This window comes from Serratia quinivorans, assembly GCF_946227985.1.
GTDB classification, from domain to species: Bacteria; Pseudomonadota; Gammaproteobacteria; order Enterobacterales; family Enterobacteriaceae; genus Serratia; species Serratia quinivorans_A.
The window spans coordinates 57,672-115,146 of the sequence record NZ_CAMKGL010000009.1; the positions used below are offsets into that span (position 1 = coordinate 57,672).

At 54.7% G+C, this 57,475-nt stretch carries 52 protein-coding genes, 4 tRNA genes and 2 other RNA genes (2 of these 58 only partly in view); 37 read left to right on the forward strand and 21 right to left on the reverse strand.

The features are described from left to right. Positions 1 to 349, reverse strand: partial view of an exopolyphosphatase gene (ppx, locus tag OCH02_RS19370; RefSeq protein WP_261432583.1) — the start only. The gene continues 1,148 nt to the left of window position 1, outside the view; 349 of the gene's 1,497 nt are visible here — the first part of the coding sequence; the start codon lies at positions 347 to 349; its stop codon lies off the left edge, out of view. 6 nt (positions 350 to 355) lie between these two features. Next, on the reverse strand, positions 356 to 1,642 hold the full coding sequence (gene rhlB / locus OCH02_RS19375; RefSeq protein WP_153858683.1) for an ATP-dependent RNA helicase RhlB: 1,287 nt from the start codon (positions 1,640 to 1,642) through the stop codon (positions 356 to 358). A 117-nt stretch (positions 1,643 to 1,759) separates the two neighbouring features. Here rhlB and trxA point away from each other — a divergent pair, with 117 nt between their 5' ends. The 21 genes from trxA to OCH02_RS19480 all read left to right on the forward strand — a co-directional run bounded on the left by trxA (position 1,760) and on the right by OCH02_RS19480 (position 19,882). After that, on the forward strand, positions 1,760 to 2,086 hold the full coding sequence (gene trxA / locus OCH02_RS19380) for a thioredoxin TrxA (protein WP_261432584.1): 327 nt from the start codon (positions 1,760 to 1,762) through the stop codon (positions 2,084 to 2,086). Between the two features lie 578 nt (positions 2,087 to 2,664). Beyond that, positions 2,665 to 3,924, forward strand: coding sequence for a transcription termination factor Rho (gene rho / locus OCH02_RS19385; protein WP_004950874.1), 1,260 nt, complete (start codon positions 2,665 to 2,667; stop codon positions 3,922 to 3,924). Positions 3,925 to 4,237: 313 nt separating this feature from the next. Next, positions 4,238 to 5,335 (forward strand): UDP-N-acetylglucosamine--undecaprenyl-phosphate N-acetylglucosaminephosphotransferase, encoded by a 1,098-nt coding sequence (wecA, locus tag OCH02_RS19390; protein ID WP_261432585.1) that lies wholly within the window; start codon positions 4,238 to 4,240, stop codon positions 5,333 to 5,335. 20 nt (positions 5,336 to 5,355) lie between these two features. Further along, the gene (wzzE, locus tag OCH02_RS19395; RefSeq protein WP_261432668.1) at positions 5,356 to 6,408 is read left to right on the forward strand and encodes an ECA polysaccharide chain length modulation protein; all 1,053 of its coding nucleotides are present in this window, start codon (positions 5,356 to 5,358) and stop codon (positions 6,406 to 6,408) included. Between the two features lie 84 nt (positions 6,409 to 6,492). Beyond that, on the forward strand, positions 6,493 to 7,623 hold the full coding sequence (gene wecB, locus OCH02_RS19400; RefSeq protein WP_261432586.1) for a non-hydrolyzing UDP-N-acetylglucosamine 2-epimerase: 1,131 nt from the start codon (positions 6,493 to 6,495) through the stop codon (positions 7,621 to 7,623). Next, entirely contained in the window at positions 7,620 to 8,882 is a 1,263-nt protein-coding gene (gene wecC, locus OCH02_RS19405) for a UDP-N-acetyl-D-mannosamine dehydrogenase (RefSeq protein ID WP_261432587.1), read from the forward strand. Before wecB ends, wecC begins: the two co-directional genes overlap by 4 nt. Then, positions 8,879 to 9,946: a dTDP-glucose 4,6-dehydratase gene (rffG, locus tag OCH02_RS19410; protein WP_261432588.1), complete on the forward strand. Its 1,068-nt coding sequence runs from the start codon at positions 8,879 to 8,881 to the stop codon at positions 9,944 to 9,946. Before wecC ends, rffG begins: the two co-directional genes overlap by 4 nt. A 51-nt stretch (positions 9,947 to 9,997) precedes the next feature. Beyond that, positions 9,998 to 10,879, forward strand: coding sequence for a glucose-1-phosphate thymidylyltransferase RfbA (rfbA, locus tag OCH02_RS19415; protein ID WP_261432589.1), 882 nt, complete (start codon positions 9,998 to 10,000; stop codon positions 10,877 to 10,879). Next, positions 10,857 to 11,582 carry a dTDP-4-amino-4,6-dideoxy-D-galactose acyltransferase gene (rffC, locus tag OCH02_RS19420; protein WP_261432590.1) on the forward strand — a complete coding sequence of 242 codons (726 nt, stop codon included), beginning with the start codon at positions 10,857 to 10,859 and terminating at the stop codon, positions 11,580 to 11,582. Before rfbA ends, rffC begins: the two co-directional genes overlap by 23 nt. Beyond that, positions 11,569 to 12,699 (forward strand): dTDP-4-amino-4,6-dideoxygalactose transaminase, encoded by a 1,131-nt coding sequence (rffA, locus tag OCH02_RS19425; protein ID WP_261432591.1) that lies wholly within the window; start codon positions 11,569 to 11,571, stop codon positions 12,697 to 12,699. The genes rffC and rffA overlap by 14 nt, the downstream gene beginning before the upstream one ends. A gap of 1 nt (position 12,700) precedes the next feature. Then, on the forward strand, positions 12,701 to 13,951 hold the full coding sequence (gene wzxE, locus OCH02_RS19430; RefSeq protein WP_261432592.1) for a lipid III flippase WzxE: 1,251 nt from the start codon (positions 12,701 to 12,703) through the stop codon (positions 13,949 to 13,951). After that, a complete protein-coding gene (locus tag OCH02_RS19435) occupies positions 13,948 to 15,033 on the forward strand; it encodes a TDP-N-acetylfucosamine:lipid II N-acetylfucosaminyltransferase (protein WP_261432593.1) in 1,086 nt (361 codons plus the stop codon). The genes wzxE and OCH02_RS19435 overlap by 4 nt, the downstream gene beginning before the upstream one ends. After that, positions 15,030 to 16,406 carry an ECA oligosaccharide polymerase gene (gene wzyE, locus OCH02_RS19440; protein ID WP_261432594.1) on the forward strand — a complete coding sequence of 459 codons (1,377 nt, stop codon included), beginning with the start codon at positions 15,030 to 15,032 and terminating at the stop codon, positions 16,404 to 16,406. The genes OCH02_RS19435 and wzyE overlap by 4 nt, the downstream gene beginning before the upstream one ends. Before the next feature lie 13 nt (positions 16,407 to 16,419). After that, entirely contained in the window at positions 16,420 to 17,160 is a 741-nt protein-coding gene (gene wecG, locus OCH02_RS19445) for a lipopolysaccharide N-acetylmannosaminouronosyltransferase (protein WP_261432595.1), read from the forward strand. A 368-nt stretch (positions 17,161 to 17,528) separates the two neighbouring features. After that, a complete protein-coding gene (gene thrP / locus OCH02_RS19450) occupies positions 17,529 to 18,932 on the forward strand; it encodes a bifunctional threonine/serine APC transporter ThrP (RefSeq protein WP_261093017.1) in 1,404 nt (467 codons plus the stop codon). 135 nt (positions 18,933 to 19,067) lie between these two features. Beyond that, positions 19,068 to 19,144, forward strand: a tRNA-Arg gene (locus tag OCH02_RS19455). A 59-nt stretch (positions 19,145 to 19,203) separates the two neighbouring features. Continuing rightward, a tRNA-His gene (locus OCH02_RS19460) sits at positions 19,204 to 19,279 on the forward strand. Positions 19,280 to 19,322: 43 nt separating this feature from the next. Then, a tRNA-Leu gene (locus tag OCH02_RS19465) sits at positions 19,323 to 19,409 on the forward strand. 76 nt (positions 19,410 to 19,485) lie between these two features. After that, a tRNA-Pro gene (locus tag OCH02_RS19470) sits at positions 19,486 to 19,562 on the forward strand. A 32-nt stretch (positions 19,563 to 19,594) separates the two neighbouring features. Then, a non-coding RNA gene (locus tag OCH02_RS19475) (RtT sRNA) lies at positions 19,595 to 19,722 on the forward strand. Positions 19,723 to 19,754: 32 nt separating this feature from the next. Next, positions 19,755 to 19,882: non-coding RNA, RtT sRNA (locus tag OCH02_RS19480), on the forward strand. Between the two features lie 664 nt (positions 19,883 to 20,546). On the opposite strand, the gene hemY is transcribed toward OCH02_RS19480, so the two are convergent. Genes hemY through hemC form a run of 4 tightly spaced genes read right to left on the reverse strand, consistent with a single transcriptional unit; the run spans position 20,547 to position 24,573 of the window. Next, positions 20,547 to 21,743 carry a protoheme IX biogenesis protein HemY gene (hemY, locus tag OCH02_RS19485; RefSeq protein WP_261432596.1) on the reverse strand — a complete coding sequence of 399 codons (1,197 nt, stop codon included), beginning with the start codon at positions 21,741 to 21,743 and terminating at the stop codon, positions 20,547 to 20,549. Between the two features lie 3 nt (positions 21,744 to 21,746). Further along, positions 21,747 to 22,871, reverse strand: a complete 1,125-nt coding sequence (gene hemX, locus OCH02_RS19490; protein WP_261432597.1) for a uroporphyrinogen-III C-methyltransferase — start codon at positions 22,869 to 22,871, stop codon at positions 21,747 to 21,749. Positions 22,872 to 22,894: 23 nt separating this feature from the next. Then, positions 22,895 to 23,635 (reverse strand): uroporphyrinogen-III synthase, encoded by a 741-nt coding sequence (hemD, locus tag OCH02_RS19495; RefSeq protein ID WP_099062180.1) that lies wholly within the window; start codon positions 23,633 to 23,635, stop codon positions 22,895 to 22,897. Beyond that, positions 23,632 to 24,573 (reverse strand): hydroxymethylbilane synthase, encoded by a 942-nt coding sequence (gene hemC, locus OCH02_RS19500; RefSeq protein ID WP_261432598.1) that lies wholly within the window; start codon positions 24,571 to 24,573, stop codon positions 23,632 to 23,634. Before hemC ends, hemD begins: the two co-directional genes overlap by 4 nt. A 316-nt stretch (positions 24,574 to 24,889) precedes the next feature. Between hemC and OCH02_RS19505 the strand changes: the two genes are divergently transcribed. Next, positions 24,890 to 27,442: a class I adenylate cyclase gene (locus OCH02_RS19505; RefSeq protein WP_261432599.1), complete on the forward strand. Its 2,553-nt coding sequence runs from the start codon at positions 24,890 to 24,892 to the stop codon at positions 27,440 to 27,442. Positions 27,443 to 27,488: 46 nt separating this feature from the next. Here OCH02_RS19505 and cyaY read toward each other — a convergent pair whose 3' ends face one another. Beyond that, positions 27,489 to 27,809: an iron donor protein CyaY gene (gene cyaY / locus OCH02_RS19510; RefSeq protein WP_012004651.1), complete on the reverse strand. Its 321-nt coding sequence runs from the start codon at positions 27,807 to 27,809 to the stop codon at positions 27,489 to 27,491. Between the two features lie 78 nt (positions 27,810 to 27,887). Here cyaY and lptM point away from each other — a divergent pair, with 78 nt between their 5' ends. The 6 genes from lptM to uvrD all read left to right on the forward strand — a co-directional run bounded on the left by lptM (position 27,888) and on the right by uvrD (position 33,665). Further along, complete coding sequence (lptM, locus tag OCH02_RS19515; RefSeq protein WP_017891271.1) at positions 27,888 to 28,094, forward strand: LPS translocon maturation chaperone LptM; 207 nt, start codon at positions 27,888 to 27,890, stop codon at positions 28,092 to 28,094. 57 nt (positions 28,095 to 28,151) lie between these two features. Beyond that, on the forward strand, positions 28,152 to 28,976 hold the full coding sequence (gene dapF / locus OCH02_RS19520) for a diaminopimelate epimerase (RefSeq protein ID WP_012004653.1): 825 nt from the start codon (positions 28,152 to 28,154) through the stop codon (positions 28,974 to 28,976). Beyond that, the gene (locus OCH02_RS19525) at positions 28,973 to 29,677 is read left to right on the forward strand and encodes a DUF484 domain-containing protein (RefSeq protein ID WP_012004654.1); all 705 of its coding nucleotides are present in this window, start codon (positions 28,973 to 28,975) and stop codon (positions 29,675 to 29,677) included. Before dapF ends, OCH02_RS19525 begins: the two co-directional genes overlap by 4 nt. Further along, the gene (xerC, locus tag OCH02_RS19530) at positions 29,674 to 30,585 is read left to right on the forward strand and encodes a tyrosine recombinase XerC (protein ID WP_261432600.1); all 912 of its coding nucleotides are present in this window, start codon (positions 29,674 to 29,676) and stop codon (positions 30,583 to 30,585) included. The genes OCH02_RS19525 and xerC overlap by 4 nt, the downstream gene beginning before the upstream one ends. Beyond that, positions 30,585 to 31,301: a 5-amino-6-(5-phospho-D-ribitylamino)uracil phosphatase YigB gene (yigB, locus tag OCH02_RS19535; RefSeq protein ID WP_261432601.1), complete on the forward strand. Its 717-nt coding sequence runs from the start codon at positions 30,585 to 30,587 to the stop codon at positions 31,299 to 31,301. The genes xerC and yigB overlap by 1 nt, the downstream gene beginning before the upstream one ends. Before the next feature lie 201 nt (positions 31,302 to 31,502). Continuing rightward, a complete protein-coding gene (gene uvrD, locus OCH02_RS19540; protein WP_112363631.1) occupies positions 31,503 to 33,665 on the forward strand; it encodes a DNA helicase II in 2,163 nt (720 codons plus the stop codon). 129 nt (positions 33,666 to 33,794) lie between these two features. Here uvrD and OCH02_RS19545 read toward each other — a convergent pair whose 3' ends face one another. Then, on the reverse strand, positions 33,795 to 34,274 hold the full coding sequence (locus OCH02_RS19545) for a WbuC family cupin fold metalloprotein (protein ID WP_261432602.1): 480 nt from the start codon (positions 34,272 to 34,274) through the stop codon (positions 33,795 to 33,797). A 445-nt stretch (positions 34,275 to 34,719) separates the two neighbouring features. Here OCH02_RS19545 and corA point away from each other — a divergent pair, with 445 nt between their 5' ends. Together corA and OCH02_RS19555 are read left to right on the forward strand one after the other, a co-directional pair. Continuing rightward, on the forward strand, positions 34,720 to 35,670 hold the full coding sequence (gene corA / locus OCH02_RS19550) for a magnesium/cobalt transporter CorA (RefSeq protein WP_012004659.1): 951 nt from the start codon (positions 34,720 to 34,722) through the stop codon (positions 35,668 to 35,670). A 111-nt stretch (positions 35,671 to 35,781) separates the two neighbouring features. After that, positions 35,782 to 36,840 (forward strand): AbrB family transcriptional regulator, encoded by a 1,059-nt coding sequence (locus tag OCH02_RS19555; RefSeq protein ID WP_261432603.1) that lies wholly within the window; start codon positions 35,782 to 35,784, stop codon positions 36,838 to 36,840. A gap of 8 nt (positions 36,841 to 36,848) precedes the next feature. Here the strand turns inward: OCH02_RS19555 and rarD are convergent, their stop codons facing one another. Next, complete coding sequence (gene rarD, locus OCH02_RS19560; protein ID WP_129936277.1) at positions 36,849 to 37,736, reverse strand: EamA family transporter RarD; 888 nt, start codon at positions 37,734 to 37,736, stop codon at positions 36,849 to 36,851. A gap of 65 nt (positions 37,737 to 37,801) precedes the next feature. Beyond that, positions 37,802 to 38,272: a thioesterase family protein gene (locus tag OCH02_RS19565; RefSeq protein WP_012004662.1), complete on the reverse strand. Its 471-nt coding sequence runs from the start codon at positions 38,270 to 38,272 to the stop codon at positions 37,802 to 37,804. Between the two features lie 200 nt (positions 38,273 to 38,472). Between OCH02_RS19565 and pldA the strand changes: the two genes are divergently transcribed. The 3 genes from pldA to rhtC are packed head-to-tail and all read left to right on the forward strand — an operon-like array spanning position 38,473 to position 41,871. Further along, on the forward strand, positions 38,473 to 39,351 hold the full coding sequence (pldA, locus tag OCH02_RS19570) for a phospholipase A (RefSeq protein ID WP_174354701.1): 879 nt from the start codon (positions 38,473 to 38,475) through the stop codon (positions 39,349 to 39,351). Between the two features lie 48 nt (positions 39,352 to 39,399). Then, positions 39,400 to 41,232 carry an ATP-dependent DNA helicase RecQ gene (gene recQ, locus OCH02_RS19575; RefSeq protein WP_261432604.1) on the forward strand — a complete coding sequence of 611 codons (1,833 nt, stop codon included), beginning with the start codon at positions 39,400 to 39,402 and terminating at the stop codon, positions 41,230 to 41,232. Between the two features lie 12 nt (positions 41,233 to 41,244). After that, a complete protein-coding gene (rhtC, locus tag OCH02_RS19580; protein ID WP_261432605.1) occupies positions 41,245 to 41,871 on the forward strand; it encodes a threonine export protein RhtC in 627 nt (208 codons plus the stop codon). Between the two features lie 52 nt (positions 41,872 to 41,923). On the opposite strand, the gene rhtB is transcribed toward rhtC, so the two are convergent. Beyond that, positions 41,924 to 42,544 (reverse strand): homoserine/homoserine lactone efflux protein, encoded by a 621-nt coding sequence (gene rhtB, locus OCH02_RS19585; RefSeq protein ID WP_012004666.1) that lies wholly within the window; start codon positions 42,542 to 42,544, stop codon positions 41,924 to 41,926. Positions 42,545 to 42,679: 135 nt separating this feature from the next. Here rhtB and pldB point away from each other — a divergent pair, with 135 nt between their 5' ends. Both pldB and yigL read left to right on the forward strand, forming a co-directional pair. Next, positions 42,680 to 43,717, forward strand: a complete 1,038-nt coding sequence (gene pldB, locus OCH02_RS19590; protein WP_261432606.1) for a lysophospholipase L2 — start codon at positions 42,680 to 42,682, stop codon at positions 43,715 to 43,717. Between the two features lie 11 nt (positions 43,718 to 43,728). Continuing rightward, entirely contained in the window at positions 43,729 to 44,529 is an 801-nt protein-coding gene (gene yigL / locus OCH02_RS19595) for a sugar/pyridoxal phosphate phosphatase YigL (protein WP_261432607.1), read from the forward strand. A gap of 50 nt (positions 44,530 to 44,579) precedes the next feature. Here yigL and OCH02_RS19600 read toward each other — a convergent pair whose 3' ends face one another. From OCH02_RS19600 to OCH02_RS19635, 8 genes are all read right to left on the reverse strand, one after another. Continuing rightward, positions 44,580 to 45,365, reverse strand: a complete 786-nt coding sequence (locus OCH02_RS19600) for an SDR family oxidoreductase (RefSeq protein ID WP_261432608.1) — start codon at positions 45,363 to 45,365, stop codon at positions 44,580 to 44,582. Between the two features lie 123 nt (positions 45,366 to 45,488). Continuing rightward, positions 45,489 to 46,286, reverse strand: coding sequence for an SDR family oxidoreductase (locus tag OCH02_RS19605; RefSeq protein ID WP_261432610.1), 798 nt, complete (start codon positions 46,284 to 46,286; stop codon positions 45,489 to 45,491). Positions 46,287 to 46,343: 57 nt separating this feature from the next. Further along, complete coding sequence (locus tag OCH02_RS19610) at positions 46,344 to 47,399, reverse strand: ABC transporter permease (RefSeq protein WP_261432612.1); 1,056 nt, start codon at positions 47,397 to 47,399, stop codon at positions 46,344 to 46,346. A gap of 17 nt (positions 47,400 to 47,416) precedes the next feature. Next, the gene (locus OCH02_RS19615) at positions 47,417 to 48,961 is read right to left on the reverse strand and encodes a sugar ABC transporter ATP-binding protein (protein WP_261432613.1); all 1,545 of its coding nucleotides are present in this window, start codon (positions 48,959 to 48,961) and stop codon (positions 47,417 to 47,419) included. 2 nt (positions 48,962 to 48,963) lie between these two features. After that, the gene (locus OCH02_RS19620) at positions 48,964 to 49,584 is read right to left on the reverse strand and encodes a DUF2291 family protein (RefSeq protein WP_261432615.1); all 621 of its coding nucleotides are present in this window, start codon (positions 49,582 to 49,584) and stop codon (positions 48,964 to 48,966) included. Between the two features lie 42 nt (positions 49,585 to 49,626). Beyond that, positions 49,627 to 50,562: a D-ribose ABC transporter substrate-binding protein gene (locus OCH02_RS19625; RefSeq protein ID WP_261432616.1), complete on the reverse strand. Its 936-nt coding sequence runs from the start codon at positions 50,560 to 50,562 to the stop codon at positions 49,627 to 49,629. A gap of 133 nt (positions 50,563 to 50,695) precedes the next feature. After that, positions 50,696 to 52,216, reverse strand: coding sequence for an FGGY family carbohydrate kinase (locus OCH02_RS19630; RefSeq protein ID WP_261432617.1), 1,521 nt, complete (start codon positions 52,214 to 52,216; stop codon positions 50,696 to 50,698). 361 nt (positions 52,217 to 52,577) lie between these two features. After that, positions 52,578 to 53,528, reverse strand: coding sequence for a sugar-binding transcriptional regulator (locus OCH02_RS19635; protein ID WP_261110208.1), 951 nt, complete (start codon positions 53,526 to 53,528; stop codon positions 52,578 to 52,580). Between the two features lie 366 nt (positions 53,529 to 53,894). On the opposite strand from OCH02_RS19635, the gene OCH02_RS19640 reads away from it, so the two are divergent. Together OCH02_RS19640 and OCH02_RS19645 are read left to right on the forward strand one after the other, a co-directional pair. Further along, positions 53,895 to 54,725 (forward strand): transketolase, encoded by an 831-nt coding sequence (locus tag OCH02_RS19640; RefSeq protein ID WP_261110207.1) that lies wholly within the window; start codon positions 53,895 to 53,897, stop codon positions 54,723 to 54,725. Beyond that, positions 54,718 to 55,653 carry a transketolase family protein gene (locus OCH02_RS19645; RefSeq protein WP_261432618.1) on the forward strand — a complete coding sequence of 312 codons (936 nt, stop codon included), beginning with the start codon at positions 54,718 to 54,720 and terminating at the stop codon, positions 55,651 to 55,653. Before OCH02_RS19640 ends, OCH02_RS19645 begins: the two co-directional genes overlap by 8 nt. Positions 55,654 to 55,694: 41 nt before the next feature. On the opposite strand, the gene glpQ is transcribed toward OCH02_RS19645, so the two are convergent. Both glpQ and glpT read right to left on the reverse strand, forming a co-directional pair. Further along, entirely contained in the window at positions 55,695 to 56,774 is a 1,080-nt protein-coding gene (glpQ, locus tag OCH02_RS19650; RefSeq protein ID WP_261432619.1) for a glycerophosphodiester phosphodiesterase, read from the reverse strand. A gap of 244 nt (positions 56,775 to 57,018) precedes the next feature. Further along, positions 57,019 to 57,475 carry the end of a glycerol-3-phosphate transporter gene (gene glpT, locus OCH02_RS19655; RefSeq protein WP_017891280.1) on the reverse strand. 899 nt of this gene lie beyond the right edge of the window, so the window shows 457 of its 1,356 coding nt (coding positions 900-1,356); its start codon lies beyond the right edge, outside the window — the gene reads right to left on this strand; it ends in the stop codon at positions 57,019 to 57,021.

Genomic DNA, 57,475 nt, shown 5'->3' on the forward strand with positions numbered 1-57,475 from the left:
CTTCTTCCTCACCGCTGATCACCTGGATCGGGCAGCCGAGAATTTGCTCTGCGGTTTGCAGAAACTCATCGGCATTGGACGCCAGACGCAGCGTCGCCGTGGCGACCACTCGGATCTGTGCGCGTGGAATGTCCTGCAGGCGTTCGGAGAACAACTTCAGGCATTGCCAGCCGCGCTGCATGGCTTCATGCGACAGGAGATTGTTTTGATCCAGCCCGGCCGCCAGACGCACCTTGCGCTTGATGCGCGCCAAAGTCTGAATACTGCCGGCTACCTCGCGCACCACCAACATGTGGAAGCTGTTGGAGCCAAGGTCGATAGCGGCATAAAGTGCGCTGGAACTGAGCATGGTCTATCAGCCTGAACGTTTACGGTTATTGCGTGGCGCACCGCCACGACGTGGCGCGGAGTTACGGCGTGGGCCGTTGCCGCCGCGTGGGCGAGCCAGGCGTTTCGGCGCAGGCAGGTCACTCAATAACGCATCACTGTTATACTTGCTCACCGGAATACTGTGACCGGTGTAGGTTTCGATCGCCGGCAGGTTGAGTGCGTACTCTTCGCAAGCCAGGCTGATGGAATGACCGCTTTCGCCGGCACGGCCGGTACGACCGATACGGTGAACGTAGTCTTCGCAGTCGTCAGGCAAATCGTAGTTGAAGACGTGGGTAACCAACGGAATGTGCAGACCGCGGGCGGCGACGTCGGTGGCGACCAGAATATCGAGGTTGCCCTTGGTGAAGTCATCGAGAATACGCAGGCGTTTTTTCTGCGCCACATCGCCGGTCAACAGGCCTACGCGGTGACCATCGGCAGCCAGATGGCCCCAAACGTCTTCACAGCGGTGCTTGGTGTTGGCGAAGATGATGCAGCGGTCAGGCCACTCTTCTTCGATCAACGTCTGCAGCAGACGCATTTTTTCTTCGTTGGACGGGTAGAACAATTCTTCTTTAATGCGGTGGCCGGTTTTCTGTTCCGGTTCCACTTCAACATATTCAGCGTTGTTCATCTGCTCGAAAGCCAGCTCGCGTACGCGATAGGACAGGGTGGCAGAGAACAGCATGTTCAGGCGTTGATCGACCGCAGGCATGCGGCGGAACAACCAGCGAATGTCTTTGATAAAGCCCAGATCGTACATGCGGTCGGCTTCATCCAGCACCACAACCTGGATCGCGCCCAGATCGATATAGTTCTGTTTGGCGTAATCAATTAAACGACCGGTAGTCCCCACCAGGATATCCACGCCGCTTTCCAGCACTTTCAGCTGTTTGTCGTAGCCATCGCCGCCGTACGCCAGACCCATTTTCAGGCCGGTGGAGTGAGACAGGGCTTCCGCATCGGAGTGGATCTGCACCGCGAGTTCACGCGTTGGCGCCATGATCAAGGCGCGCGGCTGGTTGATCTTGCGATCCTGTTTCGCCGGGTGAGAAAGCAAATAGTGAAAAGTAGACGTTAAAAATGCCAACGTCTTTCCGGTACCGGTTTGCGCCTGACCTGCAACGTCACGCCCAGAGAGCGTGAGCGGCAATGCTAACGCCTGGATAGGCGTGCAATGTTGAAACCCTTTCTTTTCAAGGGCTTCAAGGACTAACGGGTGCAGGGCGAAGTCGGAAAACTTCTGTTCGGTCAAGTGTGTTTTGCTCATAGTGTGGTAGAATATCAGCTAACTATTGCTTTACGAAAGCGTATCCGGTGAAATAAAGTCACCTTAGGTTGGTTAATGCTACACCAACAAGGTAGACACAATCCTTTGGAGTAGAACATGAGCGATAAAATTATTCACCTGACTGACGGCAGCTTCGACAGCGACGTGCTGAAAGCTGAAGGGCCAATCCTGGTCGATTTCTGGGCTGAATGGTGTGGGCCGTGCAAGATGATTGCTCCGATTCTGGATGAGATTGCCGATGAGTTCGAAGGCAAGCTGACCATCACCAAGCTGAATATCGACCAGAACCCGGCAACCGCACCCAAGTACGGCATCCGTGGTATCCCTACGCTGTTGCTGTTCAAGAACGGTGAAGTGGCCGCGACCAAGGTTGGTGCGCTGTCCAAAGGTCAGCTCAAAGATTTCCTTAACGCGAATCTGTAATCGGGCGGGATGCCCTATGCCCAATGGATGTGATGCGGCGGCTAAAAACGTTGCCGCGTGAGAGACAACGGGGATATACAGGCGTCTGGCGGGGATGTTCAATTCACCGCTAGACGCCTGCCAAGAAGCGTGTTAAGTTTAACCATACTGCATATAGAACTTGCCCGAAGTTTTAAATCTAAAGAGTCTAAATCTAAAGCTTTACTCTGTGCTGAACCGCTGGCGTTGAAAGAAAAAATGAACTCAGCCCGCGTTTTAGCAATCAAACGGTTTTGCAAAATCAATTTTAAGGTACCTTCGATCTTAAACCGTCAATGCGCGCGTCCTCTGTAAGCCATTTCTTACCGTGACGGCTCAGCGCCCGGTGATCGAACGTCCAGTAAACAGGCACGAATATCCAATGGATTTCAAGGTGTGGCCAGTCGGCAACCGAAAGCGTCTTCGCAGCTTAGTCCGCTAAGTTTTGGGATGAACAAGGGAAGCCAACGCAACCACCGGAAAGCCGGAAGAGATATCCCGCTGCCATACCATTCACGATGTAAGTTCGAGACATACCCCGAGTTTAAGAACCCACCACTATGAATCTTACCGAATTAAAGAATACGCCGGTTTCTGAGCTGATTACTCTCGGCGAAAATATGGGGCTGGAAAACCTTGCCCGCATGCGCAAGCAGGACATTATCTTCTCTATCCTTAAGCAACATGCGAAAAGTGGAGAAGATATCTTCGGCGATGGCGTGTTGGAGATATTGCAGGATGGATTTGGTTTCCTCCGTTCTGGAGACAGTTCCTACCTTGCAGGCCCCGACGACATCTACGTATCCCCTAGCCAAATCCGCCGTTTTAACCTCCGTACAGGTGACTCCGTTTCCGGTAAGATTCGTCCGCCAAAAGAAGGCGAGCGCTACTTTGCCCTGTTGAAAGTTAACGAAGTTAACTACGACAAACCGGAAAATGCCCGTAGCAAGATCCTGTTCGAAAACCTGACCCCACTGCATGCCAACTCCCGTCTGCGGATGGAACGCGGCAACGGCTCAACCGAAGACCTGACAGCACGCGTGCTGGACCTGGCTTCGCCGATTGGTCGTGGTCAGCGTGGTCTGATTGTTGCTCCGCCGAAAGCCGGTAAAACCATGCTGCTGCAGAACATTGCACAAAGCATCGCTTACAACCATCCAGACTGCGTGCTGATGGTACTGCTGATCGACGAACGTCCGGAAGAAGTGACCGAGATGCAGCGTCTGGTGAAGGGCGAAGTTATCGCTTCGACCTTTGACGAGCCGGCATCTCGCCACGTTCAGGTTGCAGAAATGGTGATTGAGAAAGCCAAGCGCCTGGTTGAACACAAAAAAGACGTGATCATCCTGCTTGACTCCATCACTCGTCTGGCGCGTGCCTACAACACCGTTGTACCGGCTTCCGGTAAAGTGTTGACTGGTGGTGTGGATGCCAACGCCTTGCATCGCCCCAAGCGTTTCTTCGGTGCGGCACGTAACGTTGAGGAAGGCGGCAGCCTGACCATCATCGCTACCGCGCTGGTCGATACCGGGTCGAAAATGGACGAAGTTATCTACGAAGAGTTTAAAGGTACCGGCAACATGGAATTGCATCTGGCGCGTAAAATCGCCGAGAAGCGCGTATTCCCTGCGATCGACTACAACCGCTCTGGTACCCGTAAAGAAGAATTACTCACCACCTCTGAAGAACTGCAGAAAATGTGGATCCTGCGTAAAATCATTCACCCGATGGGTGAGATTGATGCGATGGAATTCCTCATTAACAAGTTGGCCATGACCAAGACCAACGATGAATTCTTCGATATGATGAAGCGCTCATAATGACGATACGCTCATAATTGAGTAAATATTCCAAGAACGCCACGCCTAGTCGTGGCGTTTTTTGCTTTTGGAAGATACGATAAGTAACAGAAATGGAAACGTAAGTTATTTTCGTGACTTACTGAGAATTCATCTTATTTGCGGTCGGCGCTTCGTCGTTCGCCCATTGTTGCTGCCGAAACAGCAGGCAAGCACGGTGGAATAAGCATGAATGGCTGTCGTCATAGGAAATGACTGAAAGGTAGCGGGATACCATGGCGCAACCTGTCGCCCGTGTTAAGCTGCCTTATCTTCTACAGAGATCTTGTTAACTGTGAACTTACTCACTATGAGTACTGAAATTCTATTTGTTTTCCTGTTTTCTTTGGCTTTTCTCTTTGTTGCCCGTAAAGCAGCAAAACGTATTGGTCTGGTTGATAAACCTAATTACCGTAAACGCCATCAGGGGCTGATCCCTCTGGTCGGGGGTATTTCTGTTTATGCCGGGCTGTGCTTTGCTTTCCTTATCTCTGACCAAACGATTGCGCATGGCAAACTCTACCTCGCCTGTGCGGGGATATTGGTGTTCGTTGGTGCTCTTGACGATCGTTTCGATATCAGCGTTAAAATTCGTGCGCTGGTTCAGGCACTGGTCGGTATCGCGATGATGGTTTTCGCTGGGCTTTACCTGCGCAGTTTTGGTCATGTGCTGGGCGATTGGGAAATGCTGCTGGGGCCGTTTGGCTATCTGGTCACGCTGTTTGCCGTCTGGGCAGCCATCAACGCCTTTAATATGGTCGACGGCATTGATGGCCTGCTGGGCGGGCTGTCGTGCGTGTCTTTCGGGGCGCTGGGCGTGTTGTTGTATCTGAGCGGTCATTCTGAATTGGCCTTCTGGTGCTTCGCAATGATTGCCGCCATCGTTCCTTATATTCTGCTTAACCTCGGCATTCTTGGCCGCCGGTATAAAGTGTTTATGGGGGATGCCGGCAGCACGCTGATCGGTTTCACCGCCATTTGGCTGTTGCTGCAAAGTTCGCAGGGCAAAGCTCATTCCATCAATCCGGTTACCGCGTTGTGGATTATTGCCATCCCGCTGATGGACATGATTGCGATCATGTACCGCCGTTTACGCAAAGGGATGAGCCCCTTCTCTCCAGACCGCCAACACATTCACCATCTGATTATGCGCGCGGGCTTTACGCCACGGCAGGCTTTCGTGTTGATTACCCTGGCGGCAGCCTTGCTGGCGGCCGTCGGCGTGCTTGGCGAACGCCTTACTTTTATCCCTGAATGGGTTATGTTGGCATTATTCTTGCTTGCCTTCTTTTTATACGGCTACTGCATTAAACGCGCCTGGCGTGTTGCACGTTACATTAAGCGTATCAAGCGTCGTCTGCGGCGTTCGAACGGCAATAAGCAAGTATCTTAACCAGAGGCTTTTGGGCAGTGATGAATCCAGAAACAAGGTCTGACAAGAATATCCCGGCGGTGGATAACGAACTCGATATCCGCGGCCTGTGCTGCACCCTGTGGCGAGGTAAGCCATGGATTATCGGTATTGCGGTGTTATTCGCCGTGGTTGCACTGATGGTTTCCTACCTGGTGAAACAGGAGTGGAGTGCGACGGCGATTACCGATCGGCCAACAGTGAATGCGTTGGGGGGATATTATTCTCAGCAACAATTCCTGCGTAATCTGGATGTGCGGACCATGCCGGCTACCAGCACCGATCAACCCGGCATTGCTGACGAAGCCTATAATGAATTCATTATGCAGTTGGCGGCCTACGATACGCGTCGCGATTTCTGGCTGCAGAGCGATTATTACAAGCAGCGCCAGGAGGGCGATGCTGCTGCCGATGCGGCATTGCTCGACGAACTGATTAACAACATTCAGTTCACGCCGCGTGATGATAAAAAAGTGCCGAACGACGGCGTGAAGCTGACGGCGGAAACGGCGGCGGATGCCAACCGTCTGTTGCGTCAATATGTGGCGTTCGCCAGTCACCGTGCTGCGCAGCATTTGAACGAAGAGACCCAGGGTGCCTGGGCGGCCCGTACCACCTCGATGAAGGCGCAGGTCAAGCGTCAGGAAGCGGTGGCGGCGGCAGTGTATAAGCGCGAATTGAATACCATTCAACAGGCACTGAAAATTGCCGAGACGCAGGGTATCAGCCGGACTCAGACCGATACGCCGGCAGAGCAACTGCCGGACTCCGACCTGTTCCTGTTGGGTAAACCTATGCTGCAGGCGCGTTTGGAAGGGTTACAGGCTTCAGGGCCAACCTTCGATCTCGATTACGATCAAAATCGTGCGATGCTGTCGACATTGAACGTCGGCCCGACGTTGGACGAAAAATTTCAGACTTACCGCTATTTGCGGACCCCGGAAGAACCGGTAAAACGTGATAGCCCACGGCGGATATTCTGGTTGATCATGTGGGGCGCGATGGGTGCTTTGGTTGGCGCAGGTGTTGCCCTGGCGCGTCGGCCGCGTAATTAAAAATAATATAATAATTCGCTGAAGGGCGCATAAGCGCCCAATTCGCAGGTACGCCTGCGGTTAACCGACAATAAGAGATTCGCTGTGAAAGTGTTGACTGTTTTCGGCACCAGACCTGAAGCCATCAAAATGGCCCCGCTGGTACATGCCCTGGCTCAGGATGAGGCCTTTGAATCAAGAGTCTGCGTTACGGCACAGCATCGTGAGATGTTGGATCAGGTATTGCGGTTATTTGAGATAGTGCCTGATTACGACCTGAACATCATGAAGCCCGGCCAGGGATTGAGTGAGATTACCTGCCGTATTCTGGAAGGCCTGAAAGGCGTTCTTGAAGAATTCAAACCGGACGTGGTGCTGGTTCATGGTGATACTACCACCACGCTGGCGACCAGTTTGGCGGCGTTTTATCAGCGTATCCCGGTTGGGCATGTAGAGGCGGGTCTGCGTACCGGCGACCTTTACTCCCCATGGCCGGAAGAGGCTAACCGCAAGCTGACCGGCCATCTGGCGATGTATCATTTTGCCCCGACGGAAAACTCGCGTCAGAACCTGTTGCGCGAACTGTTACCTGACGATCATATCTTCGTCACCGGTAACACGGTAATTGATGCACTATTCTGGGTACGCGATCGGGTGATGGGCGATGCTGCATTGCATGACAGCCTGTCACAGCGTTATCCGTTCCTGGATGCCGATAAAAAAATGATCCTGGTGACCGGCCACCGTCGTGAGAGTTTTGGCGGCGGGTTTGAGCGGATTTGCAGTGCGCTGGCAGAAATAGCCCGCACTCATCCCGATGTGCAAGTTGTGTACCCGGTCCATCTCAATCCCAACGTTAGCGAGCCGGTCAACCGTATTCTGAAAGGGATCGATAACATCATCCTGATCGACCCGCAGGATTACTTGCCCTTTGTGTACCTGATGGCCAACGCTTATATGATCCTGACCGACTCGGGTGGTATTCAGGAGGAGGCGCCGTCATTGGGTAAACCGGTGCTGGTCATGCGTGATACCACCGAACGGCCTGAAGCGGTCGATTCGGGCACGGTGCGTCTGGTGGGAACCGACGTAGCCAAAATTGTTGATGCGGTTACCCGGTTGCTGATGGACGAAGACGAATATCACGCCATGAGCCGGGCGCATAACCCTTACGGTGACGGGCATGCCTGCCAACGTATTCTCGAAGCTTTGAAGAATCATCAGGTGACACTATGAGTTTTAGCACTATTTCGGTTATCGGCCTGGGTTACATCGGTCTGCCAACGGCGGCGGCGTTTGCCTCCCGCAAGAAAAAAGTGGTGGGCGTAGATGTTAACCAACATGCGGTGGATACCATTAATCGCGGCGCGATCCACATCGTTGAACCCGATCTGGATAAAGTGGTGAAAGACGCGGTCGACGGCGGCTATTTGCAGGCGGTGACCCAACCCCTGGCGGCAGATGCTTTCCTGATCGCGGTGCCAACGCCGTTTAAAGGTGACCATGAGCCGGATCTGGCCTATGTCGAAGCCGCGGCCAAATCACTGGCACCGGTGCTGAAAAAGGGCGATCTGGTTATCCTGGAGTCCACCTCTCCGGTCGGCGCCACCGAGCAGATGGCGCAGTGGCTGGCCGAGGCGCGCAGCGATCTCAGCTTCCCGCAGCAGGCCGGTGAGGCCGCCGATGTAAACATCGCTTATTGCCCAGAGCGCGTTTTGCCAGGGCAGGTGATGGTTGAGTTGATTCAGAATGACCGTGTTATTGGCGGCATGACGCCAAAATGTTCGGAGCGCGCCAGCGCGTTGTACAAGATTTTCCTCGAAGGCGAGTGTGTAATTACCAATTCACGCACTGCAGAGATGTGCAAACTCACCGAAAATAGCTTCCGTGATGTGAACATCGCCTTTGCCAACGAACTGTCGCTGATTTGCGCCGATCAGGGGATCAATGTCTGGGAGCTTATTCGCTTGGCCAACCGCCATCCGCGGGTGAATATCCTGCAGCCAGGCCCTGGCGTCGGCGGCCACTGCATCGCGGTTGACCCTTGGTTTATCGTGTCGCAAAACCCGCAGCAGGCGCGTTTGATCCATACTGCGCGTCTGGTGAATGACGGAAAACCTTTGTGGGTAGTCGACCGCGTGAAAGCGGCCGTTGCAGACTGTCTGGCGGCGACCGACAAACGTGCCTCAGAAGTGAAAATTGCCTGCTTTGGCTTGGCTTTCAAACCGAATATTGACGATCTGCGCGAAAGTCCGGCGGTGGAAGTTGCACATCTGATTGCCGATTGGCACGTGGGGGAGACGCTGGTCGTTGAGCCCAACGTGGAACAGTTGCCGAAATCGCTGGCTGGCCACGTGACGCTGAAAGCGTTGCCAGAAGCGTTGCAGCAGGCGGATGTACTTGTGATGCTGGTCGACCATAAGCAATTCAAGGTAATCAAGCCGGAAGAGATTACGCAGTCCTGGATCGTGGATACCAAAGGGGTTTGGCGTTGAAACGTATTTTAGTCACTGGAGGCGCCGGCTTTATTGGCTCCGCGGTCGTGAGGCATATTATCGAAGCCACGCAGGACAGCGTCCTGGTTCTGGATAAGCTCACCTACGCGGGCAATCTGGAGTCGCTTTCGGTGGTTGCCGATAACTCACGCTATTCGTTTGAGCAGGTGGATATCTGCGATCGCGCGGCGTTGGATCGGGTGTTTGCCGAGTATCAGCCGGACGTTGTCATGCATCTGGCAGCAGAAAGCCATGTTGACCGTTCTATCGACGGCCCGGCGGCATTTATTGAAACCAACGTGGTGGGCACTTACACCATGCTGGAGGCGGCCCGCCATTATTGGCAGCCGCTGGACGCGGAGAAAAAGCAAAGCTTCCGCTTCCATCACATTTCCACCGACGAAGTGTATGGCGATTTGCACGGCACGGACGATTTGTTCACCGAAACCACACCTTACTCGCCAAGTAGTCCGTATTCGGCCTCGAAGGCCTCCAGCGATCACCTGGTTCGTGCCTGGCTGCGTACTTATGGCCTGCCGACCCTGGTCACCAACTGTTCCAATAACTACGGCCCCTATCACTTCCCTGAGAAACTGATCCCGTTGGTGATCCTCAATGCCGTTGCCGGTAAACCCTTGCCGGTGTATGGCGACGGGGCGCAGGTACGTGATTGGCTGTATGTAGAAGACCACGCTCGTGCGTTGTACCAGGTGGTTACCGAAGGCGTGGTCGGCGAAACCTACAATATCGGCGGACACAACGAGCGCAAGAATATTGAGGTGGTACAGACTATCTGCGATCTGCTGGAAGAGCTGGCCCCGAACAAGCCACAGGGCGTTGAGAAATACCGCGACCTGATTACTTACGTCAAGGATCGTCCGGGTCATGATATGCGCTACGCGATAGATGCCGGAAAAATTGACCGGGAGCTGGGCTGGCGTCCGCAAGAAACCTTTGAAAGCGGCATCCGCAAAACGGTTTCCTGGTATCTGAACAATGAAACCTGGTGGCGTCGCGTTCAAGACGGTTCCTATGCGGGTGAACGTTTAGGTTTATCCGACTAAATTTAACGAGGTCGCCGCTTGAGTGGCGGCCCTGTGGATTCTGGAGTGAGTATGAAAGGTATTATTCTGGCGGGCGGGTCCGGTACACGCTTACACCCGATTACCCGCGGTGTTTCCAAACAGCTATTACCTATTTACGACAAGCCGATGATTTATTATCCGCTGTCAGTTTTGATGCTGGCGGGGATCCGCGACATTTTGATCATCTCTACCCCAGAAGATTTACCCTCATTCAAACGCTTATTGGGCAGCGGTGAAGAGTTCGGCATTAGTCTTAGCTATGCCGAACAACCCAGCCCCGACGGCCTGGCGCAGGCATTTTTGATTGGCGAAGAATTCCTCGCCGGCGAACCGAGCTGCCTGGTGCTGGGTGACAACATTTACTTTGGCCAAGGCTTTAGTCCGAAACTGAAGACGGTTGCCGCCCGTACGCAGGGCGCTACGGTGTTCGGTTATCAGGTCATGGATCCCGATCGCTTTGGCGTGGTGGAGTTTGATGATAATTTCCGCGCGCTGTCGATCGAAGAAAAGCCGAAAGCGCCTAAATCCAATTGGGCGGTGACCGGACTGTATTTCTATGACAGCCAGGTTGTGGAGTTCGCCAAACAGGTAAAACCTTCGGAGCGCGGCGAGCTGGAGATCACCAGCATTAACCAGATGTACCTGGAGCGTGGCGAACTGACGGTTGAACTGCTGGGGCGCGGCTTCGCCTGGCTGGATACCGGTACCCATGACAGCCTGCTGGAAGCCAGCAGCTTTGTGCAAACGGTGGAAAAACGTCAGGGCTTTAAAATTGCCTGTCTGGAAGAAATTGCCTGGCGTAACGGCTGGCTGGACGATGAGGGCGTGAAACGCGCCGCACAATCGTTGCTCAAAACCGGTTATGGAAAATACCTGCTGGATCTGCTGCATGCACGCCCACGCCAGTATTGAGCCATTAGCCTGGGAAACTGAGTTTTTCGCCCTTAATAGCGCCAAACTCAACTTCTCTACGGCGGCTCCGATGCTGAGCGAGGCCGAACTGGATGCCTACGCATTAGTGCAGGCCAAAATTCCTGCGCAGCAAACTGCTTTGGTGGACGGCTTGACCCGCTTGGGGTTCCAACTGGTTGAGGGGGAAGTTGATCTGGTGCTGAATATCGGCACGGAACGTGCATCACTTGATACCGAGGCTACGCAGGCCATTCGCCCGGCGGTGCCGGCCGATATCCCGATGTTGCGCGCAGCGGCAGCCAGCGTGTTCACCGCCAGCCGTTTCCGCGCCCCCTGGTATCACTCCCAGGATAGCGGCCGCTTTTATGCTGAATGGATAGAAAAGGCGGTATTGGGGACCTTTGACCATCAGTGTCTGCTGGCATTGGATCCTACCGGACAGCCGGAAGGCTTTGTCAGCCTGCGTGAACTCGATGGCCAGGAGGCCCGCATCGGCCTGCTGGCGGCGTTCCCCGGCGCGGCAGGCAAAGGAATTGGCTCGCGACTGATGGCAGCGGCCATGGCTGAGTGCCGCTCATTACAGCGCCTGCGGGTTGCGACCCAGTTCGGTAACATCGCCGCGTTACGGCTCTATCAACGACAGGGTGCTGTTATTGAAAGCACCTCGTACTGGTTATACAGAGGAAGACATGATTCCATTTAACGCTCCACCGGTTGTTGGCACTGAACTTGACTATATGCAGGCTGCAATGAGCAGTGGCAAGCTGTGTGGTGACGGGGGTTTTACCCGTCGTTGCCAGCAGTGGATGGAACAGCGGTTTGGCAGCCCGAAGGTGCTGTTGACGCCGTCCTGTACCGCCTCGCTGGAGATGGCGGCGATCCTGCTGGATATTCAGCCGGGCGATGAAGTGATCATGCCGAGCTTCACCTTTGTTTCAACCGCCAATGCCTTTGTGTTGCGTGGTGCCACCGTAGTGTTTGTCGACCTGCGTCCTGACACCATGAACATCGATGAAAGCAAGATTGAAGCGGCCATCACTGATAAGACCCGTGCCATTGTACCGGTGCATTACGCCGGTGTTGCCTGCGAGATGGACACCATCATGGCGCTGGCAGAAAAGTATAAATTGTTCGTGGTGGAAGATGCCGCGCAGGGCGTCATGTCAACCTACAAGGGGAAAGCGCTGGGGACCATAGGTCATATTGGCTGCTTTAGCTTTCACGAAACCAAAAACTACACCGCAGGCGGTGAGGGCGGCGCCACGCTGATCAACGATCCGGCGCTGATTGATCGGGCGGAGGTCATTCGTGAGAAAGGCACCAACCGCAGCCAGTTCTTCCGCGGGCAGGTGGATAAGTACACCTGGCGTGATATCGGCTCCAGCTATCTGATGTCAGATCTGCAGGCCGCTTATCTGTGGGGGCAACTGGAAGCCGCCGAAGCTATCAACCAACGTCGTCTGGCGCTGTGGCAACGGTATTACGACAGCCTGCTGCCGTTAGCCAAGGCGGGCCGTATCGTGCTGCCGAGCATCCCGACGGACTGCGTGCAGAATGCCCATATGTTCTATATCAAACTGCGCGATGTTGAAGACCGTACGGCGTTTATCGATTACATGAAAGAAGCCGAGATCATGACGGTGTTCCATTACATCCCACTGCATGATTGCCCGGCGGGCGATCGCTTTGGCCGCTTTGCCGGCGAAGATCGCTTCACCAGCCAGGAGAGCGCGCGGTTGGTTCGTTTGCCGCTGTTCTACAATATGACTGATGTCACTCAGCGCACGGTGATCAATACCATTCTCAGCTTCTTCGCCTGATATGTCGCTGGCAAAAGCATCGATTTGGACCGCCGGCTCTACGCTTATCAAGATTGGCGTGGGGCTGTTGGTGGTGAAACTGCTGGCGGTCGCCTTTGGCCCCAGCGGAGTTGGGCAGGCGGGTAACTTCCGCCAGTTGATTACCGTGCTGGGCGTGCTGTCCGGTGCCGGGATTTTTAACGGCATCACAAAATACGTTGCCGAATATCATCAGGATCCGCAGCGGTTGCGGCTGGCTGTTGGCACGGCGTCAACTATCGTGCTGGGTTTTTCCACGCTGTTGGCGCTGGTGTTCTTGTTCGCGGCCAAACCTATCAGCATCGGGCTATTTGGCCATGCTGATTATGTCGGCGTGGTGCGGGCGGTGGCGTTTATTCAGATGGGTATTGCTTACGCCAACCTGTTTATGGCGGTGCTGAAGGGCTACCGCGATGCGATGGGCAACGCCCTGTCGGTGATTGGCGGCAGCCTGATTGGCGTGGTGGCCTACTATCTGTGCTTCAGGCTGGGCGGTTATGAAGGTGCCCTGGCGGGGTTGGCGTTGGTACCGGCGTTGGTGGTGTTTCCCGCCGGCTTTATGCTGTGGCGGCGTAAAACCCTGCCGCTGAGCTATTTGGCGCTGGCGTGGGACAAGGCGCTGGCCAGCCATCTCGGCAAGTTCACCATTATGGCCCTGATCACCTCAGTAACGCTGCCGGTGGCCTATGTGATGATGCGTAACCTGCTGGCAAGCCATTACAGCTGGGAAGAGGTGGGGATTTGGCAGGGCGTCAGCAGCATTTCCGACGCGTATCTGCAGTTTATTACCGCCTCGTTTACCGTCTATCTGCTGCCAACGCTGTCGCGGTTAAAGGAAAAAAGCGCTATCTCGCAGGAGATTGTGCGCTCCCTAAAATTTGTGCTGCCTGCGGTGGCAGCAGCAAGCTTCACGGTCTGGTTGCTACGCGATTTCGCTATCTGGTTGCTGTTTACGGACAAGTTTGTCGCGATGCGCGACCTGTTCGCCTGGCAACTGGTGGGAGATGTGCTGAAGGTGGGCGCTTATGTATTTGGCTACCTGGTTATTGCCAAGGCGTCGCTGCGTTTTTATATCCTGACCGAAGTCAGCCAGTTCCTGCTGTTGACGCTGTTCTCGCATTGGTTGATCCCTTTGCACGGCGCGCTGGGTGCGGCACAGGCCTACATGGCAACCTACATCGTGTATTTCACGCTCTGTAGCTGCGTATTTATTCTTTATCGTAGACGAGTATGACTACACTGATTCACGTACTGGGATCTGACATCCCGCATCACAATCAGACGGTGCTGCGTTTCTTCAACGACGTGTTGGCGAAGCGCCTGCCGTCCGATCAGACACGTCATTTCATGGTGGCTGCCAAAGATGCCGCTGCGTTAGGGCCGTTCCCCGAACTGAACCTTGAATATCATCCGGATAAGAAAAGCCTGGCGACGGCGGTTATAGCCCGTGCTCAGGCCGATCGCGGCCAGCGTTTCTTCTTCCACGGGCAGTTTAACCCTACCTTGTGGTTGGCATTGCTGAGCGGGAAAATCAAAGCCCATCAGGTCAGCTGGCATATCTGGGGCGCTGACCTGTATGAAGACGCCACCAGTTGGAAATTCCGCCTGTTCTATTTGCTGCGCCGCATTGCACAGGGCCGTGTTGGACGGGTGTTCGCCACCCGTGGCGATGTGATCCATTATCAACAGCGGCATGCACGTGTACCTGCCTCCCTGCTGTATTTCCCGACGCGGATGGATCCGGCATTGACCGGTATCAACGTTGAGAAAAGTCTGGCCGGGCCGATGACCATTCTGGTGGGCAACTCCGGCGATCGCACCAATCGCCACGTTGAGGCACTGAAAGCGATTCATCAACAGTTTGGCGCGGATGTGCGCGTGATCCTGCCGATGGGCTATCCGGCCAACAACGAGGCTTATATTGAACAGGTCCGCACTGCCGGGCTGGCGCTGTTCAGTGCCAACAATCTGCAGCTGCTGACGCAGCAGGTGGCGTTCGACGACTACCTGAACATTCTGCGCGAGTGCGATCTTGGCTACTTTATCTTTAACCGCCAGCAGGGTATCGGCACGCTTTGCCTGCTGATCCAGTTTGGCGTGCCGTTCGTGCTGAGCCGTCAGAATCCGTTCTGGCAGGATCTGGCGGAGCAGCACCTGCCGGTGCTGTTCTACGGCGACTCTCTGGATGAGGCGGTGGTGCGTGAAGCGCAGCGCCAACTGGCGTCGGTGGACAAGCAGACGATTGCCTTCTTTAATCCCAACTACGTTGATGGCTGGCAACAGGCATTAGCCCTGGCGGCAGGGGATAATTCATGACGCTGGCGCAATTTGGCGGATTATTTGCCGTCTACCTGATTGGCACGTTGTTTGTTCTGACGCTGACTTATCAGGAGTTTCGGCGCGTCCGTTTTAACTTCAACGTCTTCTTTTCGCTGTTGTATTTGCTGACGTTTTACTTCGGCTTCCCGCTGACCTGCCTGCTGGTGTTTCAGTTTGACGTTGAGGTGGTGCCGGTCGAGTTCTTGCTGTACGCCATTCTCTCGGCCACCGCGTTTTATGCGATTTACTACGTCAGTTATAAAACCCGGCTGCGTAAGCGCAGCGTACAGCCGCGTAAACCGGTATTCAGCATGAACCGGGTTGAAACCCATCTGACCTGGATTTTACTGGCATTGGTGGCGATGGTTACCGTCGGCATTTTCTTTCTGCAAAACGGTTTCCTGCTGTTCAAGCTCAACTCATACAGCCAGATTTTCTCCAGTGACGTGTCGGGCGTAGCGCTCAAACGGTTCTTCTATTTCTTCATTCCGGCGATGCTGGTGGTGTATTTCCTGAAGCAGGATCTGCGGGCCTGGTTCTTTTTCCTGGCGGCGACGGTGGCTTTTGGCATCCTTACCTATGTGATTGTCGGCGGCACCCGTGCCAATATCATTATCGCCTTCTCGCTGTTTCTGTTTATCGGTATCGTACGCGGCTGGATCTCGCTGTGGATGCTGGTGGCTGCCGGGGTGTTCGGCATTGTCGGCATGTTCTGGCTGGCGTTAAAGCGCTATAGCCTGGACGTCAGTGGCCCCGAGGCGTTTTATACCTTCCTCTATCTGACGCGTGACACCTTCTCGCCGTGGGAAAATTTGGCGTTGCTGCTGCAAAACTACGACAAGATTGATTTCCAGGGGTTGGCACCGATAGTGCGTGATTTCTACGTGTTTATTCCGAGCTGGCTGTGGCCGGGCCGACCGGACACGGTGCTCAATACCGCCAACTATTTCACCTGGGAAGTACTGGATAACCATTCGGGCCTGGCAATCTCACCGACGCTGATCGGTTCGCTGGTGGTCATGGGCGGCGCGTTGTTCATTCCTGTCGGCGCGGTGCTGGTGGGTATGATCATCAAATGGTTCGACTGGCTGTATGAGATGGGCAAAAGCGAATCGAACCCTTATAAAGCCGCCATATTGCAGGGCTTCTGCTTTGGCGCGGTATTCAACATCATCGTATTGGCGCGAGAAGGGGTGGATTCCTTTGTCTCGCGGGTGGTGTTCTTCTGCCTCATTTTCGGCGCCTGTTTGCTGATGGCAAAATTGCTGTACTGGCTGTTTGATACTGCCGGATTGATTAAGGCGCGAGTGCAGCGTTCGCGAACGCTGACACCGCCTGCTTCATCTGTGCGGGCCGACGGCCTTTTGTAAGGGTAATAATAAGATGGAAGCAAAAATCTCGGTTCCCAAATATGAGCTGCGCGGTTTCAGCCTGTGGGGATTTCGCGATATGGCGCAATGCATGGATTTTCTGTTTGACGGCGGCCGGGTCAAGCGCGGCACGCTGGTTGCCATGAACGCTGAAAAAATCCTGACTGCAGAGCAGGATACTGAGCTGCATGCCTTGCTGGATGAGGCGGAGTACAAGTATGCCGACGGCATCAGCATGGTGCGCTCAATCCGCCGTAAATATCCGGGTGCCGACGTGTCTCGGGTAGCGGGAGCCGACCTGTGGGAAGCGCTGATGCAGCGCGCCGGTCGTGAAGGCACGCCGGTGTTCCTGATTGGCGGCAAGCCATCGGTGCTGGCGGAAACCGAACAGAAGCTGCGCAGCCAGTGGAATGTGAATCTGGTCGGTAGCCAGGACGGTTATTTCAAGCCGGAGCAACGTGAACCCTTGTTTGAACGTATCCGTGCCAGCGGGGCCGCCATAGTAACGGTTGCCATGGGGTCACCGAAACAGGAAATCCTGATGCGTGACTGTCGCAAGGTGCATCCACAAGCGCTGTATATGGGCGTAGGCGGGACCTACGACGTATTTACCGGGCACGTTAAGCGTGCGCCAAAGGTCTGGCAGAACCTCGGTCTTGAATGGCTCTACCGGCTGCTCAGCCAGCCGAGCCGCATTGGACGTCAACTGCGGTTGCTGAAGTTCGTAAGTTACTATTATCGCGGCAAGATGTAATCAAGGCGTTGGGGCAGATTTTTCTGCCCCGGCGCAATAAGTTGTTCAATTAACCTGCGTTATGGCCAATTATCCAGCCCTCTATAACCTCAGCCGCTAAACTCCTCCATGTTTATGCCATAAAGTTTTAAATTGCGGTTTGCTTATAGCGGCAAAATGCGAAACGATACCGCCCTGAAATTATCCCCAGCTGTTGGCGCCAGATGTGGCCGCATTGAACGACGTTTTTCTCCGCCGTAAGACTGCCCCGACTACACGTTGATGTCCGCCAGAGCGGCGGGAGATGATTTGCGCTATTTTCATTAAAACAATAACGACCGGTAACGGCCGGCATGCAGACACAATCAAAAGAATATCATCGAGGATTTATGCCACACACTAAAAAACCGCAAGGACTACACCGGGGGCTGGAAGCCCGGCATATCGAGCTGATTGCTCTGGGCGGCACCATTGGCGTTGGCCTGTTTATGGGCTCGGCCAGTACGCTGAAATGGGCGGGGCCGTCGGTATTATTGGCTTATATCATCGCCGGGCTGTTCGTGTTCTTTATTATGCGTTCGATGGGCGAGATGCTGTTCCTTGAACCGGTCGCAGGCTCCTTTGCCGTTTATGCACATAAATACATGAGTCCTTACTTTGGCTATCTGACGGCCTGGGGCTACTGGTTTATGTGGATTGCCGTCGGCATCTCGGAAATTACCGCCATTGGGGTTTACGTGCAGTTCTGGTTCCCGGAGATCCCGCAGTGGCTACCGGCGCTGATCGCGGTGGCGATGGTAGCGCTGGCTAACGTGGCGGCGGTACGCCTGTACGGCGAGCTGGAGTTTTGGTTTGCCATGATCAAGGTGACCACCATCATTGTGATGATTTTGGTAGGGCTGGGGGTGATCCTGTTCGGCTTTGGCAATGGGGGGCAGCCTATCGGCTTTGCCAATCTGACCGAGCACGGCGGTTTCTTTGCCGGCGGCTGGAAGGGCTTCCTGTTTGCGCTGTGTATTGTCGTGGCGTCCTATCAGGGGGTTGAGCTGGTCGGCATTACCGCCGGTGAGGCCAAGAACCCGCAGGTGACGCTGAAACGCGCGATTAACAACATCCTGTGGCGCATCCTGATCTTCTACGTCGGCGCCATTTTTGTCATTGTTACTATCTTCCCATGGAACGGTATCGGCACCACCGGCAGCCCATTTGTGCTGACCTTTGCCAAAATCGGCATCGTTGCCGCTGCCGGTATCATTAATTTCGTGGTGTTGACCGCTGCACTCTCTGGCTGCAATAGCGGTATGTATAGCGGGGGGCGCATGCTATACGCGCTGGCTAAGAACCGCCAACTCCCTGCATCACTGACCAAGCTGTCTGCCAGCGGTGTGCCGGTGAACTGTATTGCCGTGACCATCGCCTGCCTGTTGGTCGGTTCTGGCCTGAATTATCTGATCCCCAATCCGCAGGCGGTATTTGTCTATGTCTACAGTGCCAGCGTACTGCCGGGTATGGTGCCGTGGTTTGTGGTGCTGATTAGCCAGCTGTATTTCCGCCGTGCCCATAAGGAAGCGATTAAAACCCACAGCTTTAAGTCGATTATGTTCCCCTATGTGAACTATCTGACCATTGCTTTCCTGGTCTGCGTGCTGATCGGCATGGGAATTAACCCGGATACTCGAATTTCTTTGTTGGTTGGGGCGATATTCCTGGCGGCGGTCAGTCTGTGCTACTTTGCTTTCGGTATGCACAAGAAACATCATCCGGCTGAAAAACGGACAGAAACCCAGCAATAACCGGTGAAAAAGGGCTACGGATAGCCCTTTCCTGCGCAGGAGTGAGCAAAGCGTAATCAAACGCAACATTTCTGCGAAAAAGCACTAGACAGGATTGGGTTAAAACCGTAGTATCCCCTCCCGCAACGGCGCTATGCGCCCGTAGCTCAGCTGGATAGAGCGCTGCCCTCCGGAGGCAGAGGTCTCAGGTTCGAATCCTGTCGGGCGCACCATTAAGTTTGTGTGCAAGAGCTGCGGTGGTAGTATTACCGCGTGAAGTTAAGAAGTAATGGTGGCTATAGCTCAGTTGGTAGAGCCCTGGATTGTGATTCCAGTTGTCGTGGGTTCGAGTCCCATTAGCCACCCCACTTCCTAAGAGAAGTGAAGAATTGTAAGCTGTTTTGTGACTGTGCGAAGGTGGCGGAATTGGTAGACGCGCTAGCTTCAGGTGTTAGTGTTCTTACGGACGTGAGGGTTCAAGTCCCTCTCTTCGCACCACACACAAAATGTCTAATAAATTTAATATTTACATAGACATAAGCGATAAAATTCAGTAGTATCTGCAACAAGAAATCGGCGAGTAGCGCAGCTTGGTAGCGCAACTGGTTTGGGACCAGTGGGTCGGAGGTTCGAATCCTCTCTCGCCGACCACATTCAAGAAAACCCGCTTTTTAGCGGGTTTTTTTACGCCTGAAGTTTACAGGATGAGAACCTCCGAAGGAGGTTTGAGCCGAGCGTAGCGAGACAACGTTGCTTTAGCAACGGCCCGCAGGGCGGCATCGCAGATGCAGTAATCCTCTCTCGCCGACCACATTCAAGAAAACCCGCTTTTTAGCGGGTTTTTTTACGTCTGAAGTTTACAGGATGAGCACCTCCGAAGGAGGTTTGAGCCGAGCGCAGCGAGACAACGTTGCTTTAGCAACGGCCCGCAGGGCGGCATCGCAGATGCAGTAATCCTCTCTCGCCGACCAGATTCAGAAAGGCCCGTTCAGCAATGAACGGGCCTTTCGCTTTCTGCCATTCAGTAAACCTCACTTTTAACTTCCTGCTGCCTGCTTTTGGTTTCTGGGGCGTGTTGGCTTTCAGCGACATCGGTATGGCGCATTGTCGCCAGGTTGAGACATATAAGATTATGATTTAATACGATAAAAATCACTTTGGCTTAAGTCGTCGTTATAAGGCGACATATCTGCTGGGGTCAGGGAGAGAGGGGGGAATACCCGGTGGGAGACGATAAATTTAATATGACGTTTAAATTATATTTAATTCAATGGGTTAATTTTTATTACTCAAGCTAAATCGCATTTTTCCAAAGTTGGCACGCCAAGTGCAATATCTACCCTGTAGATGCTCATTCCACCTCTTATGTTTGCTTAGGCTTCATAAACCCTGGGAATGACGCAGAGCCGATTTAAGGTGCCTATTGCCCACCAGAACGATGTCAGCGTTGCTTGCAGCCGCAGACATCACACTCCGGGCATAACGTTGAGTGAGGCACCGCCCCTGTTGTCCTAGACCTGATTGCTTTTTTATACACTTGCCTCCGCGGCAAGTGTTTTTTTTTGCCTGAACATAAGCGACAGGCGAAAAAAAAGCGCGGCAATCATGCCGCGCTTTGATCTCTCGATAATGCCGTTATGAGTCGCCGTTCTGCTTCAGGGTCAACATCAAACCTTCGCGCCGCATTTGGGCCGCTTCGTCCGAGCGGTGCAGCTTATCCAGCACGTCCGCCAACCAGGCGTAGTCGTAGGCATCCGGCCGCTGTTTCAGGGCTTCCCTGAATGCATCCGCAGCCTGTTGCCATTCGCCGTGTTTCATCAACAGCTGACCCAGCGTGCTGTTCAGCAACGGTGTGGCACCGTGTTGCTTCACCTGCTGACGCAGCGCTTTCTCCAACTGTTGCGGATTGCCGGACTTCAGGCGCGGGATCAACAGTACCAGACGCTCATCGTACTGACGCTTCAGGCTATCGAGTACGATTTCCTGCGCCAATTCATGGTCATTGCATTCGATCAGGTGATCCACCATCGCAATTTGCAGCGGAACCTCATGGCGAGTTTTACGGCTCTGATCTTTCCACCAGCGTTTCAGACCCTCGCTGCCTTCATCCGCCATGGCCTGATTCATCAAGCCAATATAGGCCTGCTGCTGCAAGACCTGCAGTTCAGCCTCGGTATGCAGGTTGATCTTGCTCATCGACGGCAGGATTTCCAGCAACGAGGCAAAAGCGCCGGTGCGCAGATAAGCCAGTTCTGCCAGACGCAACACTTCCGGGTGGCGCGGTGCCTGGTTCAGCAGGCGATCAACACCGTGACGTGCGGCATGGTTTTCGCCCTGCGCCAGTTGGATGCGCACGCGGGTGATATCTACCGGCAACTGGTCGGTGTCGGCGGCTTCAGCGGCGCGTTCCAGGTATTGGTTGGTGCGGAAATCGTCACCGCGCTGCTGCGCGGCCTCGGCGGCCAGCAGGTAGTTAACCACCGGCTGTTCGGCGTGATCGGCGTTGCGCGTCAGCAGTTTTTCGACCTGCTTGTAATCACCTTCGGCCAGTTTGATCAGCGCGGCCTTGGTCTGCTTGCGCGCACGGCTACGTTTGCGCCCCAGGAACCAGCCGCGGGTATGAGCACCGGTGCGGAAGATGCGGCGCAGGATCCATTCGATCACCAGCAGCACGACAAACAGCAGGACGCCCATGATCACCAGGCCGGTGACGCTGGTTTCGATATTGTAGTTATCGGTCTGAATCAGCACATAGCCCTGATGGCCGGCCAACATCGGCCCGACGACCACGCTGGCGATCAGCACCAGGAACAGAAATAGCACGCGTAACATGGCTTATCCCTCCTGATGAGCGGCAGGGGACTGGGTCATCAGATTACGCACCCGGGTCTGCATCAGTTTTTCCAGCAGTGGCTGGCTTTTCAACTGGTCCGGCACGTCCATGGTGATTGACTGCTGGCTCAGGGCATCCAACTCTTCCAGGAAAGCTTTCGTGGCCGGGTCGGTGGTATCAAAGTAGGCGCGGATCCAGGTAGAGATGGTTTCCAGCGACTGTTTATACACTTCGTTCTGGTGGCGTGGGATCGCCTGAGCGGCAACCAGCAGGCGCGAACGGATATTCTCGCGCAGGTAAATGTCCTGATTCGGCGCCAGCAGCGGTTCCGCACTGCTATCACGGCGGCGAACGGTAATAAAGTCGGCCATAAAGTTGTGCCAGCTTTTGGTCAGGTTTTGTCGCCACTCGCTGATCGAACTCGATAGCTCACTGCTGTCCTGATCCATCGGCGCTTCATCATTGTCGTTATCGGCCAGGCGCAAGTTATCAACCTGGTTGGATAACTGGTTGGTCTTGAGAATGATACCGTCGAAATCCACCTGGGTCAGGGTGGACAGCGTGCTGACGTCCTCGGTGATCGCCCGACGCACCTCGAGCAGGCTCGGATCGTTCATGTCTGCCAGACTGGCATCGGCACTTTTCAGCAGGGCGGCGGCAGTCGTCACGTCCTGATCGCTCCACAGTTTACGGCCGGCCATTTTCACCAGGAAGTCGGCCTGCGCCAGCAACCAGGTTTTGGCGTCGCTGCCGGAGATGATGGCGACTTTTTCTTGCAGTTCACTCAGTTGCCGCGTCAGGGTCGCTTGCTCGCGGTCGGCGGCATCCAGCGTTTTTCCCTGTTGCTGCAACAGGCCTTCCAGCGCATTTTTTTCCTGCTGTTGGCTCTGTTTCAGCGCTTCGAGCTGCTGCTGCAAGTTTTGATTGGCGGTGATCAACTGCTGTGCCTGTCGATGTGTGTGGTAATAGCCACCCGCGCCAAGGGCAATAACCAGCACGATGGCGATCGCGCCCAAAACCGGGCCGGTATTTTTACCTTTACGCTGGTTAGCGTCTGGTGGCTTGGGGCTATCAGCCACTGGGGTTGGCTCTTCAACCGGGGCGGAGGGGGTATTTTGTTCCGTCATAGTGGCACATCCCATAGTCAGGTTTATTGTAGCGCGCGGATCAGCGCGTCATTATCGGCGTTATCAGCTACCCGAATTGTGCTCCAGCCCAATTCCTGGGCGAGGGTAGCCAGGCGTTCACTCACTACGACCAGGCGGCAACGCAACAGCCACGATGAACGGTAGTAATCAGGAACTAAAGTATAGAGCTGTTGTAACATTTCACCGCTGGTGACTACCAGCGTATCAACACCAGCACGTTGCCAGTGGGCGCTTTGCTCGCTGCCATCATAGTGCACCGGGCTGCGTTGATAACATTCATAATAGCTGACGGCGGCGCCGCGCTCACTCAGGCTGTTGCCGAGCAGTTCACGCCCGCCGTTGCCGCGCAGGATCAATGCCTGCTTACCGTCCAGCTTCTGCAACGCCGGCAACAGGAGCAGCGTTTCGCTGATTTCCTGCTCGCGCGGATATTCCACCGGCAGGCTGCTGATGCGGTGCATCGCCAGTGCGGTGTTACGGCCGATGGCATAATAGGCCAACCTGGCCGGCCATGGCAGCCCAACGCGACCCATCACCGAGTTGGCGTAGCTGACCGAATGTTGCGACAGGATAAACACCAAATCGCCATCATTGAGTTGCTGCAACGCCTGCGGCAGTTTGGGCAGATCGCCGCCAGGGGCGAAGTCGATCAGCGGGGCATGATAGGCAACCCGGCCGAGCGCGCGCAGTCGGCTTACCAATTGCTCTCCCGAAGGAGAAGGGCGGGTTACCAGAATCGTCATGCCGGAGGATTTCCCTGATAAACATCCTGTAGAATTTCGCGAGCGCCCTGCGCCAGCAGCTCTTCCGCCAGCTCAATGCCCATTTGTTCCGCTAGCGCCGCCGGGCCGCGACGTTCGCCGCGCACCATCTGACTACCGTCCGGGGAGCCTACCAATGCACGCAGCCATAGGCTGTCGCCATCGAGTTCGGCATAGCTGCCGATCGGCACCTGACAACCGCCTTCCAGCCGGGTATTCATCGCACGTTCGGCACGAACGCGGGTTTCGGTGACGGCGTGGTTGAGTGGGGCCAATAGCGCACGGGTGGTTTCATCGTCGAGGCGGCATTCAATGCCCACCGCACCCTGACCGACTGCCGGCAGGCACTCCTCCGGGCTCAGTGGGCTGCGGATGCGTTGTTCCAGTCCCAGGCGCTTGAGCCCGGCGACCGCCAGAATAATGGCGTCGTAATCACCGTTGTCCAGTTTTGACAAGCGGGTGCCAACGTTGCCGCGCAGATCGCGCACGATCAGATCCGGGCGACGCTCACGTAACTGGCACTGGCGGCGCAGGCTGGAGGTGCCAACCACGCTGCCCTGCGGCAGTTGATCCAGCGAGGCGAAACGATTGGATACAAATGCGTCGCGTGGATCGTCGCGTTCGCAAATGGTCACCAAACCCAAGCCGGCGGGGAAATCTACCGGGACGTCTTTCATCGAATGGACGGCGATATCGGCGCGGCCATCGAGTAACGCCAGCTCAAGTTCCTTAACAAACAGCCCTTTACCACCGACTTTCGCCAGTGGCGTATCCAGAATAATGTCGCCCTTAGTGACCATTGGCACCAGTTCGACCTGCAGGCCAGGGTGGCTGGCCATCAGGCACTGCTGCACATAATGTGCTTGCCAAAGAGCGAGTGGGCTTTGTCGGGTGGCAATTCGAATAATTTTGTCTAACATGCTTGTTACCGTTTTTATAATTCGCCGTTCATCCTACCACTGAGTGTGAAAACTGTCAGTGCAAGAAGCCGCAGGCGAAGAAAGGACAACGGAATCAACGGGACGTGTGATGTGTTTTGGGGCAGTTAACACTGCGGGTAAATCGTTTGGAGTGGCGCTACAATAATAGTGAAGCGTTACTTCCTTTACGGTCAATCAGCAAGGTGTTAGATTGATCACGTTTCCAGCAATAAGTTGCCAAATATTCTTCCAACACTAACGGCGCTTATGGAATACGGGTTTTTTTCTAAATACCGGGATAATCAGGCGAGACGTCTTGTACCTCTACATCGAGACACTGAAGCAGAGACTGGATGCGATCAATCAATTACGAATCGATCGCGCCCTAGCGGCCATGAAGCCCGCGTTTCAACGGGTATACAGTCTGCTGCCTACCTTATTGCACCACCACCACCCACTGATGCCAGGCTATCTGAACGGTAACGTTCCCCATGGCGTTTGTATCTACACGCCTGATGAAACCCAGCAAGATTACCTCAACGATTTAGAAGACAAATGGGGCAGCCCGTTTGACAAGCCGGCCAGCGGTGAACTGCCGATTACCGGGGTTTACTCGATGGGCAGCACCTCGTCGATCGGCCAGAGTTGCAGCTCGGATCTCGATATCTGGGTGTGCCACCAGTCCTGGCTGGACAATGAAGAGCGTAACCGCCTGCAGCAGAAATGCAGCCTGTTGGAAAAATGGGCGGCGTCGATGGGGGTCGAAGTCAGCTTCTTCCTGATCGATGAAAACCGCTTCCGCCATAACGAAAGCGGCAGCCTGGGCGGTGAAGACTGCGGTTCTACCCAACATATCCTGCTGCTGGACGAATTCTACCGTACCGCGGTGCGCCTGGCCGGGAAACGCATTTTGTGGAACATGGTGCCGGGCGAAGAAGAAGCGCATTACGATGAGTATGTGTTGTCACTGTACTCGCAAGGCGCATTAACGCCGAACGAATGGCTGGATCTCGGTGGTTTGGGTACGCTGTCGGCGGAAGAATACTTCGGTGCCAGCCTGTGGCAGTTGTACAAAAGTATCGACTCGCCTTACAAAGCGGTGCTGAAGACCCTGTTGCTGGAAGCTTATTCCTGGGAATACCCGAATACTCAACTGTTGGCGATGGACATCAAACAGCGCCTGCATCAGGGTGAAATCGTCTGCTTTGGTCTCGACGCCTACTGTATGATGCTCGAACGCGTCACGCATTATCTGAACGCCATCAACGATACCACCCGCCTCGATCTGGTCCGCCGCTGTTTCTACCTAAAAGTCTGTGAAAAACTGTCGCGTGCCAATGCATGCGTCGGCTGGCGTCGTGAGATCCTCAGCCAGCTGGTCAGCGAATGGGGCTGGGACGAAGAGCGCCTGGCTATCCTGGATAATCGCGCCAACTGGAAAATCGAACGGGTTCGTGAAGCGCACAACGAACTGTTGGATGCGATGATGCAAAGCTACCGCAACCTGATCCGCTTCGCGCGTCGCAACAACCTCAGCGTCAGCGCCAGCCCGCAGGATATCGGCGTGCTGACCCGCAAACTCTACGCCGCGTTTGAAGTGCTGCCCGGCAAGGTGACGCTGGTGAACCCGCAGATTTCGCCGGACCTGTCAGAAGACGACTTGACCTTTATTCACGTGCCGGTTGGCCGCGCTAACCGCACCGGCTGGTACCTGTACAACCAGGCACCGGCCATGGACTCGATTGTCAGCCATCAACCGCTGGAATATAACCGTTACCTGAACAAGCTGGTGGCCTGGGCTTATTTCAACGGCCTGCTGACGCCGAAGACCCGTTTGCATATCAAGAGCGGCAACCTGTGTGACACTGCCAAACTGCAGGAGTTGGTGGCCGATGTGTCGCACCACTTCCCGCTGAGGCTGGCGGCACCCACGCCCAAAGCCTTGTACAGCCCGTGTGAAATTCGCCATTTGGCGATTATCGTCAATCTGGAAAACGATCCGACCGCCGCCTTCCGCAATCAGGTGGTGCATTTCGATTTCCGCAAGCTCGATGTATTCAGCTTTGGCCAGCAACAACAGTGCCTGGTGGGCAGTATCGATCTGCTGTACCGCAACTCCTGGAACGAAGTGCGTACCCTGCATTTCAGCGGTGAGCAATCGGTGTTGGAAGCCTTGAAGACCATTCTCGGCAAAATGCATCAGGACGCCGCCCCACCGGAATCGGTAGAGGTGTTCTGTTACAGCCAGCATCTGCGCGGTTTGATCCGTACGCGTATTCAGCAGTTGGTGTCAGAGTGCATTGAACTGCGTTTGTCCAGCACCCGACTGGAACCGGGCCGCTTTAAAGCGGTGCGGGTTGCCGGCCAGACCTGGGGCCTGTTCTTTGAACGGCTGAGCGTGTCGGTGCAAAAGCTGGAAAACGCGGTGGAATTTTACGGGGCGATTTCCAACAACAAATTGCATGGCCTGTCGATCAAAGTGGAAACCGATCAGGTGCATTTACCGCCGGTAGTGGATGGTTTCGCCAGTGAGGGGATTATTCAATTCTTCTTTGAAGACACGTCGGACGACAAGGGCTTTAACATCTATATTCTGGATGAGTCGAACCGCGTTGAGGTTTATCACCATTGTGAAGGCAGTAAAGAGGAACTGGTGCGCGACGTCAGCCGTTTCTACTCGTCCTCGCACGATCGTTTCACCTACGGTTCCAGTTTTATCAACTTCAATTTGCCGCAGTTCTATCAGATAGTGCAGCTTGATGGCCGCACTCAAGTGATTCCATTCCGCAGTAACGTGTTGTCGAGCCTGTGTGTTCCGCTGGCCGACGGTGCGGCTCAGCCGCTGAAACAGCAGTTCCAGCTGCACTGACATCACAGGGGCTCAGTCAACTGAACCCCTGTGAGTGCGGCTATTTTCAGGCAAATTTCACTTCTTCGCCGGCCTGTGCGCTGGCGGCTTCGCTTAGTAACGGATAGAACGCACGATCGCTGCGATCGCAGAGCCATACGCCATCACGGTAGTTAAAGTGATAGCCGCCGGTCTTGGTTGCCAGCCAAACCTGATGCAGTGGCTCCTGGCGATTGATGACAATTTTGGTGCCATTTTCGAAGCTTAACGTCATTACGCCGCCATTGGTTTCGTAATCGATATCCGCATCGCCGTCAAAATCGTCCAGTGTCTCTTCAATATTAAGCATCAGTTGGTCAGCTAACTGGTGAAACTCACTGTCGTTCATATTCAATTCCTATTGCTTTTCATGATCCACCTGCGATTATAGAGACCTTGGACGCATGAATTACAGGCATTAATGCAAATGAAAAAACAACTACGCTATGCGCTGATGGCAGTTCTGCTTGCCGGGCTCTCCGGCTGTGGTCTGAAAGGCCCGCTGTACTTCCCTCCAGCCGATCCGGCCAGCACTAAGAAACCGGCCACTCAGGTTCAGACCGGCGAACAGGTACAGAAAAATCAGCAGGAACTTTCCAGCTCTCAGCAAAAACCGTCGATGAGCGCTCAGTAACACCTTGTTTGCGGCGGCTCAGGCCACCGCAAACCAAGACGGATAGCGGAGTATGATATGCAGTTCTCCAAAATGCACGGTCTGGGCAACGACTTTATGGTGGTCGATGCCGTTACACAGAATGTCTATTTTTCACCCGAGCTGATCCGCCGTTTGGCCGATCGGCACCTGGGCGTTGGCTTTGACCAGCTGCTGGTGGTAGAACCGCCTTACGATCCGGAACTGGATTTCCACTACCGCATTTTTAACGCCGACGGTAGTGAAGTGGCGCAGTGCGGCAACGGCGCTCGCTGTTTTGCCCGTTTTGTGCGGCTGAAAGGGCTGACCAACAAGCGCGATATTCGCGTTAGTACCCAGACCGGGCGTATGGTGCTGAGCGTCACCGATGATGATCTGGTGTGTGTGAACATGGGCGAGCCGAACTTCGATCCGCAGACGGTGCCCTTTCGCGCGACCAAAGAAGAAAAGACTTACATCATGCGCGCGGCGGAACATACGGTGCTGTGCGGCGTGGTGTCGATGGGCAACCCGCATTGTGTTTTACAGGTGGATGATGTAAAAACCGCCAAGGTGGAATTGCTCGGGCCGGTATTGGAAGGGCATGAGCGTTTCCCTGAACGAGCCAACATTGGTTTTATGCAAATTGTCAGCCGTGAGCACATCAAATTGCGCGTGTATGAGCGCGGTGCCGGCGAAACCCAGGCCTGTGGAAGCGGCGCCTGTGCGGCAGTGGCAGTGGGGATCCAACAGGAATTGCTGTCAGAAGAGGTGCATGTAGAACTGCCGGGCGGCAGCCTGCATATTCGCTGGAAAGGACCGGGCAGCCCGCTGTTTATGACCGGTCCGGCAACCCATGTATATGACGGATTTATTCATCTATGAAGAGTGTTGAGGACCAGGCTGTCGCAGGCATTGAGCTTGACGACGATACCGTGATGCAGTTTCTGCTGCAAAACCCGGATTTCTTTATCCGCAATGCGCGGTTGGTGGAACAGATGCGCGTTCCCCATCCCGTTCGCGGTACCGTGTCGCTGGTCGAGTGGCATCTGGCCCGCCAGCGTAACCATATCAACCGGCTGGAAGAAGAAATCACCCTGCTGATGGAGCAGGCCAGCGCCAACGAGACGCTGTTTGCCAGCCTGCTGCATTTACAGGCCAATCTGGCCACCGCCGACAGCCTGCAGGATATGCTCAATCGCCTGCAGCGTTGGGCGCGGGGTTTCGGTTTGGCCGGCGCCAATATTCGCCTGTTTTCTGAAAGCTGGAAAATCGGTGCGCCTTCCGATTTCACCCACCTGGCCCTGACGCGTTCGTCGTTTGAACCGTTGCGCATTCAGCGTCTGGGTGACCAACAGCATTTCCTCGGCAGCCTGAATGGCCCTGAGTTGCTGCTGCTGCTGCCCCAGGCCAAATTGGTCGGCTCGGTAGCGCTGTCGATGCTGGGTGAAGACGGCGAACTGGGCATGGTGATTTTCAGCAGCCGCGATACACAACACTACCAGCAGGGTATGGGTACGGTGATGCTCAATCAACTGGCACGTATGCTGCCGGAACTGCTGGAACGCTGGGTCGAACGCGCATGATTCCGCTGGCGACCAGCCTGCAACAGCCGGTGGACGCTTTTTTGCGCTATCTGAAGGTCGAGCGCCAGCTCAGCCCGCTCACCCAACTGAGTTATTCGCGTCAACTGCAGGCGCTGATGGCGTTGGCGCAGGACATTGGCGTCACGGAGTGGCCGTTGCTGGACGCGGCCAAAGTCCGCCAGCTTGCGGCGCGCAGTAAACGTGCCGGATTGCAGTCTTCCAGCCTCGCACTGCGCCTGTCGGCATTGCGCAGTTTTCTCGACTGGCAGGTCAGCCAGGGTATGCTGATTGCCAACCCCGCCAAAGGGATCCGAACGCCACGTAGCGGCCGTCATCTGCCGAAGAATATCGACGTCGATGAAATGAATCAGCTGCTGAATATCGATCTTAACGATCCGTTGGCGGTGCGCGATCGCGCCATGCTTGAAGTCATGTACGGTGCCGGGCTGCGTCTTTCGGAACTGGTGGGGCTCGATTGCCGCCATGTCGATCTGGCCGCCGGTGAAATTTGGGTGTTGGGTAAGGGCAGCAAGGAACGCAAGCTGCCGGTGGGTCGCACTGCGGTGACCTGGCTTGAACACTGGCTGGCGATGCGCGATCTGTTCGGGCCATCAGACGATGCCATGTTCCTGTCTAATCAGGGCAAGCGCATCTCGACCCGCAACGTGCAAAAGCGTTTTGCCGAGTGGGGCGTCAAGCAGGGCGTTAACAGCCATATCCATCCGCACAAGCTGCGCCACTCGTTTGCCACCCATATGCTGGAGTCGAGCGGCGATCTGCGTGCGGTGCAGGAACTGCTCGGTCACGCCAATCTGACCACCACCCAAATCTACACCCACCTCGACTTTCAACATCTGGCGAACGTGTACGATGCTGCGCATCCACGTGCCAAACGGGGGAAATCCTGATGCATTTTTATCGTCCGTTGCGACCGCTGGCGGCGCTGACTTTCGATCTGGACGACACGCTGTACGACAATCGGCCGGTGATCAAACAGACCGAACTGCAGTCGGTGGCCTTTTTGCAGAACTACCATCCCGGCCTGAACCACTTCCAGTCGGCAGATTTTCATCGCCTGCGCCAGGAGCTGCGTGAACAGGATCCGGAGATTTATCACGATGTCACCCAGTGGCGCTGGCGCGCTATCCATTTGGCGCTGAGCCGTCAGGGGCTGCGTGATGCCGAAGCCGCCGACGGTGCCGATGCGGCGATGCAAAACTTCGCGCTGTGGCGCAGTCGCATCGAGGTGCCGGACGCGACCCATGCCACTCTGAAAGCGCTGGGTGAACGTTTCCCGCTGGTGGCGATCACCAACGGCAATGCCGATCCGGCGCTGTGCGGGCTGGATGGTTACTTCCAGTTTGTGCTGCGCTCCGGGCCGGATGGCCGCGCCAAGCCCTATCAGGACATGTATCAACTGGCCGCCGAGCGGTTGGGGGTTGCCCCTGAACGCATTCTTCACGTGGGTGATGATTTGACCACCGACGTCGCCGGCGCATTGCGTTCCGGTCTGCAGGCCTGTTGGATCAACGACCGCCGACGTAGCCTGATGCAGGCCGCCGACAGCCGTCTGCTGCCACATATTGAGATCACTCAGTTGGCATCGCTGACAGCATTGCTATAACCCCTTCATACTTGAAGCCGCAGCTGTGTTGGCTACGTGCACTCACCCCAGTCACTTACTTGAGTAAGCTCCTGGGGACTCACACACTCGCCGCCTTGCTGCAACTTCAATTATTTCGGGTATAATCCCAAATTGACTCTGTATAAATTCACAGTGGAATCGCGTCTCTGACGCGCTTTCCCTTACCAATTAATGGTGCCTATGGACGTTTCCGATCTGCTCGACAGCCTGAATGAAAAACAACGCGAAGCGGTGGCGGCGCCACGTGGCAACCTGTTGGTACTGGCCGGCGCGGGCAGCGGTAAAACCCGGGTGCTGGTGCATCGCATCGCCTGGTTGCTGGCGGTCGAGAACTGCTCGCCGTATTCCATTATGGCGGTGACCTTCACCAACAAGGCGGCGGCGGAAATGCGTCACCGTATCGAACACCTGATTGGCACCAGCCAGGGCGGCATGTGGATTGGTACCTTCCATGGCTTGGCTCATCGGCTGCTGCGCGCTCATCATCTGGATGCCAACCTGCCGCAGGATTTCCAAATTCTCGACAGCGACGACCAGTTCCGCCTGCTCAAGCGCATCGTCAAGGCATTGAATATCGACGAAAAGCAATGGCCGCCGCGTCAGGCAATGTGGTACATCAACGGCAAAAAAGATGAGGGCCTGCGTCCACAGCACGTTGAAACCTACAACAACCCGGTGGAAGCGACCTGGCTGCGTATCTACCAGGCCTACCAGGAAGCCTGCGATCGCGCCGGGCTGGTGGACTTTGCCGAACTGTTGCTGCGGGCCCATGAGCTGTGGCTGAACAAGCCGCATATTCTTAATCATTACCGTGAACGTTTCACCAACGTGCTGGTGGACGAGTTTCAGGATACCAACAGCATTCAGTACGCCTGGATCCGCCTGCTGGCCGGCAATAACAGCAACGTGATGATCGTCGGTGACGATGACCAGTCGATCTACGGCTGGCGCGGCGCTCAGGTAGAGAATATCCAGCGCTTCCTGAAGGATTTCCCCGGCGCGCAAAGCGTACTTCTGGAACAGAACTACCGTTCGACCAGCAATATCCTGAAATCGGCCAATACCCTGATCGCCAACAACGGCGGGCGCATGGGGAAAAATTTGTGGACCGAAGGGGGCGAAGGCGAACCTATCTCAGTCTACTGTGCCTTCAATGAGCTGGATGAATCGCGCTTCGTGGTGGGCCGCATTAAAGCCTGGCAGGAAAACGGCGGTGCGCTGAATGACTGCGCCATCCTTTATCGCAGCAACGCCCAGTCACGCGTGCTGGAAGAGGCGCTGCTGCAAACGGCGATGCCTTACCGTATCTACGGCGGGCAACGCTTCTTCGAGCGTCAGGAGATCAAGGATGCTCTGGCTTACCTGCGGCTGATCGCCAACCGCAACGATGATGCTGCGTTTGAACGCGTGGTGAATACGCCGACGCGTGGCATTGGCGACCGGACGCTGGACGAAGTTCGTCGTACGGCCCGCGATCGTCAATTGACCCTGTGGCAGGCCACCCGCGCACTGTTGCAGGACAAGGTGCTGGCCGGGCGTGCGGCCTCTGCGCTGCAACGCTTTACCGAGCTGGTGGACTCACTGGCGCACGAAACCGCCGATATGCCACTGCACGTTCAGACCGATCGGGTGATCCGCGACTCGGGGCTGTTCATCATGTATGAGCAGGAAAAAGGCGAAAAAGGTCAGGCGCGTATCGAAAACCTTGAGGAACTGGTGACGGCAACGCGCCAGTACAGCTATCAGGATGAAGATCAGGATCTGATGCCGCTGCAGGCGTTTCTGTCCCATGCTGCGCTGGAAGCGGGTGAGGGGCAGGCCGATGCCTATCAGGATGCGGTGCAGTTGATGACCCTGCACTCAGCCAAGGGGCTGGAGTTCCCACAGGTGTTTATCGTCGGCATGGAAGAGGGGATGTTCCCGAGCCAGATGTCGCTGGACGAAGGTGGCAGGCTGGAAGAAGAGCGCCGTCTGGCCTACGTTGGGTTGACGCGCGCCATGCAGAAACTGACGCTGACTTATGCCGAAACCCGTCGTCTGTACGGTAAAGAGGTTTATCACCGACCTTCACGTTTCATCGGTGAGCTGCCGGAGGAATGTGTGGAAGAAGTGCGTTTGCGCGCCAGTGTTTCACGGCCGGCGAATCACCGCCGCATGGGCACGCCGATCAGCGAAAATGACACCGGGTACAAGCTGGGCCAGCGAGTGCGCCACCCCAAATTTGGTGAAGGGACCATCGTCAATCTGGAAGGCAGCGGCGAACACAGTCGGCTGCAGATTGCTTTCCCGGGTGAAGGCATCAAGTGGCTGGTGGCCGCCTACGCCCGTCTGGAGACGGTGTAAGGCGCAGTGAATCGTTAGCGGCATACCCAAAATAATTGGGGTTGCAACTAGGCGGCAAGTCCGCTCCCTCCAGGAGCTTACTCAAGTAAGTGACTGGAGGGAGTGGGCACAGCCAACAACGCTGCAGCTTCAAGTATGAAGGGGGTAGCGATCGCCAATCTGCGCGGTAGCGTACCAACGCATCACGGCTTCGGTACCTTCGGCCCCTTCCTGCGGTGCCCACGGCATGCAGTCTTCTTCCGACAGCGCCTGATAAGGCCCCTGTTTCACTTCGAATATCACGCCACCCGGATCAACCGACAGCACGGCATGCCAGGTAAACGCCGGCATCTCCAGCACTTTGGTTTCTTCGCCGAGCAGGGTGCGCTGGGTAACGACGCCGTCCTCGTTAAACTGCAGCACCACAAAGCGGCCGCGCAGCGGTGTCAGCAGCTCCCAGGTTTGCGGATGGCGGTGGGGGCGGATATAGGTGCCGGGTTCCATGGCAATCGCCAGTCGCTGCACCGGGTCGCTCAACTCTTCGTGTAACGTACGGTGCGCGCGCAGGCGTGCCACTGTAGCGGCCTGTTCACTCATGCTGGTCAGGTCGTGGGCAGTAATTTGTTTCATCGGTAAAGTCCGCAAGCTTATCGTGGCCTAATCTTAGCAACATTCTTGGGCGTGGTCAGAGATCGTCGCCGCTTTTTCTTTCCCCTTTATCGCAGATTTTGCTGATTTTTCCCCATTGGTTATAGCGATGAATTGTTGCGCAATTATCGAGCCTAACCGGTTGACAGGCTTTTTCTTCTCGGCGTAACATGCGCGCACTATTATCAATGAGGACATACGCCTTGGACACACCCAGTAGATACTGGCTCACTGACCTGGACAACAACAGGTGCAACTTCTAAGGCTATCCCATTGAGCTGATAGCCTTCGTGGTTGTCGGCGACCTCTTCAGTGTCGCTATGAGTCAGATCCTTCATGGTCTGAAACAAGCTGGTGATACAACATCCCCCTGTTTCTGTGCTTCCACGCGTTGTTTACCCCTGTCACCCCAAGGGAGTTTTAGCAGATGCTGAGCGCGTTTAAATTAGATAACAGCCGCCTGTCCCGTCTGGAGTTGGATGACTCCGATGACCTCACTACGTCACTGTGGGTTGACCTGGTTGAGCCGGAAGAGGGCGAACGTGAGCGCGTGCAAAACGAGCTGGGCCAAAGCCTGGCGACACGCCCGGAGCTGGATGATATCGAAGCCTCCGCGCGTTTCTTCGAAGACGAAGACGGTCTGCATATTCACTCCTTCTTCTATTTTGAAGATGCGGAAGACCATGCCGGTAACTCCACCGTGGCTTTCACCATTCGCGATGGTCGCCTGTATACCCTGCGTGAGCGCGAACTGCCGGCATTTCGCCTGTATCGCATGCGCGCCCGTAACCTGACGATGGTTGACGGCAACGCCTACGAGCTGTTGCTGGATTTGTTCGAAACCAAGATTGAGCAGTTGGCGGACGAGATCGAAAACGTCTACAGCGATCTGGAAAAGCTCAGCCGGGTAATCATGGAAGGCCATCAGGGCGATGAATACGACGAGGCGCTGTCGACGCTGGCCGAACTGGAAGATATCGGCTGGAAAGTCCGCTTGTGCCTGATGGATACCCAACGGGCGCTGAACTTCCTGGTGCGTAAGGCACGTTTGCCGACGGGTCAACTCGAACAGGCGCGTGAAGTGCTACGCGACATTGAATCCCTGCTGCCGCACAACGAATCCCTGTTCCAGAAAGTCAACTTCCTGATGCAGGCGGCGATGGGCTTTATCAATATCGAGCAGAACCGCATCATCAAGATCTTCTCGGTGGTTTCGGTGGTGTTCCTGCCGCCAACGCTGGTGGCTTCAAGCTACGGGATGAACTTTGAGTTTATGCCGGAGCTGAAGTGGTCGTTCGGGTATCCGGGCGCGATCAGCCTGATGATCCTGGCGGGGCTGGCCCCTTATCTGTATTTCAAGCGCAAGAACTGGCTGTAAGCTGACGGGCGAACCTGTTCGCCCGATATTTCTGCCGTTGGCCAACGCTTAGCCTACTAAATAGGGGTAGAATGCTTCTACGGCTTATCTGTCTGTAAGGCATGCGTTTTGATGGAGAAGTTTCCCCGCGTGATCCAATGGTCAATCCTGCTGCTGGCTTCGCTGGTACTGGGGTTTGGCCTACAAGCATTCCATATTCCTGCCGCACTGTTGCTGGGTCCGATGATTGTCGGCGTAGCCATGGGGCTGTTGGGCGCCACGGTGCGCATTCCCGGTTACCTGTTTATCGCCGCACAGGCGGTGCTGGGCTGCATGATTGCGCAAAGCCTTTCTCCTTCGATTCTCACGCCGTTACTTAATGACTGGCCCCTGGTGCTGCTGGTGCTGATCGCTACGCTGCTGGCCAGTGGCATTTCCGGCTGGTGTCTGGTGCGCTTTAGCAGTTTACCGGGGCCGACGGGTGCCTGGGGGTCATCGCCTGGCGGAGCGTCGGCGATGGTGGCGATGGCCGGCGATTTTGGTGCAGACGTTCGATTGGTGGCATTCATGCAGTATCTGCGGGTGCTGTTTGTCGCAACGGCGGCAGCGATAGTGGCGCGTATTGGTCTCGGAGATGAGGCGGGTCACGGCAGCGCGGCACTGGAATGGTTCCCGTCGCTGGATTGGCGCTTCCCGGCGACGCTGGGCGTTGCCATTGTCGGTGCCTGGTTGGGGCCTCGCCTGCGTATTCCTTCGGGTGCCTTGTTGTTACCGATGATCATCGGCGCAGCGCTGCATTCCAGCGGTGTGATGGCTTTGCAGGTGCCGGAATGGTTATTGGCGTTAGCCTACACCCTGATTGGCTGGAGCGTCGGGCTGCGTTTTACCCGACCGATATTTTTGTTGGCGTTGCGTACCCTGCCGCAGATGGTGGTGTCGATAGTCGCGCTGATGTTGCTTTGCGGCCTGCTGGCATGGATGCTGACGCATTTTCTGCCGGTAGATTTGATGACCGCCTATCTGGCGACCAGTCCGGGCGGGTTGGATACCGTGGCAATCATTGCGGCGGGCAGCCGGGTAGATATGTCTTTTGTGATGGCGATGCAGACGCTGCGGTTGTTCACGATCTTGCTGACGGGGCCGGCGATGGCGCGGTTTATTTCCAACCGCGCCGCGCCGGCATCAACCTGACATTGGCATTAACGCAGTTTGCGCTGGGTGTAGAGCGCGTCGAGAATAAACAACAGCAACGCCGCCCAGATAAAGCCGAAGGTCACCAGCTTGTCCTGACCGACGGTTTCACCGTAAAAGGTGACGGCCAGCAGGAACATCAGCGTGGGGCCGAGGTACTGGAAGAAGCCGAGCGTCGACAGGCGCAGACGGGTAGCCGCAGCGGTAAAGAACAGCAGCGGTATGGTAGTGACGATACCGGCCGCCACCAGCAACAGGTTCAGCGACCAGGCATTGGCACCGAGATGGCTGGTCGGGCTGTCGGCGAACAGGAACAGATAGGCCGCAGCCACCGGCAGCAGCCACAGGGTTTCTATCAGCATGCCGGTTTGCGCGTCGATGGCGATCTTCTTGCGCAGCAGGCCGTAAAAGGCAAAGCTGAACGCCAGTCCCAGGCCGATAATCGGTAGTGAGCCGAATTGCCATAGTTGGATCAGGACGCCGGCAAAAGCCAGTATCACCGCCAGCCATTGCATACGACGGAAGCGTTCGCCCAGGAACAACATCCCAAGCAGCACATTCACCAGCGGATTAATGAAATAGCCCAGGCTGGCTTCCAGCATATGGTGGTTATTCACCGCCCAGATAAACAGCAGCCAGTTGCCACCGATCAACAACGCGGTCACCGCCAGCAACAATAGCCGTTTACGGTTGTGGCAGGCGGCCCGCACCTGTGACCAGTTACGTCCGAGAGTGATCAGCGCCAGCATAAAGAAGAACGACCAAATCACCCGATGGGTGAGGATCTCATCGGCAGGTACCTGCTGGATCAGTTTGAAATAGGCCGGGGCGATACCCCAAATAAAATAGGCGGCCAGAGCAAAGAAGATGCCCTGTCGTGTTTGTTGTGCGTCCATAGACGTTACTCGGATGGGGAAAACGGAGATGCGGTGAGTGTACTGAAGACGCTCACCGCACACAATCACCCGACCAGGTAGGTGGCAGTGGCGCTGGCGATATGCAGGCCATCGTGGTTATGCAGTTCGACGCGGGCGACCGCGACTTTGTTGCCGCTGCGCAATACGCTGGCGGCGGCAACGAAATGCTCGCCACGGCCAGGGCGCAGATAGTCAACGCGCAGATCGATGGTTCCCATACGGGAAAGACGAGTGGCGACTTCTTCTTCGATCAACGGATCCAGACGCATCAGTACGCTGCCGGCACATGCCAAACCCGCCGCAACGTCCAGCACCGAGGCGATCACGCCGCCGTGCAGAATTTTCTGGGCGGCATTGCCCACCAGCTTGGGCTGGTTGGTGAAACTCAGCTCAACGTAGTCGTCGTCAAAGCGGCGCAGTTCCAAGCCCAGCTCGCGGTTAAACGGCATGTGATAAACAAAGATTTCGCCAATTTTCTGGCGGGCAGCTTCAAGAGTCAGTGGTGTGGTAGACATAAATACCCATTCATTTCTGTGTAATAGGGGGAGCTAACTGGTCAGTCCAGGTTAACCGTTTGTTGATATTATGCCTATATCTTGTTGCTTTCCAGACTAATCCAATAAATACACGCCGCACTGCTGTAAAACTCCCTTTGTGTGTAAAATGGCCTGTTTTTATTTCAGCGTTTGTCATTTTATGTTGGGGTGAGGAAGTTATGCGCATTTTGACCGGGGTCGTTTTGGCCACGCTGGCGGCAGCACCGCTGGTACAGGCAGAAGAAGCCAAAGAGCAGCAAATTCATGATAAACCGGCGGTGCGTGGCAGCATTATTGCCAATATGCTGCAGGATCACGACAACCCATTCACGCTGTATCCGTATGACACCAACTATGTGCTATATACCGATACCAGCAATATCAACAAAGAGGCTATCAAGTCCTATAACTGGGCTGATAATGCGCGCAAGGATGAAGTGAAATACCAGCTCAGCCTGGCGTTCCCGCTGTGGCGCGGCATTCTTGGCGACAACTCGGTGCTGGGCGCGTCTTATACTCAGCGCTCCTGGTGGCAACTTTCCAACCACAGTGAGTCATCACCGTTTCGTGAGACCAACTACGAACCGCAGGTGTTCCTGGGGTGGGCGACTGATTACAGCTTCGCCGGCTGGACACTGCGTGACGTTGAAGTGGGCTTGAATCACCAGTCCAACGGCCGCTCTGATCCCACTTCCCGCAGCTGGAACCGGGGTTACGCCCGCTTTATGGCGCAAAACGGCAACTGGCAGGTGGATCTCAAACCCTGGTTCCGCTTCGCGGAAAGCGACAGCAGCGACGATAACCCGGATATCACCAAATATATGGGCTATTACCGCCTGAAAGTGGGTTATGCCTGGGGTGACAGCGTGTTCAGTGTCGACAGTCACTACAACTGGAACAGCGGCTATGGCGGCGCGGAATTAGGCTGGAGCTATCCGATCAGCAAGCATGTGCGTTTCTATACCCAGGTGTTCAGCGGCTACGGCGAATCCTTGATTGATTACAACTTCCGGCAGACACGGGTTGGCGTTGGTGTCATGCTTAACGATATTATGTAATCCGGCCGTCATAAAGGCGGCGTTTTGCTACAAAAAATGGGGAAGTGTGTGTCAACCGCAGCAGTGATAAACAAAGAGTTGCTGGCAGAGCAGGTATTACGCGATACCTTCGGCTACCAGCAATTCCGACCGGGTCAACAAACGATTATCAACACGGCGATCGGCGGGCAGGATTGCCTGGTGGTGATGCCGACCGGCGGCGGTAAATCGTTGTGCTACCAAATCCCGGCGCTGGTGATGGATGGCCTGACGTTAGTGGTTTCCCCGTTGATCTCATTGATGAAAGATCAGGTCGATCAGTTGCTGGCCTATGGCGTCTCCGCTGCCTGCTATAACTCGACCCAGACGCGCGAGCAACAGCTTGAGGTGATGGCGGGTTGCCGCAGCGGCCAGATCAAAATGCTTTATATCGCTCCCGAGCGGCTGATGATGGACAGCTTCCTCGATCAGCTCGGCGGCAACCCTCCCGCCTTGCTGGCGGTGGATGAAGCGCACTGTATTTCTCAATGGGGTCACGACTTCCGGCCTGAATACCGTGCATTGGGGCTGTTGAAGCAACGCTTCCCGGATATGCCGGTGATCGCGCTGACCGCGACCGCTGATGAATCGACCCGTGGTGACATAGTCCGTCTGCTGGCACTGCAGGAGCCGCTGGTGCAGGTCAGCAGCTTTGACCGGCCAAACATCCGCTATACGCTGGTGGAGAAGTTCAAGCCGCTCGACCAATTGTGGCGGTTTGTGCAGGACCAACGCGGCAAAAGCGGCATCATTTACTGCAACAGCCGCGCCAAGGTAGAAGACACCACTGCACGCCTGCAAAGCCGTGGGTTGAGCGTGGGTGCCTATCATGCCGGGTTGGACAACGACCGCCGCGCGCAGGTGCAGGAAGCGTTCCAGCGGGATGATTTACAGGTGGTGGTCGCCACCGTCGCCTTCGGCATGGGCATTAACAAACCCAACGTGCGCTTTGTGGTGCACTTTGATATTCCGCGCAATATCGAATCTTATTATCAGGAAACCGGCCGTGCCGGTCGCGATGGCTTACCGGCCGAGGCGATCCTGCTGTATGACCCGGCCGATATGGCCTGGCTGCGCCGCTGTCTGGAGGAAAAGCCCGCCGGGCAGCAACTGGATATTGAGCGCCACAAGTTGAACGCCATGGGGGCTTTCGCCGAAGCGCAAACCTGTCGTCGGTTGGTGCTACTCAACTATTTTGGCGAAGGTAAACATCAGAACTGCGGCAACTGCGATATCTGCCTGGATCCCCCCAAGCGTTACGATGGACTGGAAGATGCGCGCAAGGCGTTGTCCTGTGTGTATCGCGTCGGCCAGCGTTTCGGGCTGGGATACATTGTCGAGGTACTGCGCGGTTCCAATAACCAGCGTATCCGCGAATACGGGCACGAGAAACTGCCGGTGTACGGCATTGGCCGCGAGCAGACCACCGAACACTGGACCAGCGTGCTGCGTCAGTTGATCCACCTGGGCTTTATCACCCAGAACATTGCCATGCACTCGGCGCTGCAACTGACCGAGGCCGCGCGCCCGGTGTTGCGGGGGGAGCTGGAACTGCAACTGGCGGTACCGCGCATCCAAAGCCTGAAGGCCCGCAGCGGCAGTAACCAAAAGTCCTACGGCGGCAATTACGATCGCAAACTGTTCGCCAAATTGCGCAAGTTGCGAAAATCGATTGCCGACGAAGAAAATATCCCGCCTTATGTGGTGTTTAACGATGCCACCTTGTTGGAAATGGCGGAACAGATGCCTATCAAGGCCGGCGACCTGTTGAGCGTTAACGGTGTCGGTCAGCGCAAGCTGGAACGTTTTGGCGCGCCGTTTATGGCGATGATCCGCGATCACCTCGATAATGACGAAGATTAAGGGCAATAAATCATGCTGATGCTGTTTCTGACCGTGGCACTGGTGCACCTGATTGCGCTGATGAGCCCGGGGCCGGACTTCTTTTTTGTTTCGCAAACCGCTGCCAGCCGCTCGCGCCGTGAGGCGATGATGGGCGTACTGGGCATTTCACTGGGTATCGTGGTGTGGGCGGGCGTAGCCTTGATGGGCCTGCACCTGATCCTGCAAAAAATGGCCTGGTTGCACCAAATCATCATGGTTGGCGGTGGGATTTACCTGTGCTGGATGGGCTGGCAACTGTTGCGCTCCGCCCGTTCTCAAAATGCCCGGTCGGTGCCTGCGGCGGAGGTGAAAGTGGCTTTGCCGAAGCCTGGGCGCAGCTTTATCCGTGGCTTTCTGACCAACTTGTCCAACCCGAAGGCGGTTATCTATTTCGGCAGCGTATTTTCACTGTTTGTGGGTGACGACGTCGGGGCCGGTGCGCGCTGGGGCTTGTTCTTGCTGATCATCGCTGAGACATTTGTCTGGTTCAGCCTGGTGGCGGTGGTGTTTGCATTGCCGACCATGCGCCGTGGCTATCAACGGCTGGCCAAGTGGATAGACGGACTGGCGGGGGTGCTGTTTACCGGTTTTGGTTTACACCTGATCTTTACCCGCTAAACACTGCCGTACAGATTTTGAGGGCCGAACTGCCATGTTCGGCCCTTTTGCTTTATGCCTTCCTGGCCGTAGCCAGCAGCCCGGCCACCAGAATAAACAGTGAACCGAAAATACGGTTTAACAACTGCATCTGGCGAGGCGTCTTCAGCCAACCGGCAATGCGGGTGGCCAGCGTGGCGTAGCCAATCATGACAAAAATATCCACAACCACGGTGGTGATACCGAGCACCAGGTACTGCTCGGCCTGCGGTTGGTTGGGCAAAATAAACTGTGGGAACAGTGCGGCCAGAAACACGATGCTTTTCGGGTTGGTCAGATTCACCAGCACGGCACGGCGGAACAGACGGCGACGCGGCATAGTGCCTGCCAGCGTATGCAAGTCCAGCGAACCAGCAGCGCGCCACTGTTGAATGCCAAGCCACACCAGATAGGCGGCACCGAACCACTTCAGCATTTCAAACGCCAGCAGTGACTGCGATACCAGCGCACCCAGACCAATACCTACCAGTACGATATGCAGGCTCAGCCCGACCTGCAGGCCGGCAATGGACGCCGCTGCGCCACGATAACCGTGGCTGATACCGGTACTCATGGTGTTAATTGCTCCTGAGCCGGGTGACAGGCTGAGGATAAGAGTAGTCAGCAGATAGGTTAACCACCAGTCCAAGGTCATTGCAGTACTCCCTGAAAGCGCCAATTTGTGCCAAAATGATGCGTTTTTTGTAAGAATTGAATCACAATACGCTAGTATTATTTCTTGTGCCAGAGGTCACATTTTTGCCACTGGTAGCTCAGGGAAAAGCACTTGATGACGTCGTTTACTCTCAGCACTGATGATTGGTTAACGCGTGAAAGGCAGTTTGCTGCTTTCGCCACGGGACCGCTGCTGGACTTTTGGCGGCAGCGTGAGGAGGGTGAGTTCAGTGGCGTCGGCGGCGTACCTATCCGTTTTGTGCGTTTCAGTTCCTCTCGCCATCGGCGGGTGGTGGTGATCAGCCCCGGTCGTATCGAAAGTTATATTAAATATCCCGAGGTTGCCTACGATCTGTTCCATTGCGGCTATGACGTGATGATTTTGGATCATCGCGGGCAAGGCCGTTCCGGCCGTTTGCTGACTGATACGCACCGTGGTCATGTGATAAACTTTGCCGATTACGTCGACGACTTCGCCCAGTTTTATCAGCAGGAAGTGGTGCCACTGGGTTACCGGCAACACTTTGCGTTGGCTCACTCGATGGGCGGTGCGATCCTGGCGCAGTTTCTGGCCCGCCAGCCACAAGCATTTGACGCTGCTGCGTTCTGTGCACCGATGTTCGGCATTTATTTGCCGATGCCAGGCTGGATGGCCAACCGCATTCTGAACTGGACGGAGAAGCACCCGAGGGTGCGCGATTACTATGCGATAGGGACCGGTCAGTGGCGACCGCTACCCTATGTGGTCAACGTGTTGACCCACAGCCGTGAGCGCTATCGCCGCTGTTTGCGTTATTACGCCGATTATCCCGAGTTGCAGGTGGGGGGGCCAACCTACCACTGGGTACGGGAAAGCCTGCAGGCCGGACGAGAAATCATCGCCCAGGCGGCTAAAATCACCACGCCGCTATTATTATTGCAGGCCGGTGAGGAACGGGTGGTCGACAACCGTTCCCATCAGGCTTTTTGTCAGGCATTGTCAGAAGCGGGGCATCCCTGTGAAGGGGGAAAACCGCAGGTTATCGAAGGCGCACGGCATGAGATCCTGTTTGAGCGGGACGCGATGCGCGCCGAAGCATTGAGCGCAATCCTGCGCTTCTTTGCTCAACACTTAGGTGGTACCCCTACCGCCGACCACACCATTAGAGGTTAGAAATTACCGCTATGTATCACGTCGTCGCTTCCGATTTAGATGGCACGCTGCTGTCACCCGACCATACCCTGTCACCTTACGCCAAAGAGACACTGAAGCTGCTGACCCAGCGTGGCGTACATTTTGTCTTTGCTACCGGCCGTCATCATATCGACGTTGCGCAGATCCGCGATAACCTCGAGATCAGCGCCTTTATGATCACCTCCAACGGCGCTCGCGTGCATAACACTGACGGCGAGCTGATTTTCAGCCACAACTTGGCCGAAGACATTGCCCGCGATCTCTACGGTATGCTGCATAACGATCCGGACATCACCACTAACGTTTATCGTAATGACGACTGGTTCATTAACCGCGAAAGTCCGGAGCAGGAAGAGTTCTTCCGTGAGTCTATTTTCCAGTACCAACTGTTCGAGCCGGGCCTGCTGGAAACCGATGGCGTGTGCAAGGTGTACTTCACCTGTGACGATCATGAAAAGCTGTTGCCGCTGGAAGATGCCATCAATGCGCGTTGGGGCGATCGGGTTAACGTCAGTTTCTCGTTCCCAACCTGTCTGGAAGTGATGGCCGGTGGCGTGTCAAAAGGCCATGCGCTGGAAGAAGTGGCCAAGATCATCGGCTATACGTTGAAAGAGTGCATTGCCTTCGGCGATGGTATGAATGACCTGGAAATGCTGTCGATGGCCGGCAAAGGGTGCATCATGCGCGACGCGCATCAGCGCCTGAAAGACAAGTTGCCGGCGCTGGAAGTGATCGGCTCCAACGTTGATGATGCGGTGCCGCACTACCTGCGCAAGATGTTCCTGGGTTGATATGAACAGGGCGCCTTACGGCGCCCTGTATGTCTGGAGTACATGAAGGTTTACCAGCAGACAAAACCGCCATCGACGACCAGATCAACACCGGTACAGAACGACGCTGCATCACTGGCGAGGAAGAGTGCCGGGCCTGCCATCTCTTCCACTTTTGCCATCCGCTGAAGCGGCGTCTGGCTTTCAAATTCACGTGTCTGATGGACCATCTCAGGGCGTGTGTTCATCGGCGTGGCGGTGTATCCCGGGCTGATGGAGTTGACGCGAATCCCTTTGCTGACCCACTCCATTGCGAGACTTTTGGATAGGTGAATAACACCCGCTTTGGAGCAGTTGTAATGCGCCTGTTCAAGACCGCGATTAACAATAATGCCGGACATGGAGGCGATATTAATAATCGAGCCTCCACCTGACTCCTGCATCAGTTCGGCTTGCGCTTTACAGGAGTTCCATACGCCGGTGAGGTTAATATCGATAACCCGCTGCCATTGTTCAGTCTCCATCTCAAGCGCCGGATTGGCATTGGCGATACCGGCCGCGTTAACGGCGATATTGAGGCGTCCGAAGCGGCTTTTGGCCAAGGCGACGCCGGCACGCAGATCGCTGTGTTGACGCACATCCCCGGTATAAAAGCAGGCCTGCCCGCCAATCGCCTCGATATTTTTAACAGTTTCAGTAAGGCCACCGTCTTCGCGCAGATCAAAGCAGACTACCCGAGCGCCCGCGCTGGCGAGTCCGTAAGCAATCATCTGACCGATGCCGCTGCCTGCACCAGTCACAAAGGCCACGCGGTCCTGCAGGTTAAACAGCTGTTGAGCAAAATCTTTTGTGATCATAGCCATCACTCTCTGAATTAGTACCCCGTGGCACAATATGGCGTAAACCGACGGGGAGGAATGTCCCGGCTCGCAGCTAACGCCTTCCGGGCTACGAATCTGGTTTGTCGTCCCTGATGGGCATTACGACATAATCAGGCCACCGTCGATGTTGATGGTTTGCCCGGTAAGATAGCGTGCATCGTCTGAAGCGAGAAAAGCCACCAACCCGGCGACATCTTCGGGTTTACCGGCACGCTTCATCGGGATACCTTCGACCCATTCCGCCATCAGTTCACCTTTGCCATAGCGTTTTTGTTCGGTGCTCAGGGCTTCACCCCATACACGATCGTTGTAATCCCACATGTCGCTTTCGATAATGCCTGGGCAGAAGGCGTTGACGGTGATATTCCACGGTGCCAGTTCGTGGGCCAGGCTTTGCGTAATACCGATAACGCCCATTTTGCTGGCAGCGTAATGCGGGGTGTAGATAAAGCCCTGACGACCCTGACCTGACGACGTATTAATCAGGCTGCCGTGTTTTTGCTTCACCATGTATTTGGCCGCTTCGCGGCAGCAGAGCCAGACGCCAGTGGTGTTAACCGCCAGCACTTTCTCAAAATCGGCTTTCGGCATGCGGTCGTAATAATCGATGGTGATGACACCAGCGTTCTGGATAGAAACATCGATAGTGCCGAAACGGGTGGCGGCTTGCTCGTACAACGATTGCACCTGCGCTTCATCAGTGACATCGACCTGCAATGACAGGATCTCGGTCTGGTAACGTTGGCGTAAGGTTTCTGCCGTTTCGTGAACGCGCTCGGCGTTGGAGACCATCACCAGGTTTGCACCATCTCGAGCAAAGCGCTCAGCAATTCCCGCGCCAATCCCGCGGCATGCGCCGGTGATCACGACCGTTTTATTATGGAAATTTCTTTGCATGTTTTTTCCCTTTTGTATGCCGGACGCAAACGCGTGCGGCGGGGTAATGAAAGCGTATTAACTGGCAACCTGAGCCGTGGCATGTTTTTCCTCATGGCGACGCATCAGGATGACTTTGTTCTGTAATTTCTGCTGGAATTGGTCGACGATGACGGCGGTGACAATAACCACCCCCTTAATGACCATTTGCCAGAAGTCGCTGACACCCATCATCACCATGCCGTCAGCAAGGAAGACGATGACGAAAGCACCAATAATTGAGCCCGTGACCCGACCACGCCCACCTGCCAGCGCGGTTCCGCCCAGTACGGTGGCCCCGATGGCGTCCATTTCGAACATATTGCCGGTCATTGGGTGGGCCGTTTGCAGCTGTGAAGCGACGATCAGGCCAACAAATGCGGAGCACAGGCCAGAGAAGGCGTAAACGAATACTTTTGCTTTAACTATGGGGACGCCAGCCAGACGAGCAGCGGATTCGTTACCACCAATAGCGTAGATATAGCGACCAAGTGGTGTTTTTGTCGTCAGCCAGTAGCCCAGCAGCAGGAACCCGATCATCAGCCAGATAGGCAGATAAATGCCCATTAGCGTACCGGAGCCCAGCGTGGCGAAACCGGTATTACCCAGTGCTTCTATCCCATTGAGATTGGGGTAGGTGCTGCCGTCATTGAACAGCAAGGCAGAACCCCTGGCGACATACATCATGCCCAGCGTACAGATAAAGGGTGCCACGCCGAAACGGGTGATCACGGCACCGTTAATAAAGCCGACAAGGATGCCGAAGATGGCCACGCACAGAATAACTTCAGGGACGTTGAAGAAGATGACGTTGCCGTTCCATAAGGGCAGGCCGTTGGTCAATAATGCCCCTGCGACCATTCCGCAGATCCCGGCGACGGCGCCGACAGAGAGGTCAATCCCTCCAGTCAGGATAACCAGCGTCATGCCGATGGCCAGCAGGCCGGTGATGGCCACGTGCTGAGTCATAATCAGCAGGTTAGATGGGGTCAGGAAATTCGGTACCATCACGCTGAAAAACGCGATAACCAGCAGCAGAGCGATAAAAGTTCTGGCCTTCAGCAGGTACATATAAATCATATATTTCTGGTTCATGATGGATTCCAGCCTGATTAATCTTGAGGTGTTGAAGCCGCGATTAATTTTTCGCGGGTAACCGCATGACGCGGTAAATCAGCGGTAATACGGCCATCGGCCATCACCAAAATTCGATCCGCCAGCGCCATGACTTCATCGAGTTCCGATGAAGAGAACATCACTGCCAGTCCCTGTTGGGCCATTTTGCCTATCAGGTGATAAACGTCAGTTTTGGCGCCGACGTCGATGCCGCGAGTGGGCTCATCGAGAAAAACAACCTGTGGTTGTGTCATTAGGGCTTTGCCTAACACCACTTTTTGTTGATTGCCACCGCTTAAGGAGGTAATCGGCAGTTCAGGGTCGCTGACTTTGATAGCGAGCTCGCGAATCATCTCTTTTACCCTGGCGTGTTCTTTTTGTGGGTTCAGCCATTTCCACGCCTGGCGAAAACCTTTCAGGCTAAAATCCGATAAGGTCATATTCGATTGAATCGACATAATCTGCACCACGCCTTCGCCCTGTCGGTCTTCGGGAACTAACGCCAGCCCTTTTTTAAGCCGGGTTTGAAACTGGGCTTTGCCAATATTTTCGCCATTAAGATAGACGCTGCCATTCTGGCAAGGCATCAGCCCTATCAGGCCTTTAAACAGCTCCGTGCGCCCGGCACCCAGCAGGCCGTAAATACCAATCACTTCCCCTTTACTCAGCGTGAAGCTCACATTGTTGAGCTTATATCCGCCGCTGTGGTGTAGCGCCGTCAAACCTTCAACAGCCAGCACCGCTTGGCCTTTCGGGGCAGGCTGATAGTCGAAATGTTTTTTCTTATCGCCAACCATCTGTTCGATAATCCAGGGAATGCTGGCATCGCTGACATTACGTTCACTGATAAAGCGTCCATCGCGGAAAATGGTAATGTGATCGCCAATTTCCATCAGTTCTTCCAGTCGATGGGAAATATAAATAATGGTGACGCCGCGACGTTTAAGCTGCTCAATAACGTTAAACAGAATTTTGACTTCCGACTGGCTCAGCGCAGAAGTAGGTTCATCCATGATTAATACACGAGTGTCTTTTGAAAGTGCGCGTGCAATTTCGACCAACTGCTGGTGGCCGATACCTAATTCGCCAAGCTGAGTATAAGGATCGACATTGAGCTCCAGTCTTTCCAGTAATTTTTTTGCTAACTCATATTGATAATTTTCGTTGATCTTCCCTTTCTGAAAGAACTCGTTAGCCATAAATATATTATCCATGATGTTCATGTTCGGGAATAAATTTAATTCCTGAAAAATGATGCTGATTCCCTTTTTTTCGGCTTGGTGAGTCGAACTAAGGATAACCGGACTGTCATCAAGAATAATTTGACCGGAGGAAGGGGTTTCAACGCCAGCAAGCATTTTCATCATGGTGGATTTACCCGCACCATTCTCTCCGATCAGTACGTTTACTTTATTTCGATAGACCCGATAATTCACGTTATCCAAGGCCACTACCCCTGGATAGACACGTGACAACTCACGGGTTTCGATAATAACTTCAGATTCGACTGGTTGGGGAGTGACGAGTTCTTGCTGTTGCATTTTTATTTCCCTCCCAAACGAGCAATTTTCGCTGGTGTAATATCAGGAATGGTTTGCGGAATATCCCAGGCCGAGAATACGCCATACACTTGCGTTATTTCGCCCGTTTTAATTTGTGCCGCTTGAATCATTTTTACCGCATGTTCGTTAATGGCCTGGCCATATTCGCCAAACAGAACCTGATCGTTAAAGTCTTGATAACTGGTACCCTGGTAGGCGTCGCGTAACAGCGTGCCGCGCAGCGTGGGGCCAATTTGCACCACAACATTGCTGCCGTCGGTATCCTGAATCGTCATTTTTCCGCTACGGGAAGTGGAGTCAATATGAGTGATATTGCCTTCAACCTTGACGTAAAAAATGCACGGATTCTCATCCTGAGCGCGATAGCCCAATGTTTTGCAAGCGCTATCAATATCTTTAGCCGCACGTAGGGCAGCCATTAACTCGGCAACGGGACGGGCCTGAGAAACGACCTGTGGAACCACTTTGTCTTGCCACGTCTGATCGATATTCGCCATATGCGGATTGGGCGGGGATTTAAGATCGGCCAGCTCTTGCTGAGAGACAATACGACAGCCCCCAAGCGCAAGAACGGCCAGTGCCAGCCAGGTTTTTTTATACATAAACTCTCCTATACGCCTCCGAAGAGGCGCAACAACCCGAACTCAGGATTTGATATTGAAGTCCTGAACTTTGTCTGCATTGTCTTTGGTAATCAGAATGCCGCGGAACATAACGCGTTGTTTCGCTGGATTTTCACCTTTTTGCAGGTAGTTATCGAGATCGGTAACGCCCTGAGCGGCAATAGCCTGCGCCTGGAGCATCACCGTGGCTTGCAGGGTTCCGGCTTTAACGGCATCGCGTTCATCGTTACTGCCATCAATACCAACAACTACAACATCGCTGCGATTCGCGGCTTTCAGCGCGGCAATAACGCCCAGAGCGACAGGGCCGTTGCCGCAAATCACGCCTTTCACGTCAGGATGTGCCTGTAAAATACTGTCCATAATGCGTTTGCCGTCGATTAACGTCCCTTTGGCATCTTGCTTCGCGACGCTGATCATATCCGGGTATTGGTCGATGACCTGATGGAAAGATTTAGAACGGGTAACACAGTTTTTATCTGCCAGGTTACAGGTCAGTTCGGCATATTTTCCTTTTTCCGTCATCTTCTCAACAAATACGTTGGCGACTTCAGAGCCGGCCTGAAAGTTATTATGGGTGATTTGTTCAAGAGCGACGTCATCAACAGGGATTTCCCTGTTAATTAATATCACAGGAATGCCTGCTTTCTTCGCTTTCTCAATTGCCGCTACGCTGGCGGTTGAGTCGGCATTATCAAGAATAATCCCCTGAACTTTTTTACCTATGGCGGTATCAATCAGTTCATTCTGTTTTTTTACATCTTCACCATGTGAAAGAATTGTGGTTTGGTATCCCAGTTCTTTTGCTTTTTCGCTGGCACCTTTGGCTTCAGAAGCGTAATACGGATTATCCAGCGAATTTACCATGATCATGATGGTGCCTTTTTCCACTGCCTGAGCAGTAAAAGAAAAGGCGGTCAGGGTAGCAACAGTTAAAAGCGTTAAACGTAATTTCATGACAATGTTCTCTCTTGGTTGTTATTGTCGGGTACGGTGAAACAACGTATGGCCTGAATATCAAATTTATGGGCGAGGGGCTCCTTTGGTTGATGATTAAGGTTCGTCGCGCACGAAGATTCCCTGGTGGGCGTCAGGTGGACGATGCCGGTTTCCATAATGTTCTGTTCACCGCATGGCGCCACTCCTGCCATCTTTTTTGCAGACGCTGATGGCGGTCCATATCGGGGATAAATTCACTGTGTTCGGTTAAAAAAACCTTCAGGTCGGTAATCGATCCTGGTGTGAGGGCTTTGCGGGCGAGTAGGGCGGCACCAATCGCCGAAAGTTCGGCAACATCGCTGCGCATTACCGGGCAACCCAGCAGGTCTGCCTGATACTGCATTAACCAGTCGTTTTTCGTCGGGCCGCCGTCGACCATTAATGCCGTCAAGTGAAAGTCATCCTGCTGGCGCATGGCGGCAACCACATCGGCGATTTGATAGGTAATTGACTCCAGTGCCGCGCGAATCAGATGCGCGCGTTTGACACCACGACTCAGGCCACAAATAACGCCGCGAGCGCTGTCATCCCACCAGGGAGCGCCAAGGCCGGTTAACGCTGGCACAAAATAGACGCCCAATGTAGATCCCACAGAGGCGGGCAGGGTGTTGAGTTCATGTGCCAGTTCGACATCGGAAAGCTCGCTTAAGCCCGTGCTGTCTGCCATCCATGCAACGGCATCACCGGTATGTGGGATATTGCCCTCCAGCCCATAGGTGATGCGATCGCCATCGTGCCAGGCAATGGTGGTGGCCAGTGCGTCAATATCGCATTTTGCCGATTGCACTGGTGCCATCACCGAGGAACCTGTCCCGTAGGTGGCTTTAACGCAGCCCAATTCGCCGAGGGCGTGGCCGAACAGCGCGGCATGCGAATCCCCTACCATCGCCATCACCGGAATACCATCCGGGATCGCGTTTAACCCGCAGGTATAACCATAAAATCCGCTGGAAGGTTTAATCTCCGGTAGTGCGGCAAGAGGGATCTGGAACAGCGCCAGCATCTCGTTGTCCCACTGCCCGGTTTGCAGGTTCAGCAACTGGGTGCGTGCGGCATTTGAGTGATCGCAATAGAACGCCTTACCCTGGGTTAAATTCCACAGCAGCCAGCTATCGATAGTGCCGAGACAAATTTCACCGCGTTCTGCGAGCCGGTGGCCTTCGGGAACAGATCCCAGCAACCAGCGCATTTTTGATGCAGAGAACAGGGGGGCAATCGGCAGTCCGGTGGTGGTTTTAATTTGCGCTTCTTTGTTATCGCGACGCAGTTCATCGCAAAAAGCGGCGCTGCGGGTACACTGCCATGAGATGGCTGCGTTAATTGGTTTACCGCTCTGGCGATACCAGCCAATAGCGGTCTCACGCTGGTTGCTGATAGCTAATGCGGCAATGTTTTCTGCGCCAACGTGTTCGACGGCCTTAGCGATAACGTCGAGAGAGGCTTCGACCAATAGCTCGCCCGACTGCTCGACCCAGCCATCGCGCGGCGTTTGAATTGCCAGCGGTTGAGAGAATTTCACCACTATGTGGCCGCGGCTATCGAGTACGACGGCTTTGGCGTTAGTGGTGCCTTCGTCCAGTGCAATGATGAACTCTTTACGTGTTGCCTGCATTAGGTTGTCTCCTGAGTCACATTTTGTCCTGGCGCGGGGGGAAATGTAGGCATTCCTCTTTCTCGCATTGCTGCCTGGCAGGTCATGTTGTGACAATTCGTTTTCACTGGTTTAATCACTGAATATATATTCGATAGTGATTATTTATTTAACACCTTAGCCAGAAACTTCACGTCGGGCTACAGGAAAAATCATCAATTGTGCTGGCAATCACACTTATCCGATCGAGGAAGCTTCCGGATGCGGGTGAAAGAGAGTGAGGCTTGGTATGATTATCACATTGAAATGTATATATTTATTTTCAGTTCCTTTACGCTCGGGATAAAGCGTAAAGGTTTTGAGAAAGAGTTGGCTGGGGAAATTAACCGGCGACAAGCAGGCGCGCGGTTGGGTAATCCGTGATTAAAACATCGATATAACCACCCGATAGCGCACCTTTGATAGCCGCAACCTTATCGGCCCCACCAGCAAGGGCAACCACATTAGGGCACTTTTTCACTTTCTCCAGCGCCATACCGATAACCGGGTCTTCATCATCGCGTAACACAGCCTGGCCGTTTTTATCGTAGTAGTGCAGACAAATGTCGCCGACCGCTCCGCGTTCCGCCAACACCTGGAGCATATCTTCGTGGTAGTAGTTTCCTGAGGTTTTGAGCAATTGTGAGGGTTCGAGGATGCCAATCCCGACGATGGCAATGTCGACTTCATCGAAGCGAGCAATCACATTGGCGACATCTTTACTGGCAACGAGACGATTTTTTTCCTCCGTCGAGCCTTCAATGCTCTGGGACGGCAGCAGCCAGGCATCACAGTTCAGATGTTGCGCCAGGGTTTGAGTGAGGATGGTTGCTTGCACGTTACCATTAGGCCCTACACCGCCCAGCAGTTGAATAACGCCGTTCGCCTTCAGGTTCTGGGCGTGAACCTCATCGACCATGGCGCGGATTGTTGAACTCCACGAAGAGACACCAATCAGATCTTTCGGCCGTAATCGAGTTTCCAGATAGTGGGCGGCGGCGGAACCGATGGCGCGTTTAATCGTGTGATCACTGGCGTCCTCTTCGGTATCCACCACGATGGCTTGTTTAATTCCGTAGCGATCTTCCAGGCCTTTTTCAAGATTCAGGAAAATATTCGATGGCTGAACAACGCTAATTTTGACCACGCCCTCCTTTTGGCAACGCGTAATCGCTCGGGAGATAAATGACTGAGAAAGCGAGAGAATTTGAGCAATATCGGACTGCTTTCGTCCTTCAAGATAGTAAAGCGTGGCAATCTTAACTAATAGCCGTTGTTCATCCTGCTTAGCCATATATTTCCCCGAAAATCATTTACGTGCAGCCATTATGTTAGAGCTATTTATCATACGCGAAATGAACAGACATTTAAGTGTGATGGATATCTAACTTTCACCAATACTCAAAATCAGCTATGGACAAAAACAGAACAGCGATCGCATAATTGAATAAAGAATCGTTATTGAATATATATTCATTGGTGATTCCAGGTCAACTCAAACAGTATCCAGGCGCAGATAAGTCTGGTGGTAAGGAGGCTGAATGTTCCTGAGTATGATGCAGCGGCGGAAGCCTTGCGATGCCTTGTCTGGGGATGTCTGGTTTTTTTAGTCCCTGTCGGAATAAATATTCCAAGTTGAAAATAAATTCAGAGGTATTAAATGAATCCCTATAGCTATGATGTCCAGGCACTTGAGCGTAAAGCCCGCGCCATACGTCGCCATATCGTCAGATTGAATGCCAACAGCCCTGCCGGTGGGCATACCGGAGCCGACTTGTCTCAGGTTGAACTGATCACCGCACTCTATTTTCGCATTCTGAATGTTGCGCCAGATCGTATCGCTGACGACCAGCGCGACATTTACATCCAGTCCAAAGGCCACGCGGTGGGCTGCTATTACTGCGTACTGGCCGAAGCGGGTTTCTTCCCCGTTGACTGGCTGGAGACTTATCAGCATGCAAACTCCCATCTTCCTGGCCACCCGGTGCGGCAGAAAACCCCGGGTATAGAACTCAACACCGGAGCGCTGGGTCACGGCTTGCCCGTTGCCGTGGGGTTGGCGCTTGCTGCCAAAAAAAGCAATAGCGCCCGCCGCATCTTTCTAATTACCGGCGATGGCGAACTGACAGAAGGCAGTAACTGGGAAGCTGCGTTGGCTGCAGCGCACTACGGGCTAGATAATCTCGTCATCATTAATGACAAGAACAACCTCCAGTTGGCAGGGCCGACCCACGAAATTATGAACACCGATCCGCTGGCCGATAAATGGAAAGCCTTCGGCATGACGGTGACCGAGTGCCAGGGAAATGACATGGCGTCGGTGGTTGCGACGCTGGAAGGGCTGAAACAGGAAGGTAAACCGAACGTTATTATCGCCAATACCACGAAAGGTGCCGGTATTTCCTTTATCCAGGGGCGTCCGGAATGGCATCACCGGGTACCGAAAGGCGAAGAAATTGCACTGGCACTGGAGGAACTGAAAGATGAGTAATGCAGAACACCTGGCGAGCGTAATGGTTCAAGCGTTTATTGATGCAGTTGAAAGCGGGGTTGATCTGGTGCCGGTGGTGGCTGACTCAACGTCGACGGCAAAAATTGCCCCCTTTATTAAACAATTCCCAGGTCGCCTGGTTAACGTAGGCATCGCCGAGCAAAGCATGGTTGGAACGGCTGCCGGTCTGGCGCTGGGCGGGAAAGTGGCGGTGACCTGTAACGCTGCTCCCTTCCTGATCTCCCGTGCCAATGAGCAAATTAAAGTCGACGTTTGCTACAACAATACCAACGTCAAACTGTTCGGTCTCAATGCAGGGGCCAGCTATGGCCCACTGGCTAGCACCCACCATGCGATCGATGATCTGGCAGTGATGCGCGGCTTCGGCAATATTCAGATTTATGCGCCCTCTTCACCGCGAGAATGTCGGCAGATTATCGATTATGCCATTGGTTATCAGGGGCCGGTTTATATTCGCCTCGATGGCAAGGCGCTGCCGGAACTCTATGATGAAAGCTATCAGTTTGTACCGGGGGCGGTGGTGACGCTGCGCGAAGGTGAAGACATTGCGCTGGTAGCAACCGGGTCGACGGTACATGAAGTTGTCGATGCTGCGCAAAGGCTGGTCGACGCAGGGATCCAGGCCAAAGTGGTCAGCGTCCCTTCAATTCGTCCATGCGATACTGCAGCCTTGCTGGTGGCGCTGAAGTCATGCAAAGCGGTGATAACGGTTGAAGAACATAACGTGAATGGCGGGTTGGGGAGCCTGGTCGCGGAAGTGCTGGCCGAAGCGGGTGTCGGCATTCCGCTCAGGCGTCTGGGTATTCCTGATGGAGAATATGCGGCGGCGGCCGATCGCAGCTGGCTGCGTCAGCACCACGGTTTTGACGCGGTGTCTATTGCTGCGCTGGCGCAGAAGATGCGTTAGCCGTGGGTGAAGGGGGGCGCCTTACGGCGCCCTCATTCGAATTACTTGTGCTGGTTCTGCTTTTGCAGGAATTGCACGCCCTTATCAGGGAAGTCGGTGAACACGCCGTCAACGCCTGCCTGGTTGTAAATCACGTCATACAGCTGATTTACGTCGGTGACATAGTCCGGCAATGCGTCTGCACGGATGGTGAAGGGGTGTACCGCCAGCTTGTTGGCATGGGCTTCTTTCACCATATCGGTCAGTACCACCTTGCCCGGTTTGGATTTCTCAGCCACCACCAGCATGTGGTAGTCCGGCCCAATGCCATCGGCATACTGGGCGATTTGTTTCATCGCACCCGGCTTGAACATCCAGTCATAGTCATATTCCACCCATTTGCCGTCGGCCTTCTGCTCATAGGTTTCCTGCCATTTGTTATAGGCAATCAGTTGGATCAGCTTCAGATCCATGCCCATTTTCGGCTCCAGGTCGGTTTTAATCCGTTTCAGCTCGTTGGCGTCGAAGCATTGCAGATAGACATTGTCACCCTTGCCGGTATAACCGTACTGCTTCAGCACCGCCAGCACTTTGCTGGAAATATCCTTGCCTTCCTGCTTGTGGAACCATGGCGCTTTGATTTCCGGATAAATGCCGATGTTCTTGCCGGTTGAATGGTTCAGACCCTGTACAAACTCGATCTCTTCCTGGAAGGTATGGACGCGGAAATCGGATTTGCCCATCGGGAAACGGCCAGGATAACCCTGCACTTTTTTACCGTTCTCAATCTCGAAGCCTTCGGTGAACTTCAACGATTTGATTTCCGGCAAGGTAAAGTCGATGGCGTAATAGCGGCCGTCTTTACGTGCGCGGTCCGGGAAACGTTCGGCTACGTCGGTGACGCGATCGAGGTAGTGGTCATGCAACACCACCAGCTCGTTGTCCTTGGTCATCACCAGATCCTGCTCGAGGAAGTCTGCACCCTGCGCGTAGGCCATAGCCTTCGCCGGCAGCGTGTGTTCCGGCAGATAGCCACTGGCGCCACGGTGGGCGATCACCACCTTGTCGGCAGCCTGTGCGGCGCTGACCATTGAGGTGGCCAGGATAATCCCTGTCAGCAGGGCTTTGACTTGAGTCCGCATTCTGTTGTTCTCCATATTCTAGGGGCAGGGGTAGTAAAAAGGCCGCAGTGCGGCCTTTAAAGTTGCTGACAAAGCAGGAAAAAGCGTGGTTTTTCCTGCTTTGTGGTGGTTGGCCGAAAATCAATAAATTGATTTTCCTGATTTTTTGTTTATCAACCTCTACTTGCTCTGGGCAGGAATGAGGTTTGTCTTCAGTCTGAAGGCCGCAGTGCGGCCTTTAAATAATGCGAAAGTTGTATGACGCTTAACCGCGTTTGTTGGCAGCGATTTCCGCGTGGTGTTTTTTCTCGCTCAGCATGGTCAACAGCAGCAACAATACTGCACCGACGCTGCCGCCAATCATCACCATAAAGCCGCCGTCCCAACCGAAGTAGTCAACGGTGTAGCCGACGATGGCGCTGGCTGCGACTGAACCGCCCAGATAACCGAACAGGCCGGTGAAGCCCGCCGCGGTACCTGCCGCTTTCTTCGGTGCCAGTTCCAGTGCGTGCAGACCGATCAGCATCACCGGCCCGTAAATCAGGAAGCCGATGGTGATCATGCAGGCCATGTCGATGCCAGGGTTACCGACCGGGTTGAGCCAGTAAACGACGGTGGCGATGGTGACCAGGGTCATGAAGAACACGCCGGTGGCGCCACGGTTGCCCTTGAACACCTTGTCCGACATCCAGCCGCACAGCAGGGTGCCCGGAATACCGGCG

Bases quoted from the DNA above. Each gene is read 5' to 3' on its own strand.
- wzxE (WP_261432592.1), top strand. From the start codon at position 12,701: ATGTCGCTGGCAAAAGCATCGATTTGGACCGCCGGCTCTACGCTTATC.
- OCH02_RS19525 (WP_012004654.1), top strand. From the start codon at position 28,973: ATGAAGAGTGTTGAGGACCAGGCTGTCGCAGGCATTGAGCTTGACGAC.
- uvrD (WP_112363631.1), top strand. From the start codon at position 31,503: ATGGACGTTTCCGATCTGCTCGACAGCCTGAATGAAAAACAACGCGAA.
- hemD (WP_099062180.1), bottom strand. From the start codon at position 23,635: ATGACGATTCTGGTAACCCGCCCTTCTCCTTCGGGAGAGCAATTGGTA.
- hemC (WP_261432598.1), bottom strand. From the start codon at position 24,573: ATGTTAGACAAAATTATTCGAATTGCCACCCGACAAAGCCCACTCGCT.
- trxA (WP_261432584.1), top strand. From the start codon at position 1,760: ATGAGCGATAAAATTATTCACCTGACTGACGGCAGCTTCGACAGCGAC.
- glpQ (WP_261432619.1), bottom strand. From the start codon at position 56,774: ATGCGGACTCAAGTCAAAGCCCTGCTGACAGGGATTATCCTGGCCACC.
- hemY (WP_261432596.1), bottom strand. From the start codon at position 21,743: ATGTTACGCGTGCTATTTCTGTTCCTGGTGCTGATCGCCAGCGTGGTC.
- corA (WP_012004659.1), top strand. From the start codon at position 34,720: ATGCTGAGCGCGTTTAAATTAGATAACAGCCGCCTGTCCCGTCTGGAG.
- OCH02_RS19645 (WP_261432618.1), top strand. From the start codon at position 54,718: ATGAGTAATGCAGAACACCTGGCGAGCGTAATGGTTCAAGCGTTTATT.
- yigB (WP_261432601.1), top strand. From the start codon at position 30,585: ATGCATTTTTATCGTCCGTTGCGACCGCTGGCGGCGCTGACTTTCGAT.
- OCH02_RS19555 (WP_261432603.1), top strand. From the start codon at position 35,782: ATGGAGAAGTTTCCCCGCGTGATCCAATGGTCAATCCTGCTGCTGGCT.
- OCH02_RS19565 (WP_012004662.1), bottom strand. From the start codon at position 38,272: ATGTCTACCACACCACTGACTCTTGAAGCTGCCCGCCAGAAAATTGGC.
- xerC (WP_261432600.1), top strand. From the start codon at position 29,674: ATGATTCCGCTGGCGACCAGCCTGCAACAGCCGGTGGACGCTTTTTTG.
- yigL (WP_261432607.1), top strand. From the start codon at position 43,729: ATGTATCACGTCGTCGCTTCCGATTTAGATGGCACGCTGCTGTCACCC.
- rffC (WP_261432590.1), top strand. From the start codon at position 10,857: ATGCACGCCCACGCCAGTATTGAGCCATTAGCCTGGGAAACTGAGTTT.
- OCH02_RS19635 (WP_261110208.1), bottom strand. From the start codon at position 53,528: ATGGCTAAGCAGGATGAACAACGGCTATTAGTTAAGATTGCCACGCTT.
- OCH02_RS19600 (WP_261432608.1), bottom strand. From the start codon at position 45,365: ATGATCACAAAAGATTTTGCTCAACAGCTGTTTAACCTGCAGGACCGC.
- pldA (WP_174354701.1), top strand. From the start codon at position 38,473: ATGCGCATTTTGACCGGGGTCGTTTTGGCCACGCTGGCGGCAGCACCG.
- lptM (WP_017891271.1), top strand. From the start codon at position 27,888: ATGAAAAAACAACTACGCTATGCGCTGATGGCAGTTCTGCTTGCCGGG.
- OCH02_RS19610 (WP_261432612.1), bottom strand. From the start codon at position 47,399: ATGAACCAGAAATATATGATTTATATGTACCTGCTGAAGGCCAGAACT.
- OCH02_RS19435 (WP_261432593.1), top strand. From the start codon at position 13,948: ATGACTACACTGATTCACGTACTGGGATCTGACATCCCGCATCACAAT.
- OCH02_RS19625 (WP_261432616.1), bottom strand. From the start codon at position 50,562: ATGAAATTACGTTTAACGCTTTTAACTGTTGCTACCCTGACCGCCTTT.
- OCH02_RS19620 (WP_261432615.1), bottom strand. From the start codon at position 49,584: ATGTATAAAAAAACCTGGCTGGCACTGGCCGTTCTTGCGCTTGGGGGC.
- rfbA (WP_261432589.1), top strand. From the start codon at position 9,998: ATGAAAGGTATTATTCTGGCGGGCGGGTCCGGTACACGCTTACACCCG.
- wecG (WP_261432595.1), top strand. From the start codon at position 16,420: ATGGAAGCAAAAATCTCGGTTCCCAAATATGAGCTGCGCGGTTTCAGC.
- rhlB (WP_153858683.1), bottom strand. From the start codon at position 1,642: ATGAGCAAAACACACTTGACCGAACAGAAGTTTTCCGACTTCGCCCTG.
- OCH02_RS19545 (WP_261432602.1), bottom strand. From the start codon at position 34,274: ATGAAACAAATTACTGCCCACGACCTGACCAGCATGAGTGAACAGGCC.
- wecC (WP_261432587.1), top strand. From the start codon at position 7,620: ATGAGTTTTAGCACTATTTCGGTTATCGGCCTGGGTTACATCGGTCTG.
- OCH02_RS19640 (WP_261110207.1), top strand. From the start codon at position 53,895: ATGAATCCCTATAGCTATGATGTCCAGGCACTTGAGCGTAAAGCCCGC.
- hemX (WP_261432597.1), bottom strand. From the start codon at position 22,871: ATGACGGAACAAAATACCCCCTCCGCCCCGGTTGAAGAGCCAACCCCA.
- rho (WP_004950874.1), top strand. From the start codon at position 2,665: ATGAATCTTACCGAATTAAAGAATACGCCGGTTTCTGAGCTGATTACT.
- rffA (WP_261432591.1), top strand. From the start codon at position 11,569: ATGATTCCATTTAACGCTCCACCGGTTGTTGGCACTGAACTTGACTAT.
- thrP (WP_261093017.1), top strand. From the start codon at position 17,529: ATGCCACACACTAAAAAACCGCAAGGACTACACCGGGGGCTGGAAGCC.
- rarD (WP_129936277.1), bottom strand. From the start codon at position 37,736: ATGGACGCACAACAAACACGACAGGGCATCTTCTTTGCTCTGGCCGCC.
- dapF (WP_012004653.1), top strand. From the start codon at position 28,152: ATGCAGTTCTCCAAAATGCACGGTCTGGGCAACGACTTTATGGTGGTC.
- cyaY (WP_012004651.1), bottom strand. From the start codon at position 27,809: ATGAACGACAGTGAGTTTCACCAGTTAGCTGACCAACTGATGCTTAAT.
- OCH02_RS19615 (WP_261432613.1), bottom strand. From the start codon at position 48,961: ATGCAACAGCAAGAACTCGTCACTCCCCAACCAGTCGAATCTGAAGTT.
- OCH02_RS19605 (WP_261432610.1), bottom strand. From the start codon at position 46,286: ATGCAAAGAAATTTCCATAATAAAACGGTCGTGATCACCGGCGCATGC.
- OCH02_RS19630 (WP_261432617.1), bottom strand. From the start codon at position 52,216: ATGCAGGCAACACGTAAAGAGTTCATCATTGCACTGGACGAAGGCACC.
- wzyE (WP_261432594.1), top strand. From the start codon at position 15,030: ATGACGCTGGCGCAATTTGGCGGATTATTTGCCGTCTACCTGATTGGC.
- pldB (WP_261432606.1), top strand. From the start codon at position 42,680: ATGACGTCGTTTACTCTCAGCACTGATGATTGGTTAACGCGTGAAAGG.
- wzzE (WP_261432668.1), top strand. From the start codon at position 5,356: ATGAATCCAGAAACAAGGTCTGACAAGAATATCCCGGCGGTGGATAAC.
- rhtC (WP_261432605.1), top strand. From the start codon at position 41,245: ATGCTGATGCTGTTTCTGACCGTGGCACTGGTGCACCTGATTGCGCTG.
- rhtB (WP_012004666.1), bottom strand. From the start codon at position 42,544: ATGACCTTGGACTGGTGGTTAACCTATCTGCTGACTACTCTTATCCTC.